Origin of the sequence: Anabaena sp. CA = ATCC 33047 (assembly GCF_963870205.1) — a bacterium.
In the GTDB taxonomy this organism is placed as follows: domain Bacteria; phylum Cyanobacteriota; class Cyanobacteriia; order Cyanobacteriales; family Nostocaceae; genus Trichormus.
On sequence record NZ_CAWMSA010000067.1, the window covers coordinates 96,692 to 154,362 of the forward strand.

At 40.4% G+C, this 57,671-nt stretch carries 29 protein-coding genes (1 of these 29 cut by a window edge); 18 read left to right on the forward strand and 11 right to left on the reverse strand.

Features of this window, described 5'->3' with window-relative positions; genetic code table 11:
- The 8 genes from recF to AACS98_RS20035 form a co-directional block, all read left to right on the forward strand.
- Positions 1-1,112: DNA replication/repair protein RecF (gene recF / locus AACS98_RS20000; protein WP_084386947.1), on the forward strand; the 1,112-nt coding region annotated here is incomplete at its 5' end.
- A 111-nt stretch (positions 1,113-1,223) separates the two neighbouring features.
- Positions 1,224-2,702: a glycogen synthase GlgA gene (glgA, locus tag AACS98_RS20005; protein WP_066383104.1), complete on the forward strand. Its 1,479-nt coding sequence runs from the start codon at positions 1,224-1,226 to the stop codon at positions 2,700-2,702.
- Between the two features lie 814 nt (positions 2,703-3,516).
- Positions 3,517-4,584 (forward strand): response regulator, encoded by a 1,068-nt coding sequence (locus AACS98_RS20010; protein WP_066383107.1) that lies wholly within the window; start codon positions 3,517-3,519, stop codon positions 4,582-4,584.
- Positions 4,585-4,712: 128 nt separating this feature from the next.
- Positions 4,713-5,090: a response regulator transcription factor gene (locus tag AACS98_RS20015; protein WP_066383109.1), complete on the forward strand. Its 378-nt coding sequence runs from the start codon at positions 4,713-4,715 to the stop codon at positions 5,088-5,090.
- Positions 5,091-5,094: 4 nt separating this feature from the next.
- Complete coding sequence (locus tag AACS98_RS20020) at positions 5,095-5,592, forward strand: chemotaxis protein CheW (protein WP_066383112.1); 498 nt, start codon at positions 5,095-5,097, stop codon at positions 5,590-5,592.
- Positions 5,593-5,701: 109 nt separating this feature from the next.
- Positions 5,702-7,909 (forward strand): methyl-accepting chemotaxis protein, encoded by a 2,208-nt coding sequence (locus AACS98_RS20025; RefSeq protein WP_082803824.1) that lies wholly within the window; start codon positions 5,702-5,704, stop codon positions 7,907-7,909.
- An 86-nt stretch (positions 7,910-7,995) separates the two neighbouring features.
- Positions 7,996-10,917 carry a hybrid sensor histidine kinase/response regulator gene (locus AACS98_RS20030; RefSeq protein WP_066383115.1) on the forward strand — a complete coding sequence of 974 codons (2,922 nt, stop codon included), beginning with the start codon at positions 7,996-7,998 and terminating at the stop codon, positions 10,915-10,917.
- Between the two features lie 244 nt (positions 10,918-11,161).
- Positions 11,162-11,431 (forward strand): DUF7219 family protein, encoded by a 270-nt coding sequence (locus AACS98_RS20035; RefSeq protein WP_066383116.1) that lies wholly within the window; start codon positions 11,162-11,164, stop codon positions 11,429-11,431.
- Between the two features lie 740 nt (positions 11,432-12,171).
- On the opposite strand, the gene AACS98_RS20040 is transcribed toward AACS98_RS20035, so the two are convergent.
- The 3 genes from AACS98_RS20040 to AACS98_RS20050 all read right to left on the reverse strand — a co-directional run bounded on the left by AACS98_RS20040 (position 12,172) and on the right by AACS98_RS20050 (position 16,226).
- Positions 12,172-13,467, reverse strand: coding sequence for an APC family permease (locus AACS98_RS20040; RefSeq protein WP_066383117.1), 1,296 nt, complete (start codon positions 13,465-13,467; stop codon positions 12,172-12,174).
- Positions 13,468-13,767: 300 nt separating this feature from the next.
- Positions 13,768-14,052, reverse strand: a complete 285-nt coding sequence (locus tag AACS98_RS20045; RefSeq protein WP_066383125.1) for a DUF427 domain-containing protein — start codon at positions 14,050-14,052, stop codon at positions 13,768-13,770.
- Between the two features lie 50 nt (positions 14,053-14,102).
- Entirely contained in the window at positions 14,103-16,226 is a 2,124-nt protein-coding gene (locus AACS98_RS20050) for an acylase (protein ID WP_066383128.1), read from the reverse strand.
- A gap of 213 nt (positions 16,227-16,439) precedes the next feature.
- On the opposite strand from AACS98_RS20050, the gene AACS98_RS20055 reads away from it, so the two are divergent.
- From AACS98_RS20055 to AACS98_RS20070, 4 genes are all read left to right on the forward strand, one after another.
- Positions 16,440-16,874, forward strand: coding sequence for a hypothetical protein (locus tag AACS98_RS20055; RefSeq protein WP_066383130.1), 435 nt, complete (start codon positions 16,440-16,442; stop codon positions 16,872-16,874).
- Between the two features lie 69 nt (positions 16,875-16,943).
- The gene (locus AACS98_RS20060; RefSeq protein ID WP_066383132.1) at positions 16,944-20,057 is read left to right on the forward strand and encodes a HEAT repeat domain-containing protein; all 3,114 of its coding nucleotides are present in this window, start codon (positions 16,944-16,946) and stop codon (positions 20,055-20,057) included.
- A 189-nt stretch (positions 20,058-20,246) separates the two neighbouring features.
- Positions 20,247-20,486, forward strand: coding sequence for a type II toxin-antitoxin system RelN family antitoxin (locus AACS98_RS20065; RefSeq protein ID WP_066383138.1), 240 nt, complete (start codon positions 20,247-20,249; stop codon positions 20,484-20,486).
- Positions 20,476-20,838, forward strand: coding sequence for a type II toxin-antitoxin system RelE family toxin (locus AACS98_RS20070; RefSeq protein WP_066383142.1), 363 nt, complete (start codon positions 20,476-20,478; stop codon positions 20,836-20,838). The genes AACS98_RS20065 and AACS98_RS20070 overlap by 11 nt, the downstream gene beginning before the upstream one ends.
- A 42-nt stretch (positions 20,839-20,880) precedes the next feature.
- Here AACS98_RS20070 and AACS98_RS20075 read toward each other — a convergent pair whose 3' ends face one another.
- Positions 20,881-21,111: a hypothetical protein gene (locus AACS98_RS20075; RefSeq protein WP_066383149.1), complete on the reverse strand. Its 231-nt coding sequence runs from the start codon at positions 21,109-21,111 to the stop codon at positions 20,881-20,883.
- 307 nt (positions 21,112-21,418) lie between these two features.
- On the opposite strand from AACS98_RS20075, the gene recQ reads away from it, so the two are divergent.
- From recQ to AACS98_RS20090, 3 genes are all read left to right on the forward strand, one after another.
- Complete coding sequence (gene recQ / locus AACS98_RS20080) at positions 21,419-23,578, forward strand: DNA helicase RecQ (protein ID WP_066383151.1); 2,160 nt, start codon at positions 21,419-21,421, stop codon at positions 23,576-23,578.
- A gap of 1,090 nt (positions 23,579-24,668) precedes the next feature.
- Complete coding sequence (locus AACS98_RS20085) at positions 24,669-26,645, forward strand: AMP-dependent synthetase/ligase (protein ID WP_066383153.1); 1,977 nt, start codon at positions 24,669-24,671, stop codon at positions 26,643-26,645.
- Between the two features lie 40 nt (positions 26,646-26,685).
- The gene (locus AACS98_RS20090) at positions 26,686-27,138 is read left to right on the forward strand and encodes a YlqD family protein (RefSeq protein WP_066383158.1); all 453 of its coding nucleotides are present in this window, start codon (positions 26,686-26,688) and stop codon (positions 27,136-27,138) included.
- Here the strand turns inward: AACS98_RS20090 and AACS98_RS20095 are convergent.
- Positions 27,135-27,626, reverse strand: coding sequence for a hypothetical protein (locus AACS98_RS20095; RefSeq protein WP_339373728.1), 492 nt, complete (start codon positions 27,624-27,626; stop codon positions 27,135-27,137). The two genes, AACS98_RS20090 and AACS98_RS20095, sit on opposite strands and share 4 nt — an antisense overlap.
- Before the next feature lie 583 nt (positions 27,627-28,209).
- Between AACS98_RS20095 and AACS98_RS20100 the strand changes: the two genes are divergently transcribed.
- The 3 genes from AACS98_RS20100 (at position 28,210) to AACS98_RS20110 (ending at position 37,978) form a co-directional block, all read left to right on the forward strand.
- Positions 28,210-29,499, forward strand: coding sequence for a dihydrolipoamide acetyltransferase family protein (locus AACS98_RS20100; protein ID WP_066383162.1), 1,290 nt, complete (start codon positions 28,210-28,212; stop codon positions 29,497-29,499).
- A 407-nt stretch (positions 29,500-29,906) separates the two neighbouring features.
- Positions 29,907-31,973 (forward strand): serine/threonine-protein kinase, encoded by a 2,067-nt coding sequence (locus AACS98_RS20105; RefSeq protein ID WP_066383164.1) that lies wholly within the window; start codon positions 29,907-29,909, stop codon positions 31,971-31,973.
- A gap of 332 nt (positions 31,974-32,305) precedes the next feature.
- A complete protein-coding gene (locus AACS98_RS20110; protein WP_157087542.1) occupies positions 32,306-37,978 on the forward strand; it encodes a choice-of-anchor I family protein in 5,673 nt (1,890 codons plus the stop codon).
- Between the two features lie 73 nt (positions 37,979-38,051).
- Here the strand turns inward: AACS98_RS20110 and AACS98_RS20115 are convergent, their stop codons facing one another.
- The 6 genes from AACS98_RS20115 to AACS98_RS20140 all read right to left on the reverse strand — a co-directional run.
- The gene (locus AACS98_RS20115) at positions 38,052-42,050 is read right to left on the reverse strand and encodes a non-ribosomal peptide synthetase (protein ID WP_066383167.1); all 3,999 of its coding nucleotides are present in this window, start codon (positions 42,048-42,050) and stop codon (positions 38,052-38,054) included.
- 88 nt (positions 42,051-42,138) lie between these two features.
- The gene (locus AACS98_RS20120) at positions 42,139-47,817 is read right to left on the reverse strand and encodes a non-ribosomal peptide synthetase (RefSeq protein ID WP_066383169.1); all 5,679 of its coding nucleotides are present in this window, start codon (positions 47,815-47,817) and stop codon (positions 42,139-42,141) included.
- Positions 47,818-48,023: 206 nt separating this feature from the next.
- The gene (locus tag AACS98_RS20125) at positions 48,024-51,260 is read right to left on the reverse strand and encodes a non-ribosomal peptide synthetase (protein ID WP_066383171.1); all 3,237 of its coding nucleotides are present in this window, start codon (positions 51,258-51,260) and stop codon (positions 48,024-48,026) included.
- A gap of 11 nt (positions 51,261-51,271) precedes the next feature.
- On the reverse strand, positions 51,272-52,333 hold the full coding sequence (locus AACS98_RS20130) for a TauD/TfdA family dioxygenase (protein ID WP_066383173.1): 1,062 nt from the start codon (positions 52,331-52,333) through the stop codon (positions 51,272-51,274).
- Positions 52,334-52,456: 123 nt separating this feature from the next.
- On the reverse strand, positions 52,457-57,244 hold the full coding sequence (locus AACS98_RS20135) for a non-ribosomal peptide synthetase (RefSeq protein WP_066383174.1): 4,788 nt from the start codon (positions 57,242-57,244) through the stop codon (positions 52,457-52,459).
- Between the two features lie 14 nt (positions 57,245-57,258).
- Positions 57,259-57,671: part of a condensation domain-containing protein coding region (locus AACS98_RS20140; RefSeq protein WP_198161167.1), annotated on the reverse strand (this coding region is incomplete at its 5' end). The annotated region continues 3,457 nt past the right edge of the window; the window shows 413 of its 3,870 annotated nt.

Below are 57,671 nucleotides of genomic sequence, written 5' to 3' on the forward strand. Positions count from 1 at the left end.
ACCTCCGGCATTTTCGCAACTACCAAGAGCAAAAGGTGGAATTTACTGCTGCTAAAACGATTTTGGTGGGGAATAATGCTCAGGGTAAGTCAAATTTATTGGAAGCAGTCGAGTTACTGGCAACATTGCGATCGCATCGGATGGCACGCGATCGCGATTTTGTCCAAGAAGGTGAACCAGTAGCCCAAATTCACGCCATCCTAGAACGGCAAATCGGCGTGAGTGACCTGAGTTTAACACTGCGGCGTAACGGTCGCCGCAGTGTTGCCATCAATGGCGAGTCTGTGCGGCGACAAATGGACTTTTTAGGAGTCCTCAACGCCGTTGAATTTTCCAGCTTGGATTTAGAATTGGTGCGTGGTAGTCCTGAAGTCCGGCGTAACTGGTTAGACACTCTCTTAGTTCAGCTAGAGCCAGTTTATGCTCACATTCTCTACCAATATAATCATGTGTTACGCCAACGTAACGCTTACTTAAAAACTATTCCCGACTCAGCCACCAGCGTTGATCAATCAGCCTTGGCGATTTGGGATGCCCAGTTAGCGACTACAGGCACAAGAGTAATTAGAAGACGCGATCGCGCCCTGCAACGACTTGCACCCCTCGCTGCTGCTTGGCACGCCAGTATAAGCGGCAGTACAGAAGTGTTACAAATTAACTACGCCCCCAATATTCCCATCACCCAAAACCAACCCGAAACCATACAGCAAGCCTTTTTAACAAAAATCCAACAGCGCGCCCAAGCCGAACTCTACCGAGGTACTACCCTTGTAGGGCCGCATCGTGACGAAGTAGAATTAACCATCAATCAAACACCAGCCCGCCTTTACGGTTCACAAGGACAACAGCGCACCCTAGTATTAGCACTCAAACTAGCAGAATTACAGTTAATTGAAGAAGTCGTCAAAGAGCCGCCCTTACTCCTGCTAGACGACGTTCTCGCCGAATTAGACCCCTTTCGCCAAAATCAATTACTCGATGCCATTCAAGACCGTTTTCAAACCTTAATTACTACCACACATCTCAGTTCATTTGATTCCCAGTGGTTGAAATCCTCGCAGATTCTCCATGTCAAAGCCGGAGAAATCTATCCCACAGATGGGATGTTATGAAACCTTGAACAGATAAGTGTTTATCATTCAAAGAGTCGATTGTCAATGAGTAAATCTTGCATATACTGATATGTATAGTAAAAATAAATTTTTGTAAAGCGAGGACTACGAATGTACATTGTACAGATTGCCTCGGAATGCGCTCCTGTAATTAAAGCAGGAGGTTTGGGGGATGTTGTCTACGGCTTGAGTCGGGAATTAGAAATCAGGGGTAATTGTGTCGAACTGATTTTACCTAAATATGATTGTATGCGCTATGACCATATTTGGGGACTGCACGAAGCCTACTTAAACCTGTGGGTACCCTGGTATGGCGGCGCAATTCACTGCACTGTGTATTGCGGTTGGGTACATGGAAGGCTGTGTTTCTTTATAGAACCCCATTCCCAAGATAACTTCTTTAATCGTGGCTGCTATTACGGTTGTGATGATGATAATATGCGCTTTGCCTTCTTCAGCAAAGCCGCTTTAGAATTTCTCCTGCAAAGCAACAAACGCCCAGATATCATCCATTGTCATGACTGGCAAACAGGCTTAGTTCCCGTGATGCTGTATGAGATTTACAAATATCATGGCATGACACATCAAAGAGTTTGTTACACCATCCACAACTTTAAGCATCAGGGAATTGGTGGTGTGCAGACACTCTGGGCGACAAACTTAAATCGGGAGTCGTACTACTTCCAATACGATAAACTGCAAGACAACTTTAACCCCTTTGCTATTAACTACATGAAAGCGGGTATTGTCTACTCTAATGCAATCACCACAGTTTCACCCCAACACGCCTGGGAAGCAGCATACACAGAAGTAGGTTGTGGTTTAGGTCATACTTTGCATTTACACCGTGACAAATTCCGTGGCGTGCTGAACGGTATTGATTACGATTTTTGGAATCCAGAAACTGACCGTTACATTCCCCATAACTATAATCAAGAAGATTTTGAACAAAAACTGTATAACAAAAAAGCTTTGCGGGAACGGCTGATGCTAGGACAGAGTGATAAACCACTCATTGCTTACATCGGTAGATTAGACCATCAAAAAGGTGTGCATCTTGTCCATCATGCCATTTATCATGCTCTTAATAAAGGCGCGCAATTTGTATTACTAGGTTCTGCCACAGAAGCCGGAATCAATGCACATTTTCAGCATGAAAAACAATTTTTAAGTAGCAATCCTGATGTTCATTTAGAACTAGGTTTTAATGAAGAATTATCTCACTTAATTTATGCTGGGGCAGATATGATTATTGTCCCTAGCAATTACGAACCCTGTGGCTTAACACAAATGATCGGTTTGAAGTACGGCACAGTACCGATTGTGCGCGGTGTGGGTGGACTGGTAAATACAGTATTTGATCGAGACTACGACCAAAATATCCCACCAGAAAAACGTAACGGCTATGTATTCCATCAAACTGATCACGATGCTTTAGAATCAGCGATGAATCGCGCCATTGATTTGTGGTATCAGTCTCCTGACGCATTCCGCCAGCTAGCTATCCAAGGTATGAAATATGACAATTCATGGAATCATCCAGGAGGAGAATACTTAGATATTTACGACTGGATTAGATATCAGTGGTAAGTCAGGGTTAATTAATACAGGACTTACGCAACTGGCACATTAGTAGGGTGCGTCAGAGGAACATTGTCTGGGTATAGTGAGGTTGGCTCGCACTGACGCACCCTACATTTTGGACTACATTTTGGAAATTTTTGATCGGCAAGGCACAATCGAAGCACATTAGTAGGGTGCGTCAGAGGAACATTGTCTGGGTATAGTGAGGTTGACTCGCACTGACGCACCCTACATTTTGGAAATTTTTGATCGGGAAGGCACAATCGAAGTGTCCCGAATCACGGTTCAATGACAGAATACAGCAATTGAACTGTTGAATTTTGTATGGCTGGATAAATATTAGCTCAGGAATAGGGAACTATAGAGACGCGTCAGCAGTATTTGAGGCCATATTTATGGTTTTTTCGCGAAAATTACCGCAATTTTGCGGAATTAGCAGATAAATTCGGGTGACATTGAGTCAATGAGTTTTTTGGTTTACGCGGAAATACGGATAAAAACTGAGTTAAATTCTGTTAATTTCACAGTGTTGTGTCTGTAGTTATAGCGTAAAAGTGACTGATAAGGTATCTGGCTTGCTTAAGTCTTTACCTTTTTTTGACTTAATTCAACCCAGTGTCTACTAATTTCAGTACAAGCATCTCCAATAACCATAGCTTACTGATTGATGGTTTTCATGGAGTTTAGCCACAACTCTCTGGTTCACGGTTTTGGGTTGGCAGCTATACAAAACTATTGACTGAGCCTTGGTAGGAATTGTGGTGAGGCTGCTGCACAAATTTAGCCTACACGTATGGAATTTAGCTGAAGTAAAAGCAACATGAGCACAACTCCTATAACTAGCTACAGGTTAACTCAAAAACTACATCCCATATCTTTATTAGCACAACTAACCAGTCGTTGTGCTACTGGATGCTTGCGTGTATTTACAGGTGCAACGTTTTGGTCAATTTATCTAGAGGAGGGTAAACTTACTTATACTTCTTATTCTGAACAGGGGTTTGAACGTCTTGATTATCACCTGCGGCGGTTGAGTCAAAAAATTCCCAGTCTCAACACTGCCACTCGTGTACAAATGCGCCTGATGTTTCAACCCCAGATTGAAAGTCAATCCCTCCCTTATGCTGATTATCAAGCAATTTGTTGGTTAGTTGAGCAAAACCATCTTACACCTAAGCAAGCAACTATCCTCATAGAAGAATTAGCTAAAGAAGTGCTGGAATTATTTCTAGTTGTCAAAGAGGGAAGCTATGAGTTTTATTCTGAACCGGATTGGCAAGCACTGCCAAAGTTTTGTCATTTAGACTTGCGTTTATTAGTGGAATGCTGTCAAAAGCAGTTACGAAATAGACAACGTGTTCCATCTTCAACTAATACTGCTGTCAGTTCTCCGGTGGAGTCGGCAAATCAACCACCGCAGACTCAAACATCACCACGAACTGGGCAACAACTATCAAAATTAGATGGTGTTGAAGCTGTAGATAATCGAGGACAAAAGTTAGGCCAGTCTACTGTCAGGAAAAGTTTATATACTATTGCTTGCATTGATGATAGTCAAGCAGTCTTGAATTCGATCAAAAGCTTTTTAGATGAGAAGGTTTTTACTGTTGTTCTCATTAATGATCCATTAAAGGCTTTGATGCAAATTTTGCGGAGTAAACCTGATTTAATTCTCTTAGATGTAGAAATGCCAAATTTAGATGGCTATGAATTATGTTCTTTATTAAGGAGGCATTCAGCTTTTAAGAATACACCCATTATTATGGTGACTGGTAGAACAGGATTTATCGACAGAGCTAGAGCAAAAATGGTAAGGTCTTCTGGTTATTTAACTAAGCCATTTAATCAATCCGATTTACTGAAAATGGTGTTTAAACATCTTGAGTAAAGACAGGATGTATTTCCGATGCTAAAATCGCACCGCCAAGCACGACAGTAGGGGTTTAGCATTGCTCAATCCCTACTCCCCACTATTTGCAATTTGATTGATGGCAATTATTTTGAGGAGATTTAGCAGTGAGTATAACTTTAGTTGGCACTATTTTGATTGTAGAAGATTCGCCTAGCGAGTTAGAATTAATGAGCTATTATCTGCAAGAAAGTGGTTACAATGTTGTCAAAGCTTCTGGGGCAAAGGAAGCAATGGAAAAAGCTTTATTACAACAGCCTGATGTAATTGTGACTGACGTAGTAATGCCGGGGATGAGTGGTTTTGAGTTGTGTCGTTCGCTGAAAAAGAACCAAATTACAGAGAAAGTACCGATAGTTATTTGCAGTTCTAAAAATCAAGAAATTGACCGATTGTGGGCGATGAAACAAGGTGCTGATGCTTATCTCACTAAGCCATACACACGGGAAGATTTGCTGGAGGCGATTAAATCATTAGTGCTTTAAATCTATGAATAATTTACCAATTAAACTAGATATCAATCACAACAAAAATCAATTAGGTGATGGCTATCTCAAGTTTCAACTGAATCATCAGACTGCGGCTATTTTAGCTATGAGTTATATACAAGAGGCGGTAATTTTACCTGTGGATGCTATCACGCCCATGCCGAATATGCCCGCCTGTATTTTAGGGTTAATGAATTGGCGCAGTCGCATAATTTGGGCGATTGATTTGCCGAGAATGCTGAATTTAGAATCTTTAGATAATCGGTTGCGGCAATACCATGTAATTGTGATTAAGGTAGAATCACTGTTGTTGGGTGTAGTTGTGCAGGAAATTAAGGGAGTGACTAAGTTGATGCCTGATGAAATTCGTTCGCCTATAGGGCAGGTGGCATCTAGTTTAGTACCTTATTTGTGTGGTTGTGTTGTGCAGCCAGAAGAAATATTTTTGGTGTTAGATGCACAACCTATTGTAAATTCTCCTGTGCTGCACAATATTTAATTGTCGAAAAATCAGTTTTAGGGTTCTGATTGATGATTTAGGAAATGTAACTAGGTTTCATAAAAACGATATGGAGCAGAGTGACGATACTCAAGGTTAGTCAGCGTTGATGCTATCGAAAAATATGAATGGTAAGTCAGAACAAATAAACAGTATTATTCATGAGCAAACCAGTAGTAAATATTTGAATTATCCTGTGAAATCTTTAAGAAGTTTGAGTTTAACTACAAAAGCAGTAATTTTCGCGATCGCAGTTGGTACACTACCTATATTGACTATCGGCACAGTCGCCTATAATCTGCTCAACAAGTCAATCACCCAGCAAATTACTAAATCTCAGCAAACAGAAGCTGTTGGGTTAGCAGATACAGTTAACCAATTTCTGTTAGAACGTTATCAAGACATTCAAAATCTCTCTTATCTGCCATCTTTCACTAATCAGCAAGTTAGTGGCAATATCACAAATGCAGCAAAACAAGCATTTCTCAATCAAATTATTCAAACGAAAAAACACTATGACAGCATTGCTATATTTGATGTCCAAGGTAATTTAGTGGCTGAGTCTACAGGCAAATCTATAAATAATCAAAAATCCCAGCGATATTTTCAAAAAATTTTACAAACCAATTCTTTGGTGATTAGTCAAGCCGAAGCATCCAGTATTTATATAGCCGCACCAATTAAAGAGATACTTACAAATAAAACTCTGGCGGTGGTGCGAGCGCGGATGCCGATAAAATCTATAGAAACAGTAATCAAAAATTACTCCAAGAATGGACATACATATAGCTTGCTTGACTCAACAGGAAAAATTAGGCTGAGTTCTGTCACAGATTTATTAAATAAACAAGCAACAGCCGAGTATCCCGGTTTATCGCCCATACTAACTAATCAAAAAATTGCTAGTTTCACGACAACCAGACAAGTTAATCAAAAAGCAGAATTAGTTAATTATGTGCCGTCGGAAAAGCTGCAAGGATTATCACAACTGAAATGGCAAATTTTATTTACCACAGATGCAGAAGTTTTATTTACAGCACAAAGACAATTACTGTGGACGATAGGTATAGGGACAATATTAACAGCTTGTGTTGTAGGTGCGATCGCAGCTTGGTTAGCACGGCGTACCACACAGTCGATTATCACAGCAAATGCAGCTTTGGCACAGCTAAGTCAAGGTGAATTTCCTCCTAGTTTGCAGACAGCAACACCAGACGAACTAGGGGTATTAAATGCCAATATTAACCAAGTAGCGGCGCATTTACAGACTTTAGTTACGCAAAAAACATTTATCATCCCTAACTTTGACAGCGAACAACCACCAGACACCCTGCAATTACAACTTTTAGAATTGCTCACAAGTGTAGAAGGGGCAGCAAGCGGCGACTTAACAGTACGTGCTGATGTGACAGCCGGCGCAATTGGTACGGTTGCTGACTTTTTTAACTCTATCGTCGAAAATTTGCGGGATATTGTCACCCAAGTCAAACAAGCGGCGAGTCAATTAAACACAGCCATCGGTTCTAATGAGGGAGCAATTCGCCAGCTAGCCGAAGAAGCACTTATCCAAGCGGCGGAAATCAACCGCACTCTAGAGGCAGTTGACAAAATGACTAATTCCATGATAGAGGTTGCCTCCTGCGCCCAACAAGCGGCTACGGTTGCTAATCATGCCGCCCAAACCGCTAACAAAAGTGAACAAGCGATGGATTTGACTGTACACAATATTTTGTCTTTGCGGGATACTGTGGGTGAAACTGCCAGGAAAGTCAAACGTTTAGGGGTATCTTCTCAAGAAATTTCCCGCGTGGTATCCATCATTAATCAAATCGCTACCCAAACCAACTTGTTAGCTATTAACGCCAGTATCGAAGCGGCGCGGGCAGGGGAAGAAGGGCAAGGTTTTGGGGTGGTGGCGGAAGAAATTGGCGAGTTAGCCGCTAGAAGTGCCACAGCTACCCAAGAAATTGAGTATATCGTTGAGAATATTCAACGGGAAACCAGCGAAGTAGTCAAGGTAATGGAGGTTGGTACTACTCAGGTAGTTGAGGGTACGCAGATTGTGGAAGCAGCAAAACACAGCCTGAGTCAGATTTTAGCAGTTTCCCAACAAATTGATCGTTTAATTCAGTCGATTTCTACTGCTACGACTTCCCAGGTGGAAACATCACAAACTGTGAGTAAATTAATGCAAGATATTGCGGCGATTTCCCAACGCACCAGTGACTCATCGCGTATACTTTCCCAATCTCTACAACAAACTGTTGAAATTTCTCACCAGTTGCAAGAAACTGTTGGTACTTTTAAAGTCAGTTAGGCAGTGGGGAAAAATAAATTCAAAATTCAAAATTCAAAATTCAAAATGACTAATAACTAATGACTAATAACTAATGACTAATAACTATGTCACAAGATAAAGAATTAGAAATCCAGATGCAATTTCTGGAAGAAGCGGCGGATTATATTAATACCTTAGAGGGGGTATTATTAGCGGTTGACACCAGTCACCATATTGATTTAGATAAAATTAATGGTGCTTTGCGGGCTGCTCACTCTATTAAAGGTGGTGCAGCGATGATGGGTTTTCGGGTTTTAAGTGATTTGGCTCATCGTTTAGAAGATTGTTTTAAAGTTTTGAAAACCCGGAAAAATTCTTTAGAAATTGATACGCAATTACAAAGTTTATTGCTTTCTGGGGTTGATTGGTTGCGGCAAATTGTGGCGTTACTGGCTGAAGGCAATGCGATAGAAGAAGACTGGTTAGTTAACTTTTGTTATCCGGTGTTTGAGCAATTGCGCGATCGCTTGGGTGAACCTACTCCAGAAGATGCAGCTACTCTGCTGTCTACAGATGAGGGACAAGATATTATTCCCTTGCTGTTTGAAACCGAGGTGGAGGGATGTTTGCAGCGTCTAGAGTCGGTGTTAGCTGATAGCCAACCGTCAGGCTTACAGGAAGAAGTGGCGATTATGGCGGCGGAATTAGGCGGTTTGGGGGAAATGTTACAGTTAACGGCTTTCACCGAACTGTGTGCATCTATCCAGCAACATATAGAAAATGCGTCAGGCGATCGCATCTTGGCAATTAGCCAATTAGCACTGCAAACATGGCGGCGATCGCAAGCGTTAATTTTAACGAATCAACGGGATAGATTACCCACAAAATTAGTGATTGAGCAATTAGCAACTCCAACTCAAACACAATTAAAACCAGCCGCCATCACTCCCGATAAAGATGTTGAGCCAGCTAGCACAACCAACGATCATATTAACCATGAACTAGCGACGGTTGATTTTATTGAAGCTTACCCCATATTGGCAAAAGAAAATCATCTCACAGATACTAAAGTTAGCGAAGCCAAAACCGAACAGATTACAGTCGCCAAAGACAGGGAAAGTCAACAGGATAATACAGTCCGAGTACCTAGCAAACAACTAGAGCAAATTAATGATTTATTTGGGGAGGTAATTGTTCAACGCAATGGCATGAATTCCCAACTAGAGAAACTGCGAAAACTGGTGAGGAATTTAACCCAGCGCGTGCGAATTTTAGAGCAAGAATATCAGGAACTCAGGACAAATTATCGTCAAGCCACCGCCAAAAATCTCATACCTGTAGGTGGAGAATCCTTAGCTGAGAGTGGCGAACATAGCCCAAACATAGATAATGACTTGGATACTTTAGAAATATTAGGACAGAACGCAATTAATTTGCGATCGCAAACAGTATCAGAAACTATTGTACAAGTCCAAGAAGTCGCCACAGATATTCAACTCAGCCTAGACGACACCGATCAAATCGCGCGCAAATTTAACAAAACATCAAAACAATTACAAACAAAACTCAACCAGATCCGTATGCGTCCCCTATCGGATTTAGTTGAGCGTTTTCCGAGAGCCATTCGGGATTTAAATGTCGAATATGGGAAAAACGTCCAGTTACGAGTTATCGGCGGCGACACTTTAATTGAACGTAGCATTTTAGAAGCATTAAATGACCCATTAATGCACCTGTTAAGAAACGCCTTTGATCATGGTATCGAAGAACCCGCCACCCGTCGCGCCCTGAGTAAACCAGAACCAGCCTTAATTGAAATTACCGCCACACACCGAAGTAATCGCACAATCATTACCATGCGTGACGATGGGCGGGGTATTTCTCTAGAGAAAATTCGCAACCGTGCTTTAGCAATGGGAATAGATGCCACCCTACTAGCTAACGCCACTGATGAAGAACTGTTGTCACTGATATTTGAACCCGGATTTAGCACCTCAGAACGAGTCACCGCATTATCAGGGCGCGGTGTGGGGATGGATGTAGTTCGTAACAACCTGAAACTGGTGCGCGGTGATATCACAGTCGATACACAAGCAGGAGTAGGAACAACTTTCACCTTATCAGTACCGTTTACCCTGTCTATGGCAAGAGTGCTATTAGTAGAAAGCAATAAAATGCTGTTAGCATTCCCCACCGATACAGTCGCGGAACTCTTCTTATTCCAAGCCGAGCAAGTATCATCAATGGCGGGTAGCGAAGTCATCAACTGGCAAGGAAATACGCTACCATTCATCCGCCTAGGTAATTATTTAGAATTTAACTGTCCCCGCTACGATAACCCAGAATTAGAAACAAGTCCAGCCATTAATACCGCCAGTGTGTTAATCGTCAAAAGTAATCAACCAGTGGCGATACAAATAGATCGATGCTGGGGTGAGCAAGAAGTGGCTATCCGCCAAGTCGAGGGCAATATCCCCCTACCCACAGGCTTTAGTAATTGTACCATTTTGGGAGATGGGCGAGTAGTATCCTTAGTCAACACCAACGAATTGCTCTATTGGATTGCGTCTCATCAGCGTACCCCGAAAAACAATCAACTACCATCAGCTACATTAAAAACGCCCTTCCTGTTTTTCAACAGTGGTAAAGTACCCGCACCCGCTACTCAGCACAAAGGCACAATTTTAATTGTGGATGACTCAATTAATGTGCGTCGCTTTTTAGCACTGACTTTAGAGAAAGGTGGGTATCAAGTAGAACAAGCTAAAGATGGTCAAGATGCCTGGGAAAAATTAGAAAATGGTTTGCAAGTCCAAGCTGTGATTTGCGATATTGAAATGCCGCACCTTGACGGCTACGGCTTCTTAGAGAAAGTCAACTCTAGCATTGGCACGAATAATTTACCAGTGATTATGCTGACTTCTCGGAGTGGCAATAGACACCGACAACTAGCGATGCAATTAGGGGCGCAAGCTTATTTTTCTAAACCGTATAATGAGCAAGAATTACTCCGCACGCTAGAAGAAATTATCAGTAATTTCGGATAAAAATAAAGTTTGTAATTGAAACTAGGGATGTTTTTCCGAAAAATGTCACTAAAAATACATATTTTTGTCGTCAGCTTGGTATAGAGTGGGAGCCAACCTAGTTGGTAATCCCCTGAGTCTGGCTTGAAACTAATCTAAAGCCTGTACTACTATACCTCCGCTTAATTGTCATTAACACAACTTGCAGATGGATGAAACATAATCCATCTGCAAATTCTTTTAAAGTCAACAAGTGTAAGTAGCAATGTCAGAACAATCAGATTTTCTTTCTCACCTCTCTGACTTTCTCTATCCGCGTAGTTGTTATTATGGTCAATTTAAGCCAGAGTATTTAGTCTTCAATGCCAATTTACAAGAGTTTGCCCAACGGGTGAACTATATCACTAACCTGCAAACTAACGGGAAGCTGTCTCCCCAAGAAGCATACCAGGAAATCAAAAGCCTGTGGAAACAGTTAAAAGCCGCTAAGAAGCAACTGGGAGTTAATTCAATGGATGATATTTCTAGTTCTTGAGCTTGTAGAGACGTTGCATGCAACGTCTCTACACTGTAGTAAGGAATTTAGTCCTTAGTTAACAAGATACTTAGTTAACAAGATACTACTTGCAAAAGCCTTAACCTTTGTGTCTTTGCACGCCAGTTGCTACAAGTCTGGCAACCCAACGCACTGGCTCGCCTTTGCGCGAACCTAATTTATATTACCGACTAAGACACAAAGACTCAAAGGACTGAAGTCCTTACTACAAACATTAATTGCAACCGAACGCACTGGCTCGCCTTTGCGCGAACCTAATTTATATTACCGACTAAGACACAAAGACTCAAAGGACTGAAGTCCTTACTACAAACATTAATTGCAACCCAACGCACTGGCTCGCCTTTGCGCGAACCTAATTTATATTACCCACTAAGACACAAAGACTCAAAGGACTGAAGTCCTTACTACAAACATTAATTGCAACCGAACGCACTGGCTCGCCTTTGCGCGAACCTAATTTATATTACCGACTAAGACACAAAGACTCAAAGGACTGAAGTCCTTACTACAAACATTAATTGCAACCCAACGCACTGGCTCGCCTTTGCGCGAACCTAATTCATATTACCCACTAAGATACAAAGACTCAAAGGACTGAAGTCCTTACTACAAACATTAATTGCAACCCAACGCACTGGCTCGCCTTTGCGCGAACCTAATTCATATTACCCACTAAGACACAAAGACTCAAAGGACTGAAGTCCTTACTACAAACATTAATTGTACTGGAAAAGCGATCGCCTGATGTAATGCCAGATTAACCCAGCTACAATTAACCCTAAACCAATTTGCCAGATAGCAGACTCTACCCAAAACGCTAAAAATAAACAAGATAACAATCCTATCCAACCTATCCATGTCGGGTATAGTCTTTCGGAGGCGGGAAGTTTTAAGGCGGCATAGTTGGTGATGGCGTAGTAGATTAAGACGCTAAAGGCACTAAATGACCAGGTTGTTTTGACGTTGCCTAATAATACCAGAAAGGCGATCGCTATTCCGACAACTATCACCGCCCAATAAGGTGCAGTTTGGGCTTGATTCAGTCGTGCTAAAAATCTCGGAGCATCTGCACGTCTACCCATAGCCAGCAATACACGAGATAAGCCCAAGATTAAATTTAATAATACACCTAACATCGCTGCGATCGCACCAATCGCCAAAACCACAGCCGCACCCGCACCGCCCACACTCCGGGCGACAACTTCCAAAGGTGCAGCTTTTACTTGTCCGGTAGCATTAGCTAAAGTCTCCACACCTACAGCACTAATCCCTACAGTTGCCACCGTCATATAGAGTAACATCGTCAGCAGCAAGCAGACAATCATCGCCCTGGGAATAGTTTCTCGCGGAAAACGTGCTTCTTCCCCCATAGTTGCAATCCGCCCATAGCCAGTGTAAGCTACAAACATCAACGCACTAGCATGAAGCACATACCCCCAAGAATTACTGAAAAAAGGCGTTAAATTATTTACCCCTTCACCCACCGCACGGGGCAGACAAATCAGCGTAAAAAAGCCCAAAGACAGCAGCGTAACCGACACAATCACGATATTAGTCAGATTCGAGCGTTTAATTCCACTCAAAACAACTAACGTCATAATTAATACAGCCAACACAGCCAGAGGAATCACCCAAGTAGAACTGACACCCAACAGATTCAGCAAATAACCAGCAAACCCTAACGCCGCCGTCGCCGCCGAAGCCGACTTAGCCACTAAAAACATCCAACCTGCGGTAAAACCAAAAGCCGGAGTGAGATATTTATAACCATATTCATAAGTACCACCACTGACGGGATGATTAGCAGCCAGTTGTGCGCTATTGAGTCCGTTGCAGGTAGCGACAATTGCCCCAATAGCTATTGCCAAAATGACGGCTGATCCGGCGATACCAGCCGCAATACCAATACTGACAAATACACCCGTACCGACAATCGAACCCAACCCCATGATTGTCGCACCAAACACCCCTAACTCTCGTTTCAGTTGGGGTGGTGAATTGCTGACGGACATCTAATTTATCTCCCTCGTTTAGCTGATGAAGATGTAGCATTTATTGGAGAGGATACCATAACAGTTTTGAACGAAATCTAGAGAAGAAAAAGGGAAAAATGTAGAGACGTTGCATACAACATCTCTACATTTGTAGGTAAAACACATCTTGCACCTGTTCCTTGATGATAATTTTTGTAGGGTGGGCATTGCTTGCAACTTGCTGAAAGCCTTAGTTTTACGTAATTAGCAATGCCCACCGGACGCTGATTGAGAAAGGTGCAAGATATGACGTAAGCTTGATGTCGCTGTCAGTCAGGACTAAGCCTCGACTTTGACACCACGCCAAAAAGCGACATAACCCTCGATATTCTTAGCTTTGTCCTTGGTGGTGGGATAGTACCAAGCTGCATCTTTGTTAACTTGTCCATCAACGGCGATGCTGTAGTAACTCGCCACACCTTTCCAGGGACAAGTTGTGTGAGTATCACTGTCTTGGAAATACTGCTTGTTAATTGCGTCAGGGGGGAAATAATGGTTTCCTTCGACGACAACGGTTTTGTCGCTTTCAGCTAAAACAGCCCCATTCCAGATTGCTTTTGCCATCAGTGCGTTTGTTAATAAAGTTTACATTTATATTTTGACACCTTCACCTTTTAAAACACGGTGTGTTCTTCCAAGTGGGCGGTGATTTCCTGTCGAGTTCGCCAAACCGGACGCAATTGTTGACGAATAAAAAATTGCAGTTGATCGCCAACATGAGGTGAATGAGGTTGAGTAGCATTCCCATAACTGGTGATAGCCATTGCTTTTATTGGTTGGGAAAACTCCACAGCCGCAACGTAAGAGTCACCCGCGACTGCTTGAAACTTCCCATCACCGACTGGGGCAAAATTCACTACACGGAAAATACCTTTATCTCCATCACCACCATTAGCGGGTAAATCTAAATTGCCATACCGTAATCGGAAGACATCACCCCAAGCTACATCTAGGCTGCCATAGGTTTTTTCTAGTTTTGCTGCTACCTCTGCTAGTGCTTTGACTGCACTTTCAGGATTAGCCAAACCATCGGGTGTTGTGTGTGGGTGTTTTTCATCCCAAGGAGTGCTAAACACCTGATCTAAATCTATATTGTCCACCCAGGAGTTAAACAAGACAGCACCTCGGCTATTGGCATCGGCTTTCCGATTCCACGCTGCTAAAACCTCGGCGGCGCGACGTGTTAATTCATCTCCTTGTTGTTGTGCGGCAGGAATTAAATCATCTAAAATTCGCTCTGCCAGTTCCATCTGGGTAGAATGTTTGTAAGCAATCATTTCCTCAAAGGAAATACTTTCATCCTCTGCTAACATTTTGGCGGAATGTTGCGCCCGGAAATCCATCGGCCACTTTGGTGCCATATAGGAAGGATAGTTTTCGGCTTTGATGGCGGTGGGATAAGTAGTAGTCCAAGGTGGATCATTGGCATTTTGTAACCAACCACTGGGGGGATCAATTACTCTCGGCAAATCTTGATATGGGTGGATTTTAGTCCACAAAGTTTGAGATGTATCACCAGGAATCATGTTTTGCCAATAGGTAAAGTCTCCTTTTTGACGCACAGGTACTAGACCGTTGAATAGGTGCATAATATGACCATCACGGTCTGCATACATGACGGTAAACATGGGGAGTTGTAAGCGTTGCAATGCTTGCTGAAATTGGGTGAGATTTTTGGAGGTTGCCATATTCCACCACTGTTCTAAAACACCAGGGCGATCTAAACCAACCACACGCAACGCTACGGCTTTACCTTGTTTGTTGCTGACTATAGGGCCGTGAATTGAAGTTTTAACTGAGAATATTTGCTCGCGCAATGAGCCATTTTTTTGCTTGATTTTTAAGGAAAAGTTAGCTGTTTCAAAGGGGCGAACTTTGCCATCAAAAAGATAGCCGTTTTGTTGTAATTTGAGTTCGTAGGCATCCCAACCGTCGTGAGTGTTGACGGTATGAGTCCAACCTAAGTTATCGTTGAAGGCGATCGCTAACACGGGAATACCTACCAATGTGGCCCCATAAGCATCAATTCCTGGGGCGGTAATTTGGGCTTCGTACCACAAAAATAAATCTTTCCAAGGCAAGTGCGGATTAGCCAATAGCATCGCCTTGCCACTAGCAGACTTTTTTGGTGCGATCGCCCAACCATTAGAACCGGCTGGCAACTGAGGCTTAGTAATATCTGCTACATAACCCGGATTGACCACAAAAGTAAACAGCAACACTCGTTGCAGGTGGCTGAATACATCCTCTGGCTTCACAGGTAACACTGCCTTGACTTCATCATCAATTAAATCGGGATGTTTTGTGGCATAGGCATTAATTCCATCGGCAAAGGCATCTATGTAACTGCGAAACTTAGAACTTTGTGCTTTATACCAAGCACTTCCTCTGTTGGGTACACCCATTGTCAATACCCATTTGTCGGAATCTAGATATTTCTCGCCCCAATATTCCGCAGCCCTTCCCCGTGCTTGTCCGTAGAGGCGCAACAGCAAGTTACCATGACTTTGCATTTGCGCCCAACCAAAGGCGTGAAAAGCTCCTTGGGTGTTATTACCGTAAATATGCGGTATGCCGTAGGTATCCCAAAGAATTTCTGTATCTTTGGGTGCATAGCTAATACTTTGGCTACTCACTACCAATGTAAATATAAGGCTGAGTAAAAAAGGTAACAACTTTTTTAAGTGTTTCTGCCAGCCCAAAGGACTATCAAGCTGAGTGTTAGCCGTAAACAACATTTTCTAATGAGATTTATTTGCAATAAACACTAAGATATAATAGAACATCTGTCAAGTTTATTTGAGGCTTTATTAAACCAACATAACGATAAAGACTATCAATAAGCTTAGACAGACCTTATAGGGCGGAGAGTGTGAAATTTCTAGACATTGAACTGCTGATGTGTGAAACTTTAAGTAAATTCTACATATAATAAGCTTTTTAGTGAATTTATGGAGACTGTAACACTGACGGCTGTTGCTACTGCGATCGCTTCTATAATTACTACACTTTTCACCAAAGCTGTCGAGAAAAGCGGCGAAAATCTTGGCGATGCGGTATGTGAGTTAATAAACCAGCTACGCCAGAAGGGTAAATCGCCATTACTCACCAGTGCGGTTGAGGAAAATGAGCCGCAGCGTTTAGATTTTGGTCAAGCAGTGCTAGAACTCACGGAAGCCGCACAAGACCCAGAAATTGCTCAAGCTGTTGTAGATGTGGAAGCAGCAGTTAACAATGACCAGTCTGAGACTGCTAAGGAGATTAAACAGAAAGCAGCAGAAATCGAGTCTCAGCCATCAGTTGTTAACAACTTTGCCAAGTTAGCAGAGCAGATTCATAATGTCATTCAAGCCCCTACATTTAACGGGCCAGTTACATTTGGCTGACTAAAGCCGCCCGACGGGGAGAAGCGGGTAAAGTTAACTCCCGATGACTGGCGTAAGGTTTGCACCGCCATGCTGGAAAGTCAGCAGAAAGCTGCAAGACTCAGACGCACAGCTACAGAACAAGGTTTTGAAGTTAACGTTTATGTTCCCTTGGGGTTGGTGGAACGCAAACAGCAGCAACGCCGACAACTAGATGAACACCGAGATAGAGAAAATGTCTATGAATTAACTCAAGAAGTCATAGTCAAAACCTATGAACATGACGCATTTCTGAGAGAAGTAATTGCACAACAGCCAACCGCCAATAATCAACATCTTGCTATCATCGGTGAACCGGGAGCAGGTAAGACTACTTTATTGAGTACCATTGCTTCCTTTATTCACAACAACACTCAAGATTTACCCATCTGTATTTCTCTCGCCAACTTACAGGGAAGAACAATTGAGGAATATTTACTCAAGCAATGGCTGACTGATGCGATGAGATTAGTTAAATCTGATATTGTCGTCACGCCAGAAATTGAACGTCAATTAATCGAGTGTTTTGGTAAAAGGGGAGTTTGGCTACTGTTAGACGGTGTGGATGAAATGGGTGAAAATTCACCTGTGGAAGCCTTGGCTAAAATTAATCGAGAACTGACAGCATCTCTGAGACAGGCGCGGGTGGTGTTAACTTGTCGCTTAAATGTTTGGGATGCCAAGGTTAATAATACACTCACAGGATTTGATACTTATAAAACCCAAGAGTTTCAACCAGAACAAATTGATGAATTTATTCAACAGTGGTTTGAGTGTGCTGGCAATTTACCAAAAGGGAAGATACTACAGGATAAATTAAAAGCAACTCAACATGAAAATATTCGTAAATTGGTGACAAATCCTCTGCGCTTGTCGCTGTTGTGTCAGACATTCTATTTGGATAAACAGGGAGAATTACCAGAAACTAAAGCAGCACTTTATCAGAGATTTACCTTTTATTTCTATGAATGGAAGTCAGATTTATTTCCTGAATTGTCTAACTCTGATGATTTAAAGGCTGAATTACACCAAGCTTTAAGTAAATTAGCTTTTGCAGGTATTAACAGTAGTGTAAGATTTCGCTTGCGGCGGAGTTTAGCACGTCAAGAAATGGGAGAGAAATTATTTAAATTAGCTGGTGATGTTGGTTGGTTAAATTTAGTAGACAGAGTAGCTGAAACTGATGAAGAAGTTTATGCTTTCTTTCATCCTAACTTTCAAGAATATTTCGCAGCTTTAAATGTTAATGACTGGCATGAGTTTTTTAATCATGTTCCTCACAACCCCACACAAGGAATTTACCGCATTTTTGAACCACAATGGAAAGAGGTGATTTTGCTGTGGTTAGGACGGAGACAAGAAAACCTCAGACAGCAGCAGCAAGATTTTATTAATGCTTTGGTGAACTTTAAAGATGGATGTGGTAAGTGGAATAGGGAAGATGTAGACAAAGGTTTTTATGAGTATCAAGCCTACTTTTTAGCGGCGGCGGGAATTGCTGAGTTTAAAGATTGTTCTCAAGCAGGTGAGATAGTAGAGAAAATAGTTACCTGGATATTTGGTAATTTCAAAGATGTCATTAAGAATGAAGCCAGAACAGCACTAGAACAAACCTACCGCAGAAAAGCGATCGCCGCCTTAGTGCAACTGCTGCATTCACAAAATGTGTCTGACTACACCCGTTTGGAGGCAGCATCAAGCTTAGGGAATATCGACCCAGGAAATCAACATGCGATCGCCGCCTTAGTGCAACTGCTGCATTCACCAAATCTGGATGACTACACCCGTTGGCTGGCAGCAGAATGCTTAGGGAAAATCGGCACAGGAAATCAAAATGCGATCGCCGCCTTAGTGCAACTGCTGCATTCACCAAATCTGGATTACTTCACCCGTAGGGAGGCAGCAGAAAGCTTAGGGAAAATCGGCACAGGAAATCAAAATGCGATCGCCGCCTTGGTGCAACTGCTGCATTCACCAAATCTGGATGACTACACCCGTAGGCTGGCAGCAGAATGCTTAGGGGAAATCGGCACAGGAAATCAAAATGCGATCGCCGCCTTAGTGCAACTGCTGCATTCACAAAATGTGTCTGACTACACCCGTTTGGAGGCAGCATCAAGCTTAGGGAATATCGACCCAGGAAATCAACATGCGATCGCCGCCTTAGTGCAACTGCTGCATTCACCAAATCTGGATTACTTCACCCGTAGGCGGGCAGCAGAATGCTTAGGGAAAATCGGCACAGGAAATCAAAATGCGATCGCCGCCTTAGTGCAACTGCTGCATTCACCAAATCTGGATTACTTCACCCGTAGGCAGGCAGCAAAAAGCTTAGGGAATATCGGCACAGGAAATCAAGATGCGATCGCCGCCTTGGTGCAACTGCTGCATTCACCAAATCTGGATGAGGACACCCGTAGGGAGGCAGCATATAGCTTAGGGAATATCGACCCAGGAAATCAAGATGCGATCGCCGCCTTGGTGCAACTGCTGCATTCACCAAATCTGGATGACTACACCCGTTGGCAGGCAGCAGAAAGCTTAGGGAAAATCGACCCAGGAAATCAAGATGCGATCGCCGCTTTGGTGCAACTGCTGCATTCACCAAATCTGGATGACTACACCCGTAGGGAGGCAGCAGAAAGCTTAGGGAAAATCGGCACAGGAAATCAAAATGCGATCGCCGCCTTGGTGCAACTGCTGCATTCACAAAATGTGTCTGACTACACCCGTTTGGAGGCAGCATCAAGCTTAGGGAATATCGACCCAGGAAATCAACATGCGATCGCCGCCTTAGTGCAACTGCTGCATTCACCAAATCTGGATTACTTCACCCGTAGGCGGGCAGCAGAATGCTTAGGGAAAATCGGCACAGGAAATCAAAATGCGATCGCACGGGTGCAACTGCTGCATTCACCAAATCTGGATGAGGACACCCGTAGGCTGGCAGCAGAATGCTTAGGGAAAATCGCCTCTCCCTATGAGGTAGTCAAAGTTTTAAGAGGTTCTTGGCTATTGAGTGATTACGAATATCAGATTATCTGGAAATCTTCCCAGAATATGCCTTACCCCAAGTTTTATCAAGCTTGGCATGAGTTGAACTTGATCACTCGTGCAAAGATCAACCTAGCGAGGTTATCTAGCTGGGTGCGAGATATTTTATAACTTACACGCTGTACAAATTAATCATAATATGCAGTTACGAACATAAGTCTTTTTCGCCTTTATTCCATCATTAATTTAATTGTAAATGTGTATTTATATTCATTAGACTTTGAAAACACGCCCTAAATAACTCGTAAACCTGATGATTACAAGTTCTATACTATTAACAGCAAACTCAGATTCACACCAATGAAAGCAATTGAAGTCAAGGGAACAGTGAATGAATTTGGTCAACTTGCCTTAGACGAACCGTTGACTATAGCAAAACACAGCCGCGTCCGAGTCATTGTCATTATCGCGGAAGAAAATCAAGAGGATGAGGAACTGATTGAGTCTGCAAGCGAAAGTTTTCGTCAAGGTTGGTACGATGCGATGAATGGAAATACAGTACCTATCTCTCAGTTGTGGGAAGGGATTGATGCAGAGTGAACCACCTTTGATTATAGTCGTAGCCACTGCTAAATTCCAACGCAATCTGCGTATTTTAGCCAAGAAGTATCGGAATATTCGTAATGATGTTCAACCGATTATTGAGCAACTGCAATTAGGAGAATTACCCGGAGACCAAATACCTGGAGTTGGATATACAATTTTTAAGCTACGAGTCAAAAATAGTGATATTCAAAAGGGTAAAAGTGGTGGATATCGAGTAATTTATTATGTCAAGACAGTGAGAAATATTATTTTAGTCACTATCTACTCAAAATCCGAGCAGGAAGACATCTCAGTAGCAGAAATTCAACAAATATTAGCTGATTTTGAACAGCAATATCAAGGATAAAAGGCAGGCGTAATTCTTCATTAGTTCTAATTGTGTAAAAATTTAGATTATTGCTTCTTCTCTGGTGAGTGGTTGAAAATATTTAATCTGGATGGGATTTGCTGTTAAATGAGCGATAATCCCCGTTGGCGAAAAGCGTTTCTTGTTTGGCGAGGGTTTCAAAATCACGATTTGCACCATCTCCGCGTTGCGTATCTCGTCTTGATACTCAACCGGAATTTCAATTTTCCCATTTTTGACCTGAGCGTTAAAAGAATGTGTATTTGTACTCATTCTGGTATAGTCAAACCTCTAATCCTCTTAGTATAGCTCCCTCTTCATTAGTTGGGTTGCGCTGCACTTAACCCAACCTACAAACACTACAAATACTCTTTATCCTCTCTGCGCGACGGACACTTTGCTCAAGTCGGCAAAGCCGCCCACGCAAGTGTCCTCCTCTGCGTCTCTGCGTGAACATTCCCTAATCCCATCACCAAAGCCCAGCCAGAGAAAAAAATTCCCGCTTTCCTAGCGAGAGATTGTTACAATCCTGTTATCCTCATAACTACTAACGCAGAAAGCCATCAAACAAGCGATCGCTATGCTTCAGTATCCCAATCTCGAAAACGCGCTAAAATATCACTTCGGTTATGATAACTTTCGCCCTGGACAACGGCAAATTATCGAAAATGCGCTACAAAATCGGGATTTATTGGTAGTGATGCCCACAGGTGGCGGTAAATCTCTGTGCTTTCAGTTACCTGCACTCATGAAATCAGGACTAACTGTGGTAGTCTCACCGTTAATTGCTTTGATGCAAGACCAAGTAGAAGCACTGCGAAATAATAATATCTCGGCTACCTTCCTCAATAGTAGTCTGAATCCTTATCAGGTGCGATCGCGTGAAGAAGCCATCCTCTACGGTAAGGTAAAATTACTCTATGTCGCCCCAGAACGTCTACTGAGTGAAAGGTTTCTCCCCTTCCTCGATTTAGTCAACGAAAAAATCGGGATTTCTATCTTTGCAATTGATGAAGCCCATTGTGTTTCTGAATGGGGACATGATTTCCGCCCGGAATATCGCCAGTTAAAATCCCTCCGCAAGCGTTACCCCAATGTTCCCACCCTCGCCCTCACCGCCACAGCTACAGACCGTGTTCGTTCTGATATCATTCAACAATTAGGGTTAAAGCAACCAAGCATTCACATTGCTAGCTTTAATCGTCAAAATTTATATTACGAAGTCCGCGCCAAAAGTAAACAAGCTTACGCCGAATTATTAGCCTTAATTCGTGATACCGATGGTTCAGCTATTATTTATTGTTTAACTCGCAAAAAAGTTGAGGAACTAACTTTTAAACTGCAAAAGGATAAGATTTCCGCCTTACCTTATCATGCCGGATTACCTGATGCTGAACGTAGTAAAAATCAAACGCGATTTATTCGGGATGATGTGCGGGTGATGGTAGCAACTATCGCCTTTGGCATGGGAATTAATAAACCCGATGTGCGGTTAGTTGTGCATTTTGATATTCCCCGCAATTTAGAAAGTTACTATCAAGAATCAGGTAGGGCGGGTAGGGATGGCGAACCATCACGCTGTACATTATTTTTCAGTTTTGGTGATATTAAAACTATAGAATGGAGTATTGAACAAAAACCAGACCCCCAAGAGCAATTAATTGCTCGGCAACAACTACGACAAATGATAGACTATGCTGAGGGGACTGATTGCCGTCGGACAATTCAACTCGGTTATTTTGGTGAACGGTTTGCAGGTAATTGCGGTAACTGTGATAATTGTCGTTATCCCAAACCTGTAGAAGATTGGACAATTGAAGCCATGAAGTTTTTATCTTGTGTGGCACGTTGTAAACAAAGATTTGGGATGTCACATATTATTGATGTGTTGCGTGGGTCGAAAAAAGAGAAGATTATTCAATACGAACATGATAAACTTTCTACCTATGGGATTGGTAAAGATAGAACTGTAGATGAATGGCGAATGTTAGGGCGATCGCTCTTACATCAAGGTCTACTAGAACAAACTACAGATGGTTATTCTGTGCTAAAATTAAATGCCTTAAGTTGGGAAGTCATGCGCCGTCAACGTCAAGTGATGCTATCTGTTTCTGTGGCGCAGAAGCTGAGTGTAGTAACGGATAATCCCAACGCCGAAGTTGCAGAAGCATTGTTATATAGACTGCGATCGCTGCGTAAACAATTAGCCGATGAACAGTCTGTACCACCCTATGTCATCTTTCATGATTCTACATTAAAATTGATGGCACAGGTACAACCCAAAACCATGACCGAATTCGGGAAACTTTCGGGTGTAGGTAGTCACAAACTCACCCAATACGGTGAAAAGTTCCTCTCAGAAATTCGCGCCTATATTCAAGAACAAAAAGCCACAGATAAACCTGCTAATGCGATATCTTCATCTAGCTTAGTGTCAGCCACAGAATTACAGACTTTGTATTTACATCAACAAGGTTTAAATATTGCTCAAATCGCCCAGCAACGCAACCTCAGCCCCTCTACCGTTGCTACACATTTAGAAAAACTCATCGAAAAAAATCAGCCTGTAGATTTAAATCAATTAGTTCCTCTGGAACATCAACAAAAAATCTGGCAAGTTTTAGAAGTGTTGGGTGATATTCCTTTAACACCAATTAAAGAACAGCTAGGCGATAATTATACTTTTAATGAAATTCGCCTAGTGCGAGAAAAATGGCGGCGACAACGCAAGAATTCTTAATTTATGTTGTAGTCAGCACTATTAGTGCTGAGTTGGTTTGTGTTAACAGAGGACTAAAGTCCTCACTACAAACTCAGAACAGACTACGATGATACGTTATCTTGAGTTTTTGCAGCGAGAATTACAGACAGTAACTTTGGCAATACCAAACACAGAACAGTATTGACCAGTGTTAAGAGGATACCATCCATCAAACTCATAGACATTCCCCTTGTTGAAAATTTGGATTTATTACTTATATTAGTTTGAACTATAATCTGTGTTATGGATCACAGCAATTATTTTAATTTTCTTTGGTTATCCATAAGCCTGTTCTATATATATTTTTGTAAACTCCAGTTTCTCAACTTCAGCCTCTAACCTCTCAACTCAACAATATGTGCTGGATTTTATACCCAAATGCTGGCAGCATTCGGGTATAGCGGTTTGGCAATGGAGTCATGAATGATGCAGAGATTCTCACCTACAATAGTTGATTAATTCGGAGAACATTTAGAACAGAAATGAGGGCTGAATTTACAAAATTCGCTACCCGTGATTTTGTAAGCTGTACAGTAGGGAAAACTGGTAATTCCCCTCCCTGCTTCTCGCCATTGTAAAACCGGGGATAATCTGTAATTTTGTTGGGTTTTACGCAAAGACAAAATCAACGATAATAGCTTGGGTAATCCCACACAGACAACTAAATTCATTAGGGTTAGCAAGCAAGCGTCGAGTAATCCTATAGGTATTCACCCCCAGTTCAGAATAATTAGGTGGTTGCCATTGATAGTTGTAAATTGGATTTAGCAGTCAAAATTTTCGAGTCAGACCGATGAGCAAAATCGGGAGATGATCTCACTTATGACTTGACCAACTATATCAAACGCTGATTAATCATTAGTTCTGACTGCTGTGTTCTGAATTCCCAGGGAAAAACCATTGAGTTTGGTTTATATAAATTAACTTTAACATAAACTTCTCTCAATCCAAATGTTAAGGTTGCGAAACTGACTACACAATGAATGATGTAGATATCAAGAAGCGGTATTGTAGCGTAATAACAGAATCAATAAAGACAAAATTAACTTTGAATTTGAGGTGATTTATAATGGTAGCCATGCAACCAGGGTCTGCTTTTTTAGCCAACATTAACAGGCAAGAAAGTCTTTCACTACAGCGTTTAGTGGATTATACTCAAGTAGAATCACTGCCAGAAATTTGGCCGTTGGCGGCGGAAAAATTTGGTAATATTGTGGCTCTGCACAGTCCCCACACCAAGCCAGAGATAAAAATTACTTATAAGCAGCTAGCAGAAAAAATTCAGCAATTTGCGGCTGGTTTACAAGCTTTGGGGGTGCAACCAGGCGATCGCATCTCTCTGATAGCAGATAATAGTCCACGTTGGTTTATTGCGGATCACGGTATAATTACCGCCGGGGGAGTAAATGCGGTGCGGAGTGCCCAAGCGGAACGGGAAGAACTGCTGTTTATTGTGGCTAATAGTGGTAGTACAGCCTTAGTAGTCGAGGATTTAAAAACATTACAAAGATTGCAGCCACGTCTCAACGACTTACCAATTCAGTTTATTATCTTACTTTCCGATGAAACACTACCCACCGAGACAACAATCAAAGTCTTCAACTATGACCAAATACTAGAACTGGGTGCGAAACATACCCTAGTCAAAGTCAAACTCAAATCTAGCAACCTCGCCACCTTGATTTACACCTCCGGCACCACAGGGAAACCCAAGGGAGTGATGCTATCTCACGGCAACTTACTGCACCAAGTCAAAACCTTGGGGACAATTGTACAACCCCAACCAGGGGATATAGTCCTGAGTATACTTCCTACTTGGCACAGCTACGAACGCAGTGGCGAGTATTTCTTACTGTCGCAAGGTTGTACACAAGTTTATACTAATTTACGTTCTGTTAAAAAAGATTTAAAAGACTTCAAACCCCATTACATGATTGCAGTTCCCCGACTGTGGGAATCGATCCATGAAGGTGTGCAGAAGCAATTCCGGGAACAACCAGCCAATAAACAACGGCTGATTTACTTTTTACTGGGTGCGAGTGAGAGATATATCAAAAACAAGAGAATTGCTCAAGGTTTAAGTTTAGATCATCTTCATGCCTCAGTTGTGGAACGTTTAGCAGCCAGGGCAGTAGCAACGGCTTTATTTCCCCTGCACGCCCTCGGAGAAAAGATAGTTTATGGCAAAGTGCGACAAGCCACAGGAGGACGCATCAAACAAGTAATTAGCGGTGGTGGTGCATTACCCCGACACATAGATAACTTTTTTGAGATGATAGGCGTAGACATTTTACAAGGTTACGGCTTAACAGAAACCTCTCCCGTGACAAATGCCCGTCGTCCTTGGCATAATTTACGCGGTTCATCCGGACAACCAATTGCCGGTACAGAAGTGAAAATCGTAGATCCTGAGACTCGCAAGCCGTTAGCAGCAGGGCAACGAGGCTTAGTGTTATTGCGAGGGCCGCAAGTTATGCAAGGCTATTACCAAAATCCCGAAGCCACAGCTAAAGTCATAGATGCTGAAGGTTGGTTTAATAGCGGTGACTTAGGTTGGATTACACCATATAATGACTTAGTGCTGACAGGCAGGGCAAAAGATACGATTGTCTTAACCAATGGGGAAAATATCGAACCGCAACCCATCGAAGATGCTTGTTTGCGATCGCCCTACATCGATCAGATTATGCTAGTGGGACAAGACCAACGCTGTATCGGTGCTTTGATTGTTCCCAACCTAGAAGCACTGGCAAAATGGGCAGAGGGTCAAAATCTAACTTTAGTGACAGAGGATGATAATTTAACCGCTTCATCCAGCGAAACAATTACCCTGGAGAGTAAAATAGTCCAGGATTTATTCCGGCAAGAATTGAATCGGGAAGTGCAGAACCGTCCAGGTTATCGCCCAGATGACCGTATTGGGCCGTTTAGACTGATTTTAGAGCCATTTTCCATTGAAAATGGTTTAATGACACAAACGCTAAAAATCCGGCGACACGTTGTCATGGAACGCTACCAAGATTTGATTGTCGCCATGTTTTCCTGATGATTTCACATTGCAAACTCTAGAGTGAACGCGAATTTTTATGACTGATGTCTCCAATCCTCAATTGCTGTTAAAGCGCGTAGTTAACGTGAAAGTGATTGTCACCCCTCTGTGGAAAGAAGAAGTACAACAACAATTGCAAGCACAGATCAACCAACTGGATCAGCAATTGCAACAGTTGGACATGGAAGGACAAAGAGCGATCGCCGCGATTCAAAAACAAAGTCTCCAGCCACCAGGCCCCCAGACTGTACAACAAATCGATAACATCCAACTGCAAGTCAACCAAAAGAAAAGCGAATTTCTAGAACAGAAAAACCAAATGCTGCAAAATCTCCAGCAAGTACAGCTACTTGAGTTAGATCAAGAAGTGAATCAATTCCAAATGGAAGGCTTTTTCCGTATTGAACGGGGCGATAATTTAATTAGCAAAATGCAAGTTGAAATCGTTCTCCGTGATGGAGTTGTCGAAGAAATTCGTGGCGATATTTAACCAAATGAGGTTGAGGTAATTCTCAAGTTTGAATTTGGCACTTTGAATTTTGAATTGTCTTCAGGGGTATGGTTTCCAGTTCGAGTACGAATTTGGGAACCTACCCAAACAATTTGCCAGATTGGCGGTGAACTAACTAACAGCGATCGCCCAAACACAGACATCTCCACGCGATATTTAATCACCTGAGAAGAATCGCCATCTGATGACTTTTCGATCACTGTGACTAACGCTTGATTCTGTTGAGGGTAGATAACCTCCACCTGGCGATCGCCATTCGTTGCTGTCAAATCATCCAAAACATTCATCGCCAGAGTTTTCGGGTTACTACCTTGTAGGGGATAGTTGATATTTTCTAAAGGTATAGTTTGATATTCAGCCCGTTCTGGATGCTCCAAAACTTCCTGAGAATGTTGTACTGTTGACAATTCCTGTGGCTGCGTGTCTGTATTGTCTACAATTGATAATGGTGTCTGGTTTTGAGCCATATAGAAACCAACACTCATTGTAGTAAAAAGACTCAGTATTACAATCAAAGACAATTTCAGCTTGACTGACATAAAACTAAATAGGTAGTTCCAACAGACCAATGATCGATTTTAGGTTTTAAACTGAAGTTTAATTATTAATGACTGTCTATCATCTCCCTTGGGAAAGCTTCTCATTCCCGATAATTTAGTGATGAGCGATACAAATCTATATAAAAATTGCCTAGGAATTGTGAAAAACTCATCATTATGGAAACATAGACCCCACAGTTGTCTGGATGTTCCGATGAGGTAGCAGGGGAGATGAGGGAGATGGGGGAGATGGGGGAGATGAGGGAGAAAATCTTTCCCAGTCCCCAGTCAAGAGTCCCTTCCAGTCCCCAGTACCCAGTCCCTTCCAGTCAAGAGTCCCTTCCAGTACCCAGTACCCAGTACCCAGTACCCAGTCCCTTCCAGTCCCCAGTCCCCATTCCTTAACCTAAAATAGAAAATCTCAACCATAAAACTCTCTTGCCAAGATACAATTCGATCTGGCAAAAGCTGATAAATTCCATAAACCCGTTGATTCTAGAACCACCATCATATGAGCATTCACGAAATATTCATGCCCGCGCTTAGTTCCACCATGACCGAAGGTAAAATTGTCTCCTGGGTAAAATCGCCAGGGGATAAAGTGGAAAAAGGCGAAACAGTGGTGGTTGTCGAGTCAGATAAGGCAGATATGGATGTAGAATCCTTCTATGAGGGATATCTGGCACATATCGTAGTTCAAGCCGGTGACAGTGCGCCTGTAGGAGCAGCGATCGCCTATGTCGCAGAAACCGAAGCCGAAATTGAAACCGCCAAGTCTATGGGGAACTCCGGTGGTGCTGCTACTCCTACCTCTGCGCCGCAACCAGTTGCAGCTACAGCCGCAGTGGGAACACCTTCCGTAGCATCTCAAAATGGCTCTAACCACAAGGAAGGTAGACTCATAGCTTCACCCAGGGCGCGCAAGTTAGCCAAAGAACTGAAAGTTGATTTAACAACTCTCAAAGGTAGTGGCCCCTACGGTAGAATTGTCGCTGAAGATGTGGAGGCATCTGTAGGTAAAACCACTACCCCGGCTGCACCCGCACCCGCACCCAGCATTACCCCAGTTAAACCACCCGCACCCGCACCCGCACCCGCACCCGCACCCGCACCCGCCGCAGTTGTTCCTGGTCAAATCGCACCATTCAATACTCTGCAAAATGCCGTAATTCGGAATATGGTTGCTAGCCTAGCAGTCCCAGAATTCCGTGTGGGTTATACAATTACCACCGATGGATTAGACAAACTTTACAAACAAATTAAATCCAAGGGTGTGACAATGACAGCGTTACTGGCGAAAGCCGTAGCGGTGACATTACAAAAACATCCACTGTTAAATGCTAGCTACTCTGATCAAGGTGTAGTTTACCACGCCGACATTAATATTGCTGTAGCCGTGGCAATGGATGATGGCGGTTTAATCACACCCGTATTAAAAAATGCTGACCAAATAGACATTTATTCCCTGTCGCGCACCTGGAAATCACTTGTAGACCGCGCTAGAGCCAAACAACTGCAACCTGATGAATATAGCAGTGGTACTTTCACCCTGTCCAACTTGGGGATGTATGGTGTAGATACATTTGATGCGATTCTACCACCCGGACAAGGTTCAATTTTAGCGATCGGTGGCTCTCGTCCCCAAGTTGTCGCCACCCCAGACGGTTTGTTTGGTGTGCGTCAACAAATGCAGGTTAATATTACTTGCGACCATCGCATTATATACGGTGCTCATGCGGCGGCGTTTTTACAAGACTTGGCTAAGTTGATTGAAACCGATGTTCAATCCTTAACCCTGTAATTTCATCCGCTTCAGTGAAAAGTAGTTTGAGTTAATATAATCCCGCTTTCGCAAGAAAGCGGGATTTAAATCCCCCTGCAAAACCTACACTGTTCCCTGTTGCCCGTTAAGAGTTCCTCATTAACACGACATTTCAATTCGGAATACTATATAATCGGTATGATCATGAGTGAGGTAGAGAGAAATCCACTCAGGAACGTGCTTTTACCTTCTTCTTTACCTTTGCTCAGATGGCTCTCCCAATTCTCCCAAAGTCAGGGAAATTAACCAGGATTTACCATTTACCATCATTAAACCCCAGTTCCTAGCTCAATGTTATCTCGTAAAAAGACATGAGAGCCATTCTTCATTTAGGAATGTTGGGGTGAATTTCACATAATTTGTCATGCAGCCACGCTTATCAGAACATGATCTGCTGCTTAAATCCAGACTGTCCAAATCCTCTTAATCCCAATGGTAAAAAGGTGTGTCAAAGTTGTGGCACCACCTTAGTACCCTTGTTGAGAAATCGCTTCCGTGTCATCCGAGTGCTTTCTGATGAAGGCGGATTTGGTAGAACCTATCTATCAGAAGATAAAGATAAATTGAATGAACGTTGTGTCATTAAACAATTAGCTCCAAAATTTCAAGGAACTTGGTCACAAAAAAAAGCGGTAGAATTGTTTGCTGAAGAAGCCAAACGATTACAAGAACTAGGAGAACATCCGCAAATTCCCACCTTGCTAGCTTACTTTGAGCAAGACAATTGCCTGTATTTGGTACAACAGTTTATTAATGGGCAGAACTTATTAAAAGAATTACAACAGCGTAAGACTTATAGACCAGGGGAAATACAAGCAATTTTGCTAGATATATTACCTGTTCTCAAATTCATTCACGATCGCGGTGTAATTCATCGTGATATCAAACCAGAAAATATTATTCGTTGTCGTATTGATGGACGGTTAAATCTGATTGACTTTGGTTCTTCTAAGCAATTAACAGCCAACGTCCAGAATTTTGGCACATCCATTGGTTCACACGGTTACTCTCCTCTCGAACAAATCCGAGATGGTAAAGCTTATGCAGCTAGTGATTTATTTGCCTTGGGGGCTACTTGTTTTCACTTATTAACTGGCATTTCCCCCTTTCAATTGTGGATGGAACATGGTTATGGTTGGGCGACAAATTGGCGGCAATATCTGCGTAGTTCCTTAAATCCAGAGTTGGATTTTGTCCTGGACAAGTTATTGCAAAAAGACTTAAAGTCCCGCTACCAATCGGCGGATCAAGTCCTGAAAGATATCACTCCTAAACAAATACTTGCATTACCTGCTGCCGGTCAGACATCAGGAAAAATCCCTGTAACTCAAATCAATCAAAAACCGCATTTGACGATTATATACTGGCTGATGCGGGCTGGGGTGTTAATGTGTGCTTTCATCTTATTATTTGGTTTTAATGAATCTTGGTATAACCAATATCGCCGGATTTACAGTAGTTTATCCGCCAGATTAATTCAGCCTCACAAGAGTTCAACACCTGGGGAGGTAGTTGTGGCACAGCCCCAGAGGATAACTTTGAAAGATATCACCTTAGCCAATACCCTCCTCGGCCATGAGAATGCAGTTGTCTCTGTGGCTGTCAGCCCTGATGGTGAGACTATGGCTAGCAGTGGGGACGATCGCACTATTAAAATTTGGCACATCTCCACAGGTGAGGAAATCGCCACCCTGCCACCGCCAGGCTACCCCAACCAAGGACATTCCCGCAAAGTCAATGCAGTTGCCATTAGTGCTGATGGTACAACTTTAGTCAGTGGTAGCGATGACAAAACCATCAAACTCTGGAATCTCAAAACTCGTCAAGAAATCAAGACTCTTAGAGGACATAGCGATGCAGTTCATGCCTTAGCCATCAGTCCTGATGGTACAACTTTAGTTAGTGGTAGTGATGACAAGACTATTAAAGTTTGGCATTTGGAAAGTGGTAGACTCATCGGTACTCTCACAGGTCATCAATACTGGGTGCGTACAGTTGCAATTAGCCGTGATGGTGCAACTATCGCCAGTGGTAGTTTTGACAAAACTATCAAAATTTGGGATTTAAAAACTAAATCTTTAATTCGCACCATCGCAGATAATGACGAAACCATAACAGCAATTGCCTTTAGTCCCGATGGTAACATTCTGGCTACTGCTAGCCGCGATCGCACCATCAAACTCTGGAATTTTGCCCAAGGTACAAGAATACGCACCTTACGAGGTAGTACGGAAACAGTCACAGCAATTGCCTTTAGTCCCGATGGTAACACTCTTGCTAGTGCCAGTCGTGACCAAACTATCAAACTTTGGAACCTAGAGACAGGTGAAGAACTGCGTACCCTGATAGGTCATGAAAACACTGTAACATCCGTTGCTTTTACGCCCAACGGTCAAACTCTAGTTAGTGGTGGTGAAGATAACACGATTAGAATTTGGCGTGTTGGTAATTGAACCATAACTCTGTTGTGTCCCTGTTGTTTGATGCTGGAAATTTCAGTAGGGCTATGTTTAAATGCAGTACAACCTTGTGTTAACTAAAAATTAAACATCCTAAATTATACTGTCAAAGAATTTTACGCAAATTGCAATCATGACATTTTGAGTTTAGGTGAGATGGCGATCGCACTCAATACTCAAACAATTGCAGTTTATCCATGAGCAACATCTGATCCAGACAGCATTTAACCCCATGCAGATTGATTAAACTGCCGCTTTGCTGGCAGCAATTTTAAGAGAAACAACTACATACAAGTTGTTCATGAAATTATACAAGGTAAAAACAAATGCCAATAAGTTTAACTGGAACAAATTACACTGAGAACTTTGACTCCTTAGTAAATTCTGGAACAACAGATAGTGTACTACCGTCTGGGTGGGAGTTTTTGGAAAGTGGAAGTAATGCCGACACAACCTACGGTATTAATAATGGCAATTCTAATACAGGTAATACATATAGCTACGGCGCAACAGACGATACAGACAGAGCATTTGGTGGATTGCAATCTGGTAGTCTAACACCCACTATAGGAGTCAGTTTTACAAATAACACAGGTACTACCATCACTTCATTAAACATCAGCTATCGTGGTGAGCAATGGCGATTAGGTACTACAGGTAGACAAGATCGCTTAGATTTTCAATACAGCTTAGATGCGACTTCCCTATCAACTGGTAGTTGGATAGATGTTGACTCCTTGGATTTTAGTTCGCCTAATACTTCAACCACAGGTTCTCTCGATGGTAATGCTGCGGGGAATAATACCACAGTCACAGGAACCATCTCTGGGTTAAATATTGCCAATGGTGCAACCTTCTATTTGCGCTGGCAAGACTTAAATGCTTCTGGTGCAGATGATGGTTTAGCAATTGACGATTTTTCCCTGTCTATTCCTTCTTCAACCCCCACAGTTAACCTATCCGTTAACAGTAACACTGGCACAGAAGCAGGAACAACAATAATTACTGTCACCGCTACAGCTTCCAGTGCCGTTACAGGCGAGCAAACAGTTAACCTAGCAGTATCGGGAACTGATATCACTGCCAGCGATTACTACCTCAGCAATACGACAATTACCATTGCCGACGGACAAACCGTTGGTTCTGTCTCCTTCATTGTGGCTGATGATGCCATACCTGAAGGAACAGAAACCGCAACATTAACTATTAGCAGTCCATCCGCAGGTATTAGTTTAGGTGCGACCACCTCTCAAAATATTACTATTACTAACAATGACGGCAGCTTTTTAACCAAAGTTGGAGGGATCACCAGTGCTAACGGGGCGGAAATTCCAGCTTTTGATCCAGGAAGCGATCGCCTATTTGTTGTTGCTGGTACTACCGTAGAAATTTATACTGTTAGTAATACAGGTTCGCTGACTGCGGTTGGTAGTTTAACTCCCGGAATCACTCCTGCTGTTGATACTGCATTAATTCCCAACAGCGTGGCGGTGAAAAATGGCGTGGTTGCCGTAGCTTATGCAGTACGTACTACAAACAATGCCCAACTAACTGGTAAAGTAGCTTTCTTTAATGCTGCCGATGGCAATTATATCAGTGCGGTAGATGTGGGTGCATTGCCTGATATGCTCACCTTTACCCCCGACGGCACAAAAATATTAGTAGCTAACGAAGGTGAACCCAACAGTTACGGTCAAGCCGACTCTGTTGATCCAGAAGGTTCAGTTAGTATCATTGATATTGCTAATGGTGTTGCTAATGCCACAGTGCAAACAGCCACGTTTACCAGTTTTAACAGTCAGATTCCAACACTCAGAGCCTCTGGTGTCAGGATTTTTGGGCCAAATGCTACAGTTGCTCAAGACTTAGAACCAGAGTATATTACAGTATCAGGCGATGGTCAAACTGCTTGGATTACCCTACAAGAAAATAATGCGATCGCCATTCTAGATATTGCCAATGCAACCATTACTCAAATTCTGCCGTTGGGTGTAAAGAATCACAGTCTACCTGGTAATGGCATAGATGCCAGTGATCGAGACAGTGGTATTAATATTGCGAACTGGCCTGTATTTGGATTGTATCAACCGGATGCGATCGCCAGCTTCGTAGTTAACGGTCAAACCTACTACATCACCGCTAACGAAGGCGATGCCCGTGACTACACAGGATTTGCTGAGGAAATTCGTGTTGGTAATGCCGGCTATGTTTTAGATCCAACTGTTTTCCCCAATGCAGCTACACTCAAACAAAACGCCAACTTAGGGCGGTTAACAGTTACAAATGCCACAGGTGACATAGACGGAGATGGAGATTATGATCGCATTGAGGTATTTGGGGCGCGTTCCTTCTCCATTTGGGATGCAAACGGCAATCAGGTATTTGACAGTGGCGACCAACTTGAACAAATCACACTTACAAAAGTCCCCACCCTGTTTAACTCCAACGGTGCAGGAGATAGCTTTGACAGCCGCAGCGACAACAAAGGCCCAGAACCCGAAGGTGTAGTAATTGGAGTCATCGACAACCGCACCTATGCTTTTATCGGTCTAGAACGCACAGGCGATGTTATCGTCTATGATGTCAGCAATCCCAACCAACCGCAATTTGTCCAGTACATCAACACACCCGCAGACGTTAGCCCTGAAGGACTCACCTTTATTTCCGCCGCCGATAGTCCCACCGGCAAACCACTGTTAGTCACCGCCAACGAAGTCAGCCAAACAGTAGCGGTGTTTGAAATCACCCCCCCCATTCGTATCCGTGACATTCAAGGAACAAGCCACACATCCCCATTAGACGGTCAGACAGTCAACAATGTTGCGGGTATTGTCACAGCCATCAGAAACAACGGCTTCTACTTCCAAGACTCCAACCCAGACAATGACGACAGCACCAGCGAAGCTATTTTTGTCTTCACCTCATCAGTACCAACTGTACAAGTAGGTGACTCAGTAACCGTCAGTGGTACAGTAACAGAATTTCTTCCCGGTGGTTCTAGTGGCACTAACAACTTAACACTCACACAAATTATTAGCCCTGCAATCACTGTACTATCTAGTGGTAATGAGTTACCCGCAGCTACCATTTTAGGTGATGGAGGTCGGACAATCCCCACCACAGTCATCAGTGATGGTCAAATCAGTGGTACATTCGACCCAGTACAAGAAGGCATCGACTTCTACGAAAGTTTAGAAGGGATGCGGGTACAGATTAATAATCCTGTAGCCGTAAGTCCGACTAATCAATTTGGGGAAATTTGGGTATTAGCAGATAATGGCGCAAATGCTACCGGACGGACAGCCCGTGGTGGGATCGGAATTAGTGCTAATGATTTTAATCCAGAGCGTATCCAAATAGATGATACTTTACTTAATCCGCTTAGTGGCAGCTATTTAACACCAAATGTCAGTGTAGGAGCGCAACTAGATACAATTGTCGGGGTAGTAGACTATAGCTTTGGTAATTATGAGGTATTACCAAATACTTTACCCACAGTAGATACACCAAGCACACTTACTAGAGAAGTCACAAACCTCGCTCCTGGTGATAATCAACTGACAGTTGCTACATTTAATGTGGAAAATCTTGATCCTAATGATGGGGCAACTAAGTTTAATAATATAGCGGCTCGGATTGTGAATAACTTGCGATCGCCAGACATTATCTCTGTAGAAGAAATTCAGGATAATAACGGGGCAATCAATGACAGTGTAGTTGATGCAAGTGTAACATACCAGGCTTTGATTGATGCCATAGTTGCTGCTGGTGGCCCCACATATCAATATCGACAAATTGACCCAGTGGATGATACCAACGGAGGAGAACCAGGCGGTAATATCCGGGTAGGTTTCCTGTTTAATCCTGGGCGTGTTTCATTCGTAGACATTCCTGGTGGTACATCAACCTCCAGCACCAGCGTTACCAACACCAACGGTACACCCACACTCTCAGCCAGTCCTGGTTTAATTGACCCCACCAACACAGCTTTTGATAGCAGTCGTAAACCTTTAGTTGGACAGTTTACCTTTAACGGTCAGACTGTATATATAGTAGCCAATCATTTCAACTCCAAAGGAGGAGATCAACCCCTATTTGGTGTTAATCAACCCCCCACCCTGACTAGCGAAACCCAACGTAATCAACAAGCAGAGATTGTTAAAAACTTTGTCCAAAGCATTCTGGCAATTAATCCCAACGCTAATGTTATCGTAGCCGGGGATTTAAACGACTTTGAATTTTCCAATCCTTTAGGTATCCTAGAAAGTGCGGGACTAAATACCTTAATTGAAACTCTGCCAGAAAATGAGCGTTATACCTACAACTTTCAAGGTAATGCTCAAACCCTCGACCACATTTTAGTTAGTAATAACTTACTCAGTAACCTAGATGGGTTTGATGTGGTTCATATTAACTCAGAGTTTTATGACCAAGATAGCGACCATGACCCCACAGTAGCCAGATTTAATATCTCATCTAACACACCCCCCACAGTTGCCATCTCCATCGCTGACCAAACAGCACCCACAGGTAAAACTTTTAACTTCCAATTTGCTCCCAACGCCTTCACAGATGTAGAAAATGGTATAAACCTCACCTACACCGCTACTTTAGCAGATGGTAATGAATTACCCAATTGGTTAACCTTCAACCCAGATACTCGCACCTTCTCTGGCGAATACTCAACACCAGAAACTCTCACCATTCAGGTAACAGCAAAAGATTCACAAGATGCAACCGTGAGTGATGAGTTTGTCTTAACACTCAAACAACCCATTCAAGGCGAATTAGGTAACAACATCATCAGAGGTACAAACGAAGGCGATGTCATCGAGGGTTTAGACGGTAGACAATACCTCATAGGACGTGGAGGTAACGACAACCTGGATGGCGGTGCTGACAATGACTACGTATTCGGTGGTGCAGGGGATGACAACATCAAGGGTGGCGACGATGCCGGCTTTGACCTACTCTACGGCAACGAAGGTAATGACACCCTCGACGGTGGCGACGGTAACGACAACCTCGACGGTGGAACAGGTAATGATCTCCTGATTGGTGGTACTGGTAACGATATCTATACTGTAGATAGTTTCGGCGACACCGTAGTTGAGAATGACGGAGAAGGAACAGATAAAGTCAACTCTTTCATCGACTACACACTCGGAGATTACTTAGAAAATCTCACCCTGTTGGGTAACGCCGCTATTAATGGTACTGGTAACAGCCTCAATAACCACATCATTGGCAACAATAGAGATAATACCCTATATGGTTTAGATGGTGATGATTGGCTGATGGGTAAAGGCGGTAACGACACCCTGTATGGTGGTATTGGTAATGACCGACTTGATGGTGGTAAAGGTGATGATAGTCTGGTTGGTGGTGCTGGTAATGATATCTATGAAATAGATAGCTTCGGCGACGAAATTATTGAAGCTGAAGATGGAGGTATAGATACAGTTATCTCTGTTGTAGATTGGGTTTTAGGGGACAACATAGAAAACCTAACTTTAGTAAGAAATGCTACTGATGGTGGAGGTAATGAACTCAATAACCGCATCATTGGTAATAATGCAAGTAATACCCTAGTTGGTTTAGACGGTGATGATTATCTTGCCGGAGGAACAGGCAATGATACACTCATTGGTGGTGATGGCAATGATACTCTAGTCGGTGGTCGTGATGCAGATAGGTTTGACTTGACTGGTGTTCTGCTTGGTGGTTTTGATACTATCGTTGATTTCCGAACCAGTGAAGATATTGTCCAACTGTCTGCTGATGAGTTGCAACTCACAGCAGGAAGCTTAGACTCTAGCTTGTTTGTCTTGGGTACGAGTGCGACTACAGAAACTCACCGCTTGATTTACAATCGAGCTACAGGGGAGCTATTCTTTGATACTGATGGTAGTGGTAGCACTGAATCTGTAAAAATTGCGCTGTTCTCTAATCGTGCGGCGTTAACTGCTGCTAGTTTTGATGTAGTACCTGAGTTTTAGGAAAAAAGGCACAAGTGCGACGGCAAGCTATGCTGAAGGTAAAATTTCTGCCTAGCTTGCCGCTTGCCGTAGGCTACTGCTCTAAAGCATGCTTAAGCTTTTCTGCTAATACCTGCACATGAGGTTCTTCTAAAATTGTATAGTGATCACCAGGAAGAATATGTACATCAGTAATTTCTTGCACCAGTTGATTCCAAGCTAAAATTCGCTCATTGGCATCTTGAGATATTTGTTCAACTTCCTGAATATTAAGTGAATGACTGGCTTGAAAAAAGCTAACTTTACCAGAGTATAACTTAGCTCGATAGTTAATAATAGCTTGGTGATTAGCTTTATTAACTGCCAGAAAATAACTTATCTGTTCTAAACTAATATCTGGAGGAAGAAAATCTTCTTTCTTCATGATGTCCAAAACATAACTTAGCTGTTTTTCTGGTGCAATTGTTTCCAGAGTAGTTTTTAAAAATGACAAATCTTTCCCAAAAGATGCAGCAGTTCCAATGGCAATATTAGCTAACAATTGAGCATCAGTAACTTTACTAAAATCTTGGTGATGATTATTTAATGTTGGTGGTTTAGAATCTATCAACGCTAGAAAATCTACATTTTCCCCTTGCTTTTGTAGCTGTATAGCCATTTCTAGAGCTATAACACCTCCCATCGACCATCCACCGAGGAGATAGGGGCCTTCTGGCTGCACCTTTTTTAAAGCTTGAATGTAAAAATTTGCCATGTCTTCAATTTGATTATAAGGCTCACATTCACCATATAATCCTGGTGCTACTAAACCATAGAAAGGTCTTTCTGCACCTAAATATTTCGCCAAATGATAATAACAAATTACATGACCCTCGCTAGGATGAATACAGAAAAAAGGCTTTTGATTTCCTAAAGGTTGAATAGAGACTAAAGGAGAAACAGATATAGATGCAGGTTCTTGACGCAGAATACCTGCTAAATGCTCAATAGTTGGGTTCTTTAAAAAAGCTGATAAAGGTATTTTTTGCTGAAAACTTTTCTCAATTCTAGCAATTAAACGTACAGCTAGAAGTGAATGACCACCAACTTCAAAAAAGTTATTTTTCACTCCAATCGGACGAATTTGTAAAATTTCTTCCCAAATATTTTTGAGTTGTAATTCTATGCTCTCACGGGGAGGAACAAAAGCATTTTCTGTAGTTTCATTGAGTAAATCAACCATTGGCAACGCTTGACGATTGACTTTACCATTAGATGTTAAAGGCAAAGTTTTCAACTTCATAAATGCTGATGGAATCATGTATTCCGGTAATTTACTTTTCAGAAAATCACGCCAATCATCAACATTTGCAATTACATCTTTACGAGGTACTATATAAGCTACCAGTCTTTGATTACCTGTTTCATCTTCTTGTAATAAAACTACAGCCTGTTGAACACTAGAATGTTGAGATAAAACTGTTGTAATCTCTTCTAATTCAATCCGATAACCTCTAATTTTTACCTGATTATCAACTCTCCCCAAAAATTCAATATTACCATCTGGCAAGTAACGGGCTAAATCTCCAGTTTTATACAGAAATGCTTTACCATCCTGACTAAAAGGATTGGCAATAAACTTTATTTGTGTCAATTCTGGACGATGTAAATAACCGCGCGTCACAGAAGCACCACCAATATATAATTCTCCCTTAACTCCCAGAGGTACAGGTTGCATTTGTTCATCTAATATATAAATTTGGGTGTTAGGAAGGGGACGACCTAAAGGTACTGTTACTGATTGGTATTTGCAGTTATCTGAACATAATTGATATGTGAGTACACCAACAGTTGTTTCCGTTGGGCCATAATGGTTAATAATTGTACATTCAGGTGCTAATTGTTGAATTTTATTGATTAAATTCCAACTGGCTGCTTCTCCTCCCAAAATTAATCTTTGTTGGGGGAAAACTGATTTGTTGTTAACAGATGTGAGTATAGCTTCTAAATGTGAGGGAACTATCTTTAAACAGTCTATACTATGGGTGCTGAAATAATCTTCTAATGCTTGTGGATCCGTAGCGCGTTCTTTACTAATTATATGTAAACAGCCACCTGTAGACAGTGCGGGAAAAATTGCTGTATTACCTAAATCAGCAGCTAGGGTAGAAACTGTTGCAAAACTAGATTTTGCGGGTAGATTTAAGCGTTCTCTAATACCATAAAGGTAATTAATTAGTTGTTGATGTTCAACTGCTACACCTTTAGGTTTACCTGTAGAACCGGAGGTATAGATAACATAAGCTAAATTTTCAATGCTAGAATCTGTGTGTGGATTATCGCTACTTTCAGTTATTAAATCCTGTTCTAATTCATCTACACAAATTACATTTACTGTCTCTATTTCTAATTCTTGTGCTAAGTGCTGTTGAGTTAGTAGAATTGGTGTTTGAGAATCTTGTAACCTTAAAGATACATTCTCTACTGGTAAATCAGCATCTATGGGTAGGTAAGCACCACCAGCTTTGAGAATGCCAAGTAGGGAAATGATCATGTCTAGGGAACGATTCATATATATCCCTACTAAAACTTCTGGTTTTACTCCCTGTTTTTGCAGATAATGTGCTAATTGATTAGAGCGAGAATTTAGTTCAGCATAGGTTAATTGTTGACTTTCAAAGATAACGGCAACATTATCAGGAGTGCGCGCTACCTGTTCTGTAAATAGTTGATGGAAGCATTTCTGATCAGAAAAATCTACTTGAGTATCATTGAATTTTACCAACAGTTGATGGCGATCGCTCTCATTTAATAATGCTAATTGATTAATTGCAGTTTCGGGATTATCAACAGCACTTGTGACTAAAGTTTGAAAATATCCAGCTAAAATTTCAATAATTTCTGCACTAAATAAATTTACATCATAATCAAACCCAGCTATTAAACCATCAGCTTGCTGAACACAGGAAAGTTTAACCCTGAAACGTTCAGTACAAGCAAACTGCTTGTAAATTGAGAATGAAACGTCATCAGTAGTATATTGTGCTGCTTCTGTTTGAAACTCAAAACTAAAAGGTAAGAAAGCAGAATCAGGTAAATTTTCCCATGAAAAATACTCTTGCCATTCAAAGTTTTCTTGTACTGATTGGCTAACTATTTGTAATACTTCTCTGAAAGAAAAGTTATTTTCTAAAGTAGTTGATAGTGGTAAATATTTTGTGAGCAATCCTATAACTGTTTCTAAATCCTCATATTTACGTCCATCAGCAGCAATACCAATGACTATCTTTGCTTCCTCAGTCAAACGCCATAATAAAATCTGCCAACAGCTAACTAAGAAATTAGAAATAGACGTTTCATAATTTTGAACAAGTTCTTCTATTTGTCCAAACAAGTTAGGTTCAATCTTCCACTGATAAGAACCAATACTGAATTGAGAAGCATTATTTAGTAGTTTATTTTCAAAAGGTAGTGTCAATCCTGGTAAAGCAGATAAATCATATTTTTGCCAATATTCTTTACCTTCATCTGCATCTGCATCTTCTAGCAACTCATTTTGCCACTCAGAAAATTGCAAGTATTGTACAATGTCTTCACTATCTAATTCTCTACCTTGCAAACAAGCACCATAACACTGACTAATTTCAGCTACTAAATTTTTAATTGAACAGCTATCAGCGTAAACCGCAGGTAGATTTATTAGTAAAATATACTTGTTTATTGATAAATTAATTAATGAACAACGTAACAGTGAACCTTGCTCAAAGTCCCAAGGTATTAATCTTTCTTGTTGTAATAAATATTCTACCTTGTTTAATTGTTCCTGTTCTTGAATATCGCTGAAATCAATTTCTTGCCAAACCAGAAATCCTTGTTCAGCTATTGACTGCATAGGGGTTTTAATCCCTGCTGGTTTGATAAAGTTCGTCCGCAGAATTTCTTGACGATTAATAACTTGTTCTATAGCTGATTTCAAAACATCGATTTTTAGACTTCCTGCGAGCAAAATAGCACCTTGAACACAATAAACGGGGTTATCTTTTTGCAGATGCCAAACACGTTTTTGTTGAGGTGAAAGACGAAAACCATTGATAACTTTTTCTTGTACTTGCATTTTAGTCTATTCCTTAGATTTCAACATTTGATAGATCCCCGACTTCTTCAAGAAGTCGGGGATCTGGGTATTAAGTTTTAAGCTTGAGTTACTTACTATTCACAATTTCGCCCATCGCTACCACAATTTTCCGCTTACCCACATAAGGATTACGTGCGTGAGCCGTGAGCATATTATCGAGCATTAAAATATCGCCTTTCTGCCAAGGGAAAGCAATTTCAGCTTGCTCATAAACAGATGTAACTTCATCAATTACCGATTGTTCTATTGGTGTAGCATCACCGTAATAAACATTTCTTGGGAGATTTTCTTCACCGAACAATGACAACAGAGATTCACGGACTGAAGAATCTAAATAAGCGATATGGTGCAACTGAATTTGATTAAAAAATACCGATTCACCTGTTTTGGGATGTTGAGCGATCGCTTGGCGAATTTCTTTAGTTTTTAATCCTCCATCTGCTTTCCATTCCCACTCAATAGCATTCTGTTTACAGAATTTTTCTACTGCTGCTTTATCAGTGGTGTGAAAGAAGTTTTGCCAACTTACATCTAATCCGTCTGTGTAGTTACGCACATACATTAATCCCTTTTCGGCAAATCTTTCTCTAATTTCAGGATTGAGTAATTGATAAACTTTGCGACAATCAACAATTGGTGTTTCTCCCCGTTCTTGCGCTGGCTGTACACAGTAAAACCATATTTTCATTGGCCATCTGTGCATGTGAGAACTTTCATTGTGAAAGAGAATTGCTTTATCTGCCGGATAAGGTGTAGAACCATAGACTTTACCACCTAAACCTTCCCTGGGTAAATCACCATATTCACCAAATAATTCTGGACAAACAGCTTGAGCAAAGGTTTCAAAATCCGCTACTGAATTGGCGTTAAATCCTCGGAATAGGATAGCACCATGTTTAAACAAATTACTGTCTATAAATTGCTGATTATTTTTAGCCCAATCTATAAAATCCAAATCAGATGTATTGGGTTGACAAACAAGAGGTAAAGTTTCTCCTGGCTGAAGATAATCAGTTTTAACTAATTGTGATTCAGCAAAACTAACAGCTTTTGGCTTAACCTTTTTGAACTTTTGCAAGTTAGCAGACTGACGTTTTGTTTTGTCGGTAATTTGTTTTTGTTTTTCCTCTGGAGTTAGCATATCTAAGGAGTTGATTTTGGTATCTGGTGCGGCGACAATGCTAGTGAGCAGAGTTTGAAAGTGGTTGGATAGACGAGCAATATCTGTTTCTGCAAATAAATCTGTTTTGTATTTCCAGCCAAAAGAAATTTTATGTTCAGTTTCTACCGCAAATAAAGCTAAATCAAACTTAGACTGTCCATCTTCAATTTCCAGAGGATGTAATTTTAAATCAGCAAGCTCAATTTCTGTCGTTGGCGTATTCTGCAAAACAAACAATACTTGGAACAGAGGAGTTTGTTGTAAATTTCGCTCACTTCTTAACTCTTCCACCAATTTTTCAAAAGGTAAATCTTGGTGAGCATAAGCTTGTAACGTGACTTCACGCACACGCTGTAATAACTCTCGGAAACTGGGATTACCGCGCATATCCGTGCGTAAAACCAACAAATTTATAAAGAAACCAATTAGTAATTCTGTATTTGTCTGAGTGCGATTAGCAATATCAGTACCAACCACAATATCATATAGGTTGGTGTAGCGATAAAGTAAAGTTTGTAAACCTGCCAGTAAAGTCATAAATAAAGTTACATTTTCCTGGCGGCTCAATTCTATAATCTGTTGTGATAAATCTTCAGATAATTCAAAATTGTAAGTTGCACCTTTATAACTTGGAATAGCAGATTGTTCACGTTGAATAGGTAACTTTAAGGTTGGTAAATTACCACCTAATAACTGTTGTTTCCAATAGGCTAATTGAGCTTCTAAAACTTCCCCCTGTAACCATTTCCTTTGCCACATAGCGAAGTCAGCATATTGTATCGATAAAGGTGGTAATGGGTTACTTTCACTAGCACAGAAAGCTTCATATAAAGTTGCCATTTCTTGAACTAAAACCCCCATTGACCAAGCATCAGAAATAATGTGGTGCATTGTCAACAGCAGCACATATTCTGTTGCAGATAACTTCAATAAAGTGACCCGTAATAAAGGAGCTTGATTTAAATCAAAGGGTTGTAACTTTTCTGAAGTAGCTATCTCTTCAACTCGGTTAGCTTGCTCAGTTGGTGCAAGGTTTTCTAAATCAATAATCGGCAACTCTAAAGTTAAATTAGGTGTAATAAATTGAATTGGTTTACCTTCAACTGCAACAAAGCTAGTTCGCAAAGTTTCATGTCTTTGCACAACCGCATTGAAACTTTTTTCCAGTGCAGGTATATTCAGTAAACCAGTCAACCGCACAGGAGCAGAAAGATTATATAAAGGACTATTGGGAATTAGTTGACTCAGAAACCACAGACGTTGTTGAGCAAAAGAAAGTAGTAATTCTTCATCCCGTGAAACCACCTGAATAGGAGGATATTCAACCAGAATAGGTGCAGACTTCCTATCAATAACTTCCCCCAGTCCTGCTATTGTTGGCGACTCAAATAAACAACGTAAAGGAATAGTCACATTAAATTCATCTCGAATTCGTGACATTACTTGCGTAGCTAATAGCGAATGCCCACCCAAATTAAAGAAATTATCGTAAATACCCACCTTTTCGACATTTAAAATCTGTGACCAAATTCTGACTAAATTTTCTTCAATAGTATTACGTGGTTTTGCATATTCATTTTCTCTTTTTAGTTGAGATGTATCAGGATTTGGTAATGATTTTCTGTCTACTTTACCATTAGGTGTTAATGGTAATTTATCCAACAACATATAAGCTGATGGAATCATGAACTGAGGCAACTTTGATTGTAGATATTGACGCAGTTTTACGATTAATTCGGAAACATCAACGGATAATTTTGGTACAATATAAGCCACTAATTGCTGATTTCCTGGTACATCTTCCCTAGCAATAACAACCGCTTCCTGCACAGTATAATGTTGTCTAAGGGTAGTTTCAATTTCCCCTAACTCAATGCGAAACCCGCGTAATTTTACTTGATTGTCTATACGTTCCAAATATTCAATATTGCCATCTGGTAAATAGCGAGCTAAATCACCAGTCTTGTATAACTTCTGATTAAAAGTAGAAGATATGAATTTTTCTGTGGTTAATTCTGGGCGATTTAAATAGCCTCGTGATAGTCCTGCACCACCAATATACAACTCGCCCGGTACGCCAATCGGTACAGGCTGTAATTGCTGGTCTAAAATATAAATTTGGGTGTTAGCAATAGGGCGACCAATAGGAATTAAAGATTTTGATAATTTATTAGGATCTACTTGATAAACCGTTGACCAAATAGTTGTTTCTGTTGGGCCATATAAATTCCATAACTCAGCAGATTTTGCTAATAAATTTTCTGCCAAATCATAGGAAAGAGCCTCACCACCACAAAGGATTTTTAACTGTTTACTACCAACCCAACCAGATGTTAATAACATTCGCCAAGTGGCTGGAGTTGCTTGCATCACTGTTGCACCACTAGCGGCAATATTTTGACTTAATTTTTCCCCATCCATTGCTACTTCACGGCTGACTACTACCAGACGTGCGCCACAAATTAATGGTAAATATATTTCCAATGCAGCAATATCAAAGGATATGGAAGTAACCGCCAAAAGGATATCAGCTTCAGTTAATCCAGGCTGATGGCGCATTGATTGCAAAAAATTGACAACACTAGCATGATTAATTTGTACACCCTTGGGTTTACCTGTAGAACCAGAGGTGTAAATAACATAAGCCAGGTGAGAAGAATTGAGATTTTGCGGTTGTGAATTTGGAATTGAATTATTAATTTTTTTCCAATCTGTATCTATACAAATGATTTGACAATGATGATGAGAAATATGATTTAATAATTTGTTTTGAGTCAATAAAAACTTCACTTGAGCATCTTCTAACATTAGAGATAAACGCTCTTGGGGATAAGCTGGATCTAGAGGTACATAAGCACCACCAGCTTTAAGAATCCCCAAAAGTCCTACCACCATTTCTAAGGAACGTTCAACACAAATTCCTACTAAAGTATCTGGTTTAACTCCCAAACTTTGTAAATAAAATGCTAATTGATTACTTTTTTGATTTAGTTCTTGGTAAGTTAACTTCTCCTCACCAAAAACTACAGCCACACTATCAGGCGTTTTTTGTGCTTGTAATTCAATTAGCTGATGAATACAAACATCTTTTTCCCAATCAATTTGGGTATTATTCCAGTCAAATAAAAACTGATTTTTTTCTTCTAATGTTAATAATGATAATTCAGAAATTGTTGCTTGAGGATTATCAACAATGGCAGATAATAGATTGTGGAAATGTGCCACCATTCGCGCAATAGTAGCAGATTCAAATAATTCAGAACTATATTCAAAAGAACCTACTAATCCTGTATCATTTTCAGATAAACATAAATCTAAATCAAATTTTGCTGTTTGATGAGCATCATTATCAAAGTTATTCAACGTTAGTTCTGGTAACTCCAGAGTTTGTGTAGGGGTATTCTGAAGTTGAAAGGCAACTTGAAATAATGGATTATAGTTAAGATGACGCTCTGGTTGTAGTTCTTCTACTAACTTTTCAAAAGGTAAATCTTGATGGGCATAAGCTCCTAATGTTACATCTTTTACACGAGATAATAATTCTGTAAAAGTGGGATGACCAGATAAATCTGAACGCAGTACCAAAGTATTAACAAAAAAGCCAATTAACTTTTCTATTTCTTCTCTATTACGGTTAGCAATCGGAGAACCAATACAAATATCATCCTGACCTGTATAACGATACAATAAAACCTTAAACGCCGCTAATAAAGTCATGAATAAAGTTACACCTTGTCCCCGACTAAGAGAGCGTAATTTTTCAGTTAGCTCATAGGATAAAACAAAATCATAGCTTGCACCTTTAAAACTAGGTATATTAGGTCTAGGTTTATCTGTAGGCAAAGATAGCAAAGAAATATTATTAAGTTGTTTTTTCCAATAATTTAATTGTTTTTCTAATACTTCACCTTGTAACCGCTCTTGTTGCCACACTGCAAAATCTGCATATTGAATTGGTAATTTGGGCAAATATGGTAATTGCTCCCTAGTACAAAAAGCCGGGTAAAGTGTAGCTAATTCTTCCACTAATAAACCCATTGACCAACCATCAGCAATAATGTGGTGTAAAGTAAATAAAAACACATATTCTCTTTGACTTATTTGCAGTAAACGCACCCGTAATAACTGACCAGATTCTAAGTCAAAAGCAGAAAGAGCTTCTTGACTAATTAACTTTTGTGCCTCTTGCTCTGGAAATGTGGATTGACTTAGATCAACTACTGGTATTGTTAACTGTAAAGATGGAGAAATTATTTGGACAGGATGCCCGTCTACAGTTGTAAATGTAGTCCGTAAAATTTCGTGACGCTTAATAATTTCATTTAAGCTTTGCTCTAAAGCTTTTATATTTAGATTACCTTGAAGTCGGACAGCACCGGGAATATTATAAAAAGGGTTCCCTGGCTCTAATTGGTCTAAAAACCATAATCTTTTTTGAGCAAATGATAAAGGAAATGTATTAGAATCCCTGCTTTGGGGTTTGATAAAATTAGTTTTCTTCTGGTTTTGTTGATTAATTTTTTGCAGCAGTAATGCACGTTTTTCAGGGGAAAGTGCGGCGATTTTTTGGGCAATATCAGTCATTTTATTTTCCTGGTTTATTTGTGTAGTTTTGTTGATTGTTTAAAAATAAAAATTAATTTATATATGGGTTCGGTTGAGGTGAAGAAACCCAAGATTTTCACGACTTACGCAAAATATATCTTATGTCCTTTTCTTTGCTAAACAGTGTCGTCATTTTGTAGACTTTGTTGGGTTGCGCTGTCGCTTAACCCAACCTACAGTTTTGACTAAATATTGCTGATTTCTGAATCTGGTAAAATTTCTAATTCTGCTAAAATTTGCTCTAATAATTGACTGTCCGTTTGTTCTATTTGTTTTTCAGCAACAAGCACCACTAATTCCGCAATGGTAGGAGTTGCAAAGATTTGACGTAAAGATAACTCAACTCCCAAAGCGTTATACAACCTAGAAGTGACTTGAGTTAACAGTAAAGAATGTCCACCTAAATCAAAGAAATTATCATGAATACCAACTTTTTCTAACCTTAATACTTCAGCCCAAATTTCTGCTAGGGTTTTTTCTATTTCTGTTTTAGGTGGTACATAAGTGGCTGCTAATTCTGGTTTAACCTGTTCTGGTGCAGGTAAAGATTGTCGAGCAATTTTACCATTTGCTGTTAAAGGTAATGCCTTCAAGAATACATAAACAGAAGGGATCATGTATTCTGGTAATGTTTCTTTGAGGAAGTCTCGCAGTTGATTAGATGTTAACTGACTGTGGTTTTCAGGAACCACATACGCTACTAACTTTTGGTTGTTATATTCATCTGCATTAACTATAACTACTGCTTGTTGAATATCTGGATGTTGAGAAAGTTCAACTTCAATTTCTCCTAACTCAATGCGGAAACCTCTGATTTTTACTTGGTTATCAATTCTGCCTAAAAACTCTAAATTGCCATCAGCGTGATAGCGAACTAAATCACCAGTTTTATATAGACGTTGTGATATTGAGTCATGAAAAGTATGTTGAATAAACTTTTCATTGGTGATTTCAGGATGATTGAGATAACCTCTAGCTACACCAGCACCACTAATATATAATTCACCGGGTACACCAATGGGTACAGGTTGCAATTGTGCATCTAAAACATAAACTTGGGTATTTGCTAAGGGTTTACCTAAAGGTACGGTTTGAGAGTTTGTATCAATCTGTTCAACCTGATAAGTTAATACTCCTACAGTTGTCTCAGTTGGCCCATAATGATTGATAATTATGCACTCAGGATTTAAAGACTGAATCTTTTTAATTAACTCCCAACTGCAAGCTTCTCCTCCTAAAATTAACCGTACTTTTGGTAATAAATCGGCAGCAAATTCAGAAGTTAATAAAGCCTCTAAATGTGCAGGTACAATTTTTAAACAATCAATGGGTTTTTGACGAAAATAATCAGCTAATGCTTCTCCATTCGTTGCACGTTCATTAGAGATGAGATGCAAACAACCTCCGCTACACAAAGCTGGAAAAATAGATGTATTGCCTAAATCTGCTGCTAAGGTGGAAACTAAAGCAAAACTTGCAATTTTAGGCAGGTTTAATCTTTGTTGAATGCTGTAGAGGTAATTGAGAATTTGTCGATGTTCAATTGCAACTCCTTTGGGTTGACCTGTAGAACCGGAGGTATAGATAATATAAGCTAAATTTTCCTCTGTAATCTGGATATTGGGATTTTCAGAATTATGATTACTAATTTCTGCTTGGTTTGTATCTAAATTAATAACAACAGGTGCTGTGAGTGTGGGGTGTTGTTGTTGAATAGCAGAATTGGTTAATAATATTTGTGCTTGAGCGTCTTCTAACCTTGTAAGTAAGCTTTGTGTGGGAAAGTTGGGGTCTAATGGTAAATATGCTCCCCCAGCTTTGAGTACAGCAAGAATGCTAATAATTGCTTCTAAAGAACGTTCTAAGCAAATAGCAACTATGCTTTCTGGTACTACTCCATTTTGTTGCAAATAATGAGCGATTTGGTTAGTGCGGGCGTTGAGTTCTTTGTAGGTAAGTTGTTTATCCTCATAGACAACAGCTATATTATCCGGGTTGATTTTTACCTGTTGTTCAAATAGTTGATGAATGAGCTTATTTTGAGGAAATTCTGTTTGGGTGTTGTTGAATTCATAAATTAGTTGTTGGTAATCCTTTTCTGGGAGAATATTTAACTTGCTAATTGCTGTGTCTGGCTCAGATATTACATTTGCTAATAAAGTTTCAAACTGTGCTGCTACACTAGCGATATTTACCGATGAGAATAAATTAGAATTATAATAAAAATTTAATTGCCAATTACCTTGATTTTCAATACAAGATAGCCTCAGATTGAATTTATCTAAATATGATTCAATTTTATCAATCAACCAATTAATATTTTGATTACTTGGTTGTAATTTTATTTCTTGATAATCAAAACCCACAGCTAAATTATCAAATTTATTAATCTGTTCCCAGTTATAATACTGCTGCCATTGTTTGGCTTCTTCTTTGTTTGCGGCAATCTGTTCTATTAAATTAATAATTGTCTGTTGGTTATCTAATTCAATTGTAATTGGTAAATATTTTGCTAACAAACCCATAGCTGACTCTAATTCTTGATAGGGTCTACCATCAAAAGCTGTACCAATGATTAATTCTGATTCGCTGGTGAGTCTCGAAACTAAAATTAGCCAACAAGCAAAGAATAGATTATCTAACGGAGTTGTAAATTTATCTCCAAAAAGTTTGATTTTTTCTACCAAGCTAGAATTGATTTTTTGACTTAAAATACCTGGTTGATATTCTTGACTAGGAATGGGTTGTTTTTGCCAGGGCAGTTTAAGATTGATGCCAGCAGAAATATCTTGTTGCTGCCAATAATTTTTTCCTAACTCACTATCGCTGCTTGTCAATAGTTCTTGTTGCCATGTAGCAATATCTACATATTGTAAAGGTTCTTCAGTAATTTCAGATGATGCTAAATTATCAGTATATAAACTTTTAATCTCGCTGACTAAATTCTGTAATGATTTTACATCTCCACAAATAGCAGGTAAGGATATCAACAGTAAATGCTGATGAGAAGACAGAGTTAAAATATATGTATTTAATAGAGAATCTTGTGCAAAATTAAAATTAATATTCTTTGATTCTTGAAACAATTCTTTGCACTTTGCTTGTTGGGTTGGTAAATCTAATTGTGAGAGGTTTAATTCTTGATAATATGATGAGTTTTTTGGATTAATGATTTGTAGGGGTAATGTTAATCCAGGTACATTTTTAAAATTAGTACGCAGGATTTCATGACGGTTGACTACTTTCTCAACTGCTAATTTAAAAACTTCCCTGTTGAGATTACCGTCAATTATTACAGACATTTGTACGCGATAATGCTGATTTTTATCCTGTTCTTGTAACTGCCATATATATGTTTGTTGGGGTGATAGTTGATAACCTTCTACTGTTTCTGGTAATGTTTCTATATTTGTATTTTGCATATTTTTGTCCTTTATTTGTTTGGTTTCAAATTACTATAACTACAGGGTTCTGACATACCGACTAGGACTTTTCTATTACCTTTAAATGCTTTGCGTCCGTGGGCAACTTGAACATTATCTAAGAAGAGAATATCACCTGCTTGCCAAGGAAATGTTACTGTTTCTTGTGCATAAGCAGCACGAATTTCTGTTAATGTTTCGGGTTCAATGGGAGAACTATCACCATAATATGTATTATGGGGTAAGTCAGCTTCGGAAAATTCTGATATTAATGCTTGATAAATTCTTGGTTCTAGAGTTGTGACGTGAAAGAAGGCAGCATGATTAAACCAAACTTCTACACCTGTAATTGGATGTTTAATTACTGCTGGGCGTACTTGTTTAGTTCTGAGTCTATCACCTGTTTTCCATTCAAATTCAATGGCGTTATTGTGACAATATTCTTCTACAATCGCTTTATCTAATGTTTGAAAAACATTCTGCCACGTTAATCCAAAACCATCGTTATAGTTACGGACATATAATACTTGTTTATTTATAAACTTATCACGAATTTGGGGAGAAATGCGTTGAAAAATTTTTTGTGTATCAGCTATTGGTGTTTCTCCTCCTGTTTCGGCAGGTTGCAAACAACAAAAGTAAATTTTTTGTGGCCAAGTTAAACAGTATGTACTTTCGCTGTGGAGAAAAATACTTTGTTCGGCTGGGTAATCTGTGGAAGTGTAGATTTTACCGCTAATTTCGTGACGTGGTGATGAACGGTCATTATAACTTATTGGTTCTCCTTTGGATGTGGCTTTGATCAATTGGTCTAATTGTGTGGGTGAATTAATGTTAAAGCCTCGAAAAAGTAAGGCTTTGTGTTTGATTAAAAGTGTGTGGATGGTTTCTTGATTTTGGTTTGCCCACTCTAAAATATTGACGTTGGCTACAGCAGGTTGAATTATTAAGGGTATGAGTTGTTCGTCAGAAAAGTAGCTAGTACGAGTTAACTCTGCTGGGGATATTTTGACAGATTTCCGGCTAATACCTATTTTTTTTAAACTTAAACTGGCTATTTCTTGGTTGTTCATAATAAATTTTCGTTATTTAAAGTATGTTTGAAAAGCCTAAAATCTAACGAAGAACTCCTATCTAAACCTCTCTTGAACCTCTCCCTAACCCTCTCCTCTTAGGAGAGGGGACAGGAATAACTTCTAAGAACGAGAAAAAGATTGACGTTTGATATTCTTTAACATCTTGAGGTTAGTAGATTCTAATTCTTTGGCTTTGTTGGTTTTCTGAGCTTTTTGAGTTTCGTTAAATTTGGCTGCTATTTCATTTAGTGTGAGGTCTGGTGTATTTACAATTTCTGTGAGTAATGTTTGGAAATTATCAGCCATTTGAGTAATTGTGTCAGCAAAGAATAAATCGGTGCTGTACTCGAAACATCCGCTAATTCCTGTTGGTGTTTCGTCCAGGAAAAGCCCTAAATCATATCCGGTTGTGTCGTTGTGAATATCTAATGGTTGTAAGGTTAAGTTGGGTAATTCTAAAGAGCCTAAAGGAGCATTTTGGAGAACAAACCACACTTTAAATAAGGGTAAATTAGTTTGATTTCTGTCTGGTTGTAGTTCTTCTGCAATTTTTTCAAAAGGTAAGTTTTGGTGAGTGTAAGCACCTAATGTTACTTCTCTGATTCGTCCTAATAATTCTCGGAAATTGGGGTTTCTGGATAAGTCTGTACGTAAAACTAAGGTGTTAATAAATAAGCCAATTAATTTTTCGATTTCTTGGCGATCGCGATTCGCTATGGGAGAACCCACCCTAATATCAGTTTGCCCTGAATAGCAGTACAACAGGGTTTTAAATGCTGCTAATAGGGTCATAAATAAAGTTACACCTTCTTGCTGACTCAACTGTTGTAATTGCTTACTTAAATCTAGTGGTAATGAAAAATCTATTTTCTTACCTTGTTGACTACTTTGTTGAGGACGGGGTTTATCTATGGGCAATTTTAAAGGTGGTAAATCTGACCCTAGTTGCTGTTTCCAGTAATTTAATTGTTTTTGTAATTCTTCACCTTGTAACCATTGACGTTGCCAAACTGCAAAATCACCATATTGAATTGCTAACTCTGGTAAAGGTGATGTTTTCCCTTCACAATAAGCTGGATAAAGTGCGGTTATTTCTTCTATCCAAACTCCCATTGACCAACCATCAGAAATGATATGGTGTAGGTTTAATAGCAATATATATTCTGTGCTATCTAGCCATAATAATGTAGTTCTGAGCAGGGGACTTTGCGCTAAATCAAATGGTTGTTTAGCTTCTTGTTTAGCTATTTGTGAAGCTCTTTCGTGTCTTGTTTGTGGATCTAATTCCCGTAGGTCTAGGATGGCTAAATTAACATTGAGTGTAGGACTGATAGCAATTTTAGGTTTTCCTTGGACTATGGGAAATGTTGTCCGTAAGGTTTCATGACGACGAACTATTTCATTAATGCTGTGTTCTAAAGCAGAAATATTTAATTTTCCACTGATTTTTAAAGTGACTGTATTATTATATAGGGCATTATTGGAAGTAATTTGAGACATTAACCAGAATCTTTCTTGAGCAAAAGAAAGGGGTATTTCTCCATCTATTGACACTGGTACAAGGGGAGGAACTTGTAAATTTTGCTGCGTTTTGATTTCTGCTTCTATAGATGCTGATAATTTCCCAATGGTGGGAGATTCAAATAAACAACGCAATGGTAACTCAATTTGAAATGTTTCCCGCACACGGGATATTACTTGAGTTGCTAAAAGTGAGTGTCCACCCAAATCAAAAAAGTTATCGTTAATGCCAATATATGACACACCCAAAACTTGACTCCATATTCCTGTTAATATTTCTTGGATAGGAGTAAGGGCTACTGCATCTTTAGTTTCAGGTTCGGATCTGCCTAAGTCTGGTTCTGGTAAAGCTTTGCGGTCTAGTTTACCGTTGGGTGTGAGCGGTAAGGTATCCAGCAATACAAAAGCTGAAGGAACCATATATTCAGGCAATTTAGACTGCAAATATTGACGCAGTTGTGGGATTAATTCACGGGTTACTTTTGCCTGTAGAGGGTTATTGGCGTAACTGTGCAAAGGACGCTCAGGTATAGGCGCAATATTATTTGTGATTGTCCTTAGTTCTGTTTTGCTGTTGCTTGGCGATCGCTCTAACTGCCATTGGGATACTTGCTGATTTTCAATTTTTGTAGAATCACCTTGATATTGAGGATTTTGGACTACATAAGCTACTAAGCGTTTTTCGCCTAGAGTATCTCCTTTAGCGATGACAGCATTTACTTCTACTCCCGGATGTTGATTGAGGTTAGCTTCAATTTCTCCCAACTCAATGCGGAAACCACGAATTTTAACCTGATGGTCAATTCTTCCCAAACATTCAATCGTTCCATCTGGTAAATAACGAGCTAAATCACCAGTTTTATATAGGTGTGGTGATTTTCCATTTTTAAAGGGATTGAGAACAAACTTTTCTGTGGTTAATTCTGGGCGATTTAAATAGCCCCGTGATAGTCCTGCACCACCAATATGTAACTCACCAGGTACACCAATCGGTACAGGCTGTAATTGCTGATCTAGAATATAAATTTGGGTGTTAGCAATAGGGCGACCAATCGGCACTAAAGACATTGATAATTTGCTAGTTTCTACTTGAGAAACTGTTGACCAAATTGTGGTTTCTGTCGGTCCATATAAGTTCCACAGTTCAGCACCTTTTGTTAATAAATTTGCTGCTAAATCACAGGTCAGAGCTTCACCACCACAGAGAATTTTTAACTGTTTACTACCAACCCAACCAGAGGTTAGTAACATTCTCCAAGTCGCTGGAGTTGCTTGCATGACTGTTGCACCAGTAGCGGCAATATTCTGACTTAATTTTTCCCCATCCATTGCTATTTCACGGCTGACTATTACCAGACGTGCGCCACAAATTAATGGTAGATATAGTTCTAGTGCGGCAATATCAAAAGATATGGATGTCACCGCCAAAAGTGTATCAAATTCAGTTAACCCTGGTTGCTGCCGCATGGATTCTAAGAAATTGACCACACTGCCATGAGCAATTTGTACACCCTTGGGTTTACCTGTAGAACCAGAAGTATAAATGACGTAAGCTAGGTTATTTTCCTTAACGCTACTTAGGGGATTTTCTGAACTGTAATTATTAATATTTTCCCAATCAGTATCTAAACAAATTATATTGGCTGTTGTTTCTGGTAAGTCTCCCAGTAGGTTTTTTGTGGTTAATAATATCGGTGCTTGAGTATCGTTGAGCATGAATGCTAAACGTTCTTGAGGGTAACTAGGATCTAATGGCACATAAGCACCACCAGCTTTTAAAATGCCAAGAATCCCGATTAGCATTTCTAGCGATCGCTCTACACAAATTCCTACTAAAACTTCAGAACCAACCCCTAATTTTTGTAAATAATTTGCCAGTTGATTAGCACGTTCATTTAATTGTTTATAGGTTAGTGAATCACCATCAAATATAACAGCTATATTATCCGGTGTTCTGATGGCCTGTTCCTCAAAAAGTTGATGTAAACACTTATCTTGGGGGTAATCAGCCTTAGTCTTGTTAAACTCTACCAGTAATTGATGTTGTTCTGTTTGAGAAAGCAAGGACAACTCTGATAACCGGGCTGTGGGATTTGTCACCATGCCCGTCAGTAAAGTTTGGAGATGCCCTAACATCCGAGCGATCGCTTGCTGATCAAATCTACGAGTGTCGTACAACAGTTTTAATGTGAGGGCAGCATCTGATACTACTATCAATGTCAGGGCATGATCGGTCTTTTCAAAAAACTGCCCACTTTGTATTTTCAGCCCATCTATCCCCTGAGCTAAAGCCGCATCAACTGGATAGTTCTCCAATACATAGCCAATCTCAAACAAAGACAGACCTCTATTGACATCACTCCATCTTTGTACTTCTACCAAAGGACTATATTCATACTGGATCACCTCGATTTGGTGATTTTGTAACTCTTTTAACCAAGGTAAAAGTAAAGCATCTTCTGTCACTTGCACCCGCAAAGGTAAGGTATTTACAAATAAACCCACCATATTTTCAACACCGGGCAAATTAGGAGGACGACCGGAAGAGGTACTACCAAAAACAATATCAAACTCGCCACTATAGCGACTTAAAAGTATTGTCCAAGCCCCTTGTACCAACGTATTTAAAGTTAATTGGTGCTGTTTTCCTAGACATTGTAAAGCGGTTGTAGTTGCCTTGGATAACTCAATTCTCTGCCAATCATAATCTTCATCTAAACTGGGTAAAATGCCAGGATTTTTATCTAAAAGTAAGGTTGTAGGCTTGTCAAAACCTTTGAGTGTTTTACGCCAAAAAGCCTCTGCTTTAGATAAATCTTGTTGTTGTAACCAATTAATATAATCTCGATAGGGGCGAGGTGAATTTAATTTGACATCTTCACCTTGACAAAATCCTTGATAAAAAGCATAAACTTCTTTAAAAACCAAAGATTCAGACCAACCATCTAATAATATATGGTGACTACTCCACACAAATTCATAAGTATTATCATCCAAACGGAACAAATTTAACCGAATTAATGGAGCTTGAGAAAGTTCAAAGCCACGCTGTCTATCAGCTTGTAAAAAAGCCTCTAACTTTTGTTTTTGTACTTCAGCAGAAAATTCTTGCCAGTCGTGAAAATCCCAAGGAAGCTCTACCTGTTGATATACAACTTGATAGGGTTTTTCTAAATCTTGCCAATAAAATGCAGTGCGTAAAATTGGGTGTCTTTCTACTACCTTTTCCCAAGCTAGTTTAAATGCTGCGACATTAAAATCACCTTCTAAAGTCCAGCAAAACTGCTCAAAATATATCCCAGAATTGGGAGCATAAATTGTGTGGAACAGTAGCCCCTGTTGTAAAGGTGAAAGTTCGTAAATATCTGCTAAATTTGCTGTATTCATATCTTTTTGACCTTTTATTTTTTGACTTTAGTATTGAGTTTATTCAGTAACTTATTGAAATCTTTTTCACCAATTTTGGCAGCAGCAAAATCCGAAGGTGTATAGCTACCCATATCTGGCGATTGACTGCGATTAAGCAAAGATTTTAATGTATTTATAAATCCTTGGGCTAAATTTTCTACCGTACTTTGACGATGTACATTTTGGCTATATGTCCAATCAATTTGGAGACGATTATTAATGACCAAACCATCAATTTCTAACAAATAAGAACGTCTTGCTAAAAGACTTTGCTCAGAACCAATTGCTTCAGTAGCAGGTGTTAAAAGTTGTGAATTATCAGAAAGTTGATTAAATTGACCTAAGTAATTAAAACTCACTTCCGCTTTTGCTAAAGCACTGATTTTTTGAATAACTTCTTCCCTGC

What these genes read in the sequence shown, in the direction of transcription:
- AACS98_RS20075 (WP_066383149.1), bottom strand. Translation starts at nt 21,111, where the DNA reads ATGAGTACAAATACACATTCTTTTAACGCTCAGGTCAAAAATGGGAAA.
- AACS98_RS20135 (WP_066383174.1), bottom strand. Translation starts at nt 57,244, where the DNA reads ATGAATACAGCAAATTTAGCAGATATTTACGAACTTTCACCTTTACAA.
- AACS98_RS20070 (WP_066383142.1), top strand. Translation starts at nt 20,476, where the DNA reads ATGCAGAGTGAACCACCTTTGATTATAGTCGTAGCCACTGCTAAATTC.
- AACS98_RS20010 (WP_066383107.1), top strand. Translation starts at nt 3,517, where the DNA reads ATGAGCACAACTCCTATAACTAGCTACAGGTTAACTCAAAAACTACAT.
- AACS98_RS20110 (WP_157087542.1), top strand. Translation starts at nt 32,306, where the DNA reads ATGCCAATAAGTTTAACTGGAACAAATTACACTGAGAACTTTGACTCC.
- glgA (WP_066383104.1), top strand. Translation starts at nt 1,224, where the DNA reads ATGTACATTGTACAGATTGCCTCGGAATGCGCTCCTGTAATTAAAGCA.
- AACS98_RS20100 (WP_066383162.1), top strand. Translation starts at nt 28,210, where the DNA reads ATGAGCATTCACGAAATATTCATGCCCGCGCTTAGTTCCACCATGACC.
- AACS98_RS20125 (WP_066383171.1), bottom strand. Translation starts at nt 51,260, where the DNA reads ATGCAAAATACAAATATAGAAACATTACCAGAAACAGTAGAAGGTTAT.
- AACS98_RS20025 (WP_082803824.1), top strand. Translation starts at nt 5,702, where the DNA reads ATGCTATCGAAAAATATGAATGGTAAGTCAGAACAAATAAACAGTATT.
- AACS98_RS20055 (WP_066383130.1), top strand. Translation starts at nt 16,440, where the DNA reads ATGGAGACTGTAACACTGACGGCTGTTGCTACTGCGATCGCTTCTATA.
- recQ (WP_066383151.1), top strand. Translation starts at nt 21,419, where the DNA reads ATGCTTCAGTATCCCAATCTCGAAAACGCGCTAAAATATCACTTCGGT.
- AACS98_RS20085 (WP_066383153.1), top strand. Translation starts at nt 24,669, where the DNA reads ATGGTAGCCATGCAACCAGGGTCTGCTTTTTTAGCCAACATTAACAGG.
- AACS98_RS20105 (WP_066383164.1), top strand. Translation starts at nt 29,907, where the DNA reads ATGATCTGCTGCTTAAATCCAGACTGTCCAAATCCTCTTAATCCCAAT.
- AACS98_RS20130 (WP_066383173.1), bottom strand. Translation starts at nt 52,333, where the DNA reads ATGAACAACCAAGAAATAGCCAGTTTAAGTTTAAAAAAAATAGGTATT.
- AACS98_RS20060 (WP_066383132.1), top strand. Translation starts at nt 16,944, where the DNA reads ATGCTGGAAAGTCAGCAGAAAGCTGCAAGACTCAGACGCACAGCTACA.
- AACS98_RS20020 (WP_066383112.1), top strand. Translation starts at nt 5,095, where the DNA reads ATGAATAATTTACCAATTAAACTAGATATCAATCACAACAAAAATCAA.
- AACS98_RS20090 (WP_066383158.1), top strand. Translation starts at nt 26,686, where the DNA reads ATGACTGATGTCTCCAATCCTCAATTGCTGTTAAAGCGCGTAGTTAAC.
- AACS98_RS20095 (WP_339373728.1), bottom strand. Translation starts at nt 27,626, where the DNA reads ATGGCTCAAAACCAGACACCATTATCAATTGTAGACAATACAGACACG.
- AACS98_RS20030 (WP_066383115.1), top strand. Translation starts at nt 7,996, where the DNA reads ATGTCACAAGATAAAGAATTAGAAATCCAGATGCAATTTCTGGAAGAA.
- AACS98_RS20045 (WP_066383125.1), bottom strand. Translation starts at nt 14,052, where the DNA reads ATGGCAAAAGCAATCTGGAATGGGGCTGTTTTAGCTGAAAGCGACAAA.
- AACS98_RS20040 (WP_066383117.1), bottom strand. Translation starts at nt 13,467, where the DNA reads ATGTCCGTCAGCAATTCACCACCCCAACTGAAACGAGAGTTAGGGGTG.
- AACS98_RS20050 (WP_066383128.1), bottom strand. Translation starts at nt 16,226, where the DNA reads ATGTTGTTTACGGCTAACACTCAGCTTGATAGTCCTTTGGGCTGGCAG.
- AACS98_RS20065 (WP_066383138.1), top strand. Translation starts at nt 20,247, where the DNA reads ATGAAAGCAATTGAAGTCAAGGGAACAGTGAATGAATTTGGTCAACTT.
- AACS98_RS20035 (WP_066383116.1), top strand. Translation starts at nt 11,162, where the DNA reads ATGTCAGAACAATCAGATTTTCTTTCTCACCTCTCTGACTTTCTCTAT.
- AACS98_RS20115 (WP_066383167.1), bottom strand. Translation starts at nt 42,050, where the DNA reads ATGCAAGTACAAGAAAAAGTTATCAATGGTTTTCGTCTTTCACCTCAA.
- AACS98_RS20120 (WP_066383169.1), bottom strand. Translation starts at nt 47,817, where the DNA reads ATGACTGATATTGCCCAAAAAATCGCCGCACTTTCCCCTGAAAAACGT.